Origin of the sequence: Micromonospora sp. NPDC051196, from assembly GCF_040682415.1 — a bacterium.
GTDB lineage: Bacteria > Actinomycetota > Actinomycetes > Mycobacteriales > Micromonosporaceae > Micromonospora.
Map to the genome: position 1 here is coordinate 1,100,203 of NZ_JBFBAY010000001.1, position 57,133 is coordinate 1,157,335.

Annotated in this window: 52 protein-coding genes (1 of these 52 cut by a window edge); 25 read left to right on the top strand and 27 right to left on the bottom strand. The window is 71.3% G+C overall.

The annotated features are described in order from the left end of the window. Positions 1-103 precede the first annotated feature (103 nt). On the bottom strand, positions 104-1,279 hold the full coding sequence (locus tag AB0M35_RS05070; protein ID WP_363741517.1) for a hypothetical protein: 1,176 nt from the start codon (positions 1,277-1,279) through the stop codon (positions 104-106). A gap of 312 nt (positions 1,280-1,591) precedes the next feature. Between AB0M35_RS05070 and AB0M35_RS05075 the strand changes: the two genes are divergently transcribed. Further along, positions 1,592-3,391 carry a hypothetical protein gene (locus AB0M35_RS05075; protein ID WP_363741519.1) on the top strand — a complete coding sequence of 600 codons (1,800 nt, stop codon included), beginning with the start codon at positions 1,592-1,594 and terminating at the stop codon, positions 3,389-3,391. Further along, entirely contained in the window at positions 3,391-5,166 is a 1,776-nt protein-coding gene (locus tag AB0M35_RS05080; protein ID WP_363741521.1) for a hypothetical protein, read from the top strand. Before AB0M35_RS05075 ends, AB0M35_RS05080 begins: the two co-directional genes overlap by 1 nt. Positions 5,167-5,217: 51 nt before the next feature. On the opposite strand, the gene AB0M35_RS05085 is transcribed toward AB0M35_RS05080, so the two are convergent. Further along, the gene (locus AB0M35_RS05085; protein ID WP_363741961.1) at positions 5,218-7,080 is read right to left on the bottom strand and encodes a hypothetical protein; all 1,863 of its coding nucleotides are present in this window, start codon (positions 7,078-7,080) and stop codon (positions 5,218-5,220) included. Between the two features lie 108 nt (positions 7,081-7,188). On the opposite strand from AB0M35_RS05085, the gene AB0M35_RS05090 reads away from it, so the two are divergent. The 5 genes from AB0M35_RS05090 to AB0M35_RS05110 all read left to right on the top strand — a co-directional run bounded on the left by AB0M35_RS05090 (position 7,189) and on the right by AB0M35_RS05110 (position 12,252). After that, entirely contained in the window at positions 7,189-8,514 is a 1,326-nt protein-coding gene (locus AB0M35_RS05090) for a PQQ-binding-like beta-propeller repeat protein (RefSeq protein ID WP_363741523.1), read from the top strand. Next, positions 8,492-9,787 (top strand): PQQ-binding-like beta-propeller repeat protein, encoded by a 1,296-nt coding sequence (locus tag AB0M35_RS05095; RefSeq protein ID WP_363741525.1) that lies wholly within the window; start codon positions 8,492-8,494, stop codon positions 9,785-9,787. The genes AB0M35_RS05090 and AB0M35_RS05095 overlap by 23 nt, the downstream gene beginning before the upstream one ends. Before the next feature lie 162 nt (positions 9,788-9,949). Next, complete coding sequence (locus AB0M35_RS05100) at positions 9,950-10,618, top strand: response regulator transcription factor (protein ID WP_363741527.1); 669 nt, start codon at positions 9,950-9,952, stop codon at positions 10,616-10,618. Continuing rightward, positions 10,615-11,802, top strand: coding sequence for a HAMP domain-containing sensor histidine kinase (locus AB0M35_RS05105; RefSeq protein ID WP_363741530.1), 1,188 nt, complete (start codon positions 10,615-10,617; stop codon positions 11,800-11,802). Before AB0M35_RS05100 ends, AB0M35_RS05105 begins: the two co-directional genes overlap by 4 nt. 63 nt (positions 11,803-11,865) lie before the next feature. Continuing rightward, positions 11,866-12,252 (top strand): VOC family protein, encoded by a 387-nt coding sequence (locus tag AB0M35_RS05110; protein ID WP_363741532.1) that lies wholly within the window; start codon positions 11,866-11,868, stop codon positions 12,250-12,252. An 8-nt stretch (positions 12,253-12,260) separates the two neighbouring features. Here the strand turns inward: AB0M35_RS05110 and AB0M35_RS05115 are convergent, their stop codons facing one another. Continuing rightward, on the bottom strand, positions 12,261-12,989 hold the full coding sequence (locus AB0M35_RS05115) for an IclR family transcriptional regulator (RefSeq protein WP_363741535.1): 729 nt from the start codon (positions 12,987-12,989) through the stop codon (positions 12,261-12,263). A gap of 136 nt (positions 12,990-13,125) precedes the next feature. Here AB0M35_RS05115 and mdlC point away from each other — a divergent pair, with 136 nt between their 5' ends. The 3 genes from mdlC to AB0M35_RS05130 all read left to right on the top strand — a co-directional run bounded on the left by mdlC (position 13,126) and on the right by AB0M35_RS05130 (position 16,276). Next, positions 13,126-14,715, top strand: a complete 1,590-nt coding sequence (gene mdlC / locus AB0M35_RS05120) for a benzoylformate decarboxylase (protein WP_363741538.1) — start codon at positions 13,126-13,128, stop codon at positions 14,713-14,715. 19 nt (positions 14,716-14,734) lie between these two features. Beyond that, entirely contained in the window at positions 14,735-15,832 is a 1,098-nt protein-coding gene (locus tag AB0M35_RS05125; RefSeq protein ID WP_363741540.1) for a Glu/Leu/Phe/Val dehydrogenase dimerization domain-containing protein, read from the top strand. 219 nt (positions 15,833-16,051) lie between these two features. After that, complete coding sequence (locus AB0M35_RS05130; RefSeq protein ID WP_363741543.1) at positions 16,052-16,276, top strand: hypothetical protein; 225 nt, start codon at positions 16,052-16,054, stop codon at positions 16,274-16,276. Positions 16,277-16,418: 142 nt separating this feature from the next. Here the strand turns inward: AB0M35_RS05130 and AB0M35_RS05135 are convergent, their stop codons facing one another. From AB0M35_RS05135 to AB0M35_RS05155, 5 genes are all read right to left on the bottom strand, one after another. Beyond that, positions 16,419-18,521 (bottom strand): 3-hydroxyacyl-CoA dehydrogenase NAD-binding domain-containing protein, encoded by a 2,103-nt coding sequence (locus tag AB0M35_RS05135; RefSeq protein ID WP_363741546.1) that lies wholly within the window; start codon positions 18,519-18,521, stop codon positions 16,419-16,421. Beyond that, the gene (locus tag AB0M35_RS05140; protein ID WP_363741549.1) at positions 18,518-19,714 is read right to left on the bottom strand and encodes an acetyl-CoA C-acyltransferase; all 1,197 of its coding nucleotides are present in this window, start codon (positions 19,712-19,714) and stop codon (positions 18,518-18,520) included. Before AB0M35_RS05140 ends, AB0M35_RS05135 begins: the two co-directional genes overlap by 4 nt. A 223-nt stretch (positions 19,715-19,937) precedes the next feature. Next, positions 19,938-21,254, bottom strand: coding sequence for a ribonuclease D (locus AB0M35_RS05145; RefSeq protein WP_363741551.1), 1,317 nt, complete (start codon positions 21,252-21,254; stop codon positions 19,938-19,940). A 61-nt stretch (positions 21,255-21,315) separates the two neighbouring features. Beyond that, complete coding sequence (locus AB0M35_RS05150) at positions 21,316-21,888, bottom strand: DUF3000 domain-containing protein (RefSeq protein ID WP_363741553.1); 573 nt, start codon at positions 21,886-21,888, stop codon at positions 21,316-21,318. A 52-nt stretch (positions 21,889-21,940) separates the two neighbouring features. Continuing rightward, positions 21,941-22,663, bottom strand: coding sequence for a serine protease (locus AB0M35_RS05155; RefSeq protein ID WP_363741963.1), 723 nt, complete (start codon positions 22,661-22,663; stop codon positions 21,941-21,943). A gap of 232 nt (positions 22,664-22,895) precedes the next feature. Here AB0M35_RS05155 and hemE point away from each other — a divergent pair, with 232 nt between their 5' ends. The 3 genes from hemE to hemQ are packed head-to-tail and all read left to right on the top strand — an operon-like array spanning position 22,896 to position 26,106. Then, a complete protein-coding gene (hemE, locus tag AB0M35_RS05160; RefSeq protein WP_363741555.1) occupies positions 22,896-23,993 on the top strand; it encodes a uroporphyrinogen decarboxylase in 1,098 nt (365 codons plus the stop codon). 5 nt (positions 23,994-23,998) lie between these two features. Further along, entirely contained in the window at positions 23,999-25,408 is a 1,410-nt protein-coding gene (gene hemG / locus AB0M35_RS05165; RefSeq protein WP_363741557.1) for a protoporphyrinogen oxidase, read from the top strand. Beyond that, positions 25,405-26,106, top strand: coding sequence for a hydrogen peroxide-dependent heme synthase (gene hemQ, locus AB0M35_RS05170; protein ID WP_363741559.1), 702 nt, complete (start codon positions 25,405-25,407; stop codon positions 26,104-26,106). The genes hemG and hemQ overlap by 4 nt, the downstream gene beginning before the upstream one ends. A gap of 139 nt (positions 26,107-26,245) precedes the next feature. On the opposite strand, the gene AB0M35_RS05175 is transcribed toward hemQ, so the two are convergent. The 3 genes from AB0M35_RS05175 to AB0M35_RS05185 form a co-directional block, all read right to left on the bottom strand. Beyond that, a complete protein-coding gene (locus AB0M35_RS05175; RefSeq protein ID WP_363741562.1) occupies positions 26,246-27,334 on the bottom strand; it encodes a lytic polysaccharide monooxygenase in 1,089 nt (362 codons plus the stop codon). A gap of 161 nt (positions 27,335-27,495) precedes the next feature. Beyond that, a complete protein-coding gene (locus tag AB0M35_RS05180) occupies positions 27,496-27,936 on the bottom strand; it encodes a GNAT family N-acetyltransferase (protein WP_363741565.1) in 441 nt (146 codons plus the stop codon). Positions 27,937-28,000: 64 nt separating this feature from the next. Then, positions 28,001-28,261, bottom strand: coding sequence for a Prokaryotic metallothionein (locus AB0M35_RS05185; RefSeq protein WP_363741568.1), 261 nt, complete (start codon positions 28,259-28,261; stop codon positions 28,001-28,003). Positions 28,262-28,453: 192 nt separating this feature from the next. Between AB0M35_RS05185 and AB0M35_RS05190 the strand changes: the two genes are divergently transcribed. The 3 genes from AB0M35_RS05190 to AB0M35_RS05200 all read left to right on the top strand — a co-directional run bounded on the left by AB0M35_RS05190 (position 28,454) and on the right by AB0M35_RS05200 (position 30,240). Then, positions 28,454-28,729, top strand: coding sequence for an isoamylase early set domain-containing protein (locus tag AB0M35_RS05190; RefSeq protein WP_363741571.1), 276 nt, complete (start codon positions 28,454-28,456; stop codon positions 28,727-28,729). A gap of 99 nt (positions 28,730-28,828) precedes the next feature. Further along, on the top strand, positions 28,829-29,572 hold the full coding sequence (locus AB0M35_RS05195; protein WP_043720080.1) for a lytic polysaccharide monooxygenase: 744 nt from the start codon (positions 28,829-28,831) through the stop codon (positions 29,570-29,572). A 56-nt stretch (positions 29,573-29,628) separates the two neighbouring features. Then, positions 29,629-30,240, top strand: coding sequence for a DUF305 domain-containing protein (locus AB0M35_RS05200; RefSeq protein WP_363741576.1), 612 nt, complete (start codon positions 29,629-29,631; stop codon positions 30,238-30,240). Between the two features lie 5 nt (positions 30,241-30,245). Here the strand turns inward: AB0M35_RS05200 and msrB are convergent, their stop codons facing one another. Beyond that, a complete protein-coding gene (gene msrB, locus AB0M35_RS05205; protein ID WP_013732337.1) occupies positions 30,246-30,656 on the bottom strand; it encodes a peptide-methionine (R)-S-oxide reductase MsrB in 411 nt (136 codons plus the stop codon). Positions 30,657-30,703: 47 nt separating this feature from the next. Between msrB and ligD the strand changes: the two genes are divergently transcribed. Beyond that, positions 30,704-31,729 (top strand): non-homologous end-joining DNA ligase, encoded by a 1,026-nt coding sequence (gene ligD, locus AB0M35_RS05210; RefSeq protein ID WP_363741579.1) that lies wholly within the window; start codon positions 30,704-30,706, stop codon positions 31,727-31,729. Between the two features lie 375 nt (positions 31,730-32,104). Here ligD and AB0M35_RS05215 read toward each other — a convergent pair whose 3' ends face one another. Beyond that, positions 32,105-32,557 carry a GNAT family N-acetyltransferase gene (locus AB0M35_RS05215; protein ID WP_363741582.1) on the bottom strand — a complete coding sequence of 151 codons (453 nt, stop codon included), beginning with the start codon at positions 32,555-32,557 and terminating at the stop codon, positions 32,105-32,107. 99 nt (positions 32,558-32,656) lie between these two features. Continuing rightward, complete coding sequence (locus AB0M35_RS05220) at positions 32,657-33,310, bottom strand: C39 family peptidase (RefSeq protein ID WP_363741585.1); 654 nt, start codon at positions 33,308-33,310, stop codon at positions 32,657-32,659. 346 nt (positions 33,311-33,656) lie between these two features. Between AB0M35_RS05220 and AB0M35_RS05225 the strand changes: the two genes are divergently transcribed. After that, positions 33,657-33,848: a hypothetical protein gene (locus AB0M35_RS05225; RefSeq protein WP_363741588.1), complete on the top strand. Its 192-nt coding sequence runs from the start codon at positions 33,657-33,659 to the stop codon at positions 33,846-33,848. A 58-nt stretch (positions 33,849-33,906) separates the two neighbouring features. Here the strand turns inward: AB0M35_RS05225 and AB0M35_RS05230 are convergent, their stop codons facing one another. After that, on the bottom strand, positions 33,907-35,427 hold the full coding sequence (locus tag AB0M35_RS05230; RefSeq protein WP_363741965.1) for an alpha/beta hydrolase: 1,521 nt from the start codon (positions 35,425-35,427) through the stop codon (positions 33,907-33,909). 96 nt (positions 35,428-35,523) lie between these two features. Continuing rightward, positions 35,524-36,636, bottom strand: coding sequence for an ATP-dependent DNA ligase (locus AB0M35_RS05235; RefSeq protein ID WP_363741967.1), 1,113 nt, complete (start codon positions 36,634-36,636; stop codon positions 35,524-35,526). Between the two features lie 135 nt (positions 36,637-36,771). On the opposite strand from AB0M35_RS05235, the gene AB0M35_RS05240 reads away from it, so the two are divergent. Then, entirely contained in the window at positions 36,772-36,993 is a 222-nt protein-coding gene (locus tag AB0M35_RS05240) for a hypothetical protein (RefSeq protein ID WP_363741591.1), read from the top strand. A 97-nt stretch (positions 36,994-37,090) separates the two neighbouring features. Here the strand turns inward: AB0M35_RS05240 and AB0M35_RS05245 are convergent, their stop codons facing one another. The 11 genes from AB0M35_RS05245 to AB0M35_RS05295 form a co-directional block, all read right to left on the bottom strand. Further along, positions 37,091-38,011, bottom strand: coding sequence for a DNA-3-methyladenine glycosylase 2 family protein (locus AB0M35_RS05245; protein ID WP_363741594.1), 921 nt, complete (start codon positions 38,009-38,011; stop codon positions 37,091-37,093). A 125-nt stretch (positions 38,012-38,136) separates the two neighbouring features. Next, entirely contained in the window at positions 38,137-38,814 is a 678-nt protein-coding gene (locus tag AB0M35_RS05250) for a hypothetical protein (protein ID WP_363741969.1), read from the bottom strand. A gap of 218 nt (positions 38,815-39,032) precedes the next feature. Next, positions 39,033-39,809, bottom strand: coding sequence for a zf-HC2 domain-containing protein (locus AB0M35_RS05255; protein ID WP_363741597.1), 777 nt, complete (start codon positions 39,807-39,809; stop codon positions 39,033-39,035). Beyond that, positions 39,806-40,498, bottom strand: a complete 693-nt coding sequence (locus tag AB0M35_RS05260) for a sigma-70 family RNA polymerase sigma factor (protein WP_363741600.1) — start codon at positions 40,496-40,498, stop codon at positions 39,806-39,808. The genes AB0M35_RS05255 and AB0M35_RS05260 overlap by 4 nt, the downstream gene beginning before the upstream one ends. Before the next feature lie 83 nt (positions 40,499-40,581). Next, positions 40,582-41,439 (bottom strand): fused MFS/spermidine synthase, encoded by an 858-nt coding sequence (locus tag AB0M35_RS05265; RefSeq protein WP_363741603.1) that lies wholly within the window; start codon positions 41,437-41,439, stop codon positions 40,582-40,584. Continuing rightward, the gene (locus tag AB0M35_RS05270; RefSeq protein ID WP_363741606.1) at positions 41,439-42,392 is read right to left on the bottom strand and encodes a hypothetical protein; all 954 of its coding nucleotides are present in this window, start codon (positions 42,390-42,392) and stop codon (positions 41,439-41,441) included. The genes AB0M35_RS05265 and AB0M35_RS05270 overlap by 1 nt, the downstream gene beginning before the upstream one ends. Before the next feature lie 7 nt (positions 42,393-42,399). Next, complete coding sequence (locus AB0M35_RS05275) at positions 42,400-44,874, bottom strand: SMC family ATPase (RefSeq protein ID WP_363741609.1); 2,475 nt, start codon at positions 44,872-44,874, stop codon at positions 42,400-42,402. Beyond that, positions 44,874-46,022, bottom strand: coding sequence for an exonuclease SbcCD subunit D (locus AB0M35_RS05280; RefSeq protein WP_363741612.1), 1,149 nt, complete (start codon positions 46,020-46,022; stop codon positions 44,874-44,876). The genes AB0M35_RS05275 and AB0M35_RS05280 overlap by 1 nt, the downstream gene beginning before the upstream one ends. Positions 46,023-46,060: 38 nt before the next feature. Continuing rightward, positions 46,061-47,815 carry an ATP-binding protein gene (locus AB0M35_RS05285; protein WP_363741615.1) on the bottom strand — a complete coding sequence of 585 codons (1,755 nt, stop codon included), beginning with the start codon at positions 47,813-47,815 and terminating at the stop codon, positions 46,061-46,063. Positions 47,816-48,005: 190 nt separating this feature from the next. Then, complete coding sequence (locus AB0M35_RS05290) at positions 48,006-50,273, bottom strand: hypothetical protein (RefSeq protein ID WP_363741618.1); 2,268 nt, start codon at positions 50,271-50,273, stop codon at positions 48,006-48,008. Between the two features lie 102 nt (positions 50,274-50,375). Continuing rightward, positions 50,376-51,122, bottom strand: coding sequence for a pyrimidine reductase family protein (locus AB0M35_RS05295; protein ID WP_363741621.1), 747 nt, complete (start codon positions 51,120-51,122; stop codon positions 50,376-50,378). A 150-nt stretch (positions 51,123-51,272) separates the two neighbouring features. On the opposite strand from AB0M35_RS05295, the gene AB0M35_RS05300 reads away from it, so the two are divergent. The 6 genes from AB0M35_RS05300 to AB0M35_RS05325 form a co-directional block, all read left to right on the top strand. Beyond that, positions 51,273-51,836, top strand: a complete 564-nt coding sequence (locus tag AB0M35_RS05300) for a plasmid pRiA4b ORF-3 family protein (protein ID WP_363741624.1) — start codon at positions 51,273-51,275, stop codon at positions 51,834-51,836. 273 nt (positions 51,837-52,109) lie between these two features. Beyond that, entirely contained in the window at positions 52,110-53,399 is a 1,290-nt protein-coding gene (locus tag AB0M35_RS05305; protein ID WP_363741627.1) for an extracellular solute-binding protein, read from the top strand. A gap of 114 nt (positions 53,400-53,513) precedes the next feature. Next, entirely contained in the window at positions 53,514-54,482 is a 969-nt protein-coding gene (locus AB0M35_RS05310; RefSeq protein ID WP_363741629.1) for a sugar ABC transporter permease, read from the top strand. Positions 54,483-54,549: 67 nt separating this feature from the next. Then, positions 54,550-55,332, top strand: coding sequence for a carbohydrate ABC transporter permease (locus tag AB0M35_RS05315; RefSeq protein WP_363741971.1), 783 nt, complete (start codon positions 54,550-54,552; stop codon positions 55,330-55,332). Then, a complete protein-coding gene (locus AB0M35_RS05320; RefSeq protein WP_363741631.1) occupies positions 55,329-56,762 on the top strand; it encodes a GH1 family beta-glucosidase in 1,434 nt (477 codons plus the stop codon). The genes AB0M35_RS05315 and AB0M35_RS05320 overlap by 4 nt, the downstream gene beginning before the upstream one ends. Before the next feature lie 82 nt (positions 56,763-56,844). After that, positions 56,845-57,133 carry the beginning of a LacI family DNA-binding transcriptional regulator gene (locus tag AB0M35_RS05325; protein ID WP_363741634.1) on the top strand. Its footprint extends 758 nt past the window's final position, so only the first 289 of its 1,047 coding nucleotides appear in the window; it begins with the start codon at positions 56,845-56,847; its stop codon lies off the right edge, out of view.

Consider the following 57,133-nt stretch of genomic DNA (forward strand, 5'->3'; position numbering starts at 1 on the left):
GGCAGGGCAGGGCAGGGCAGGGCAGGGCAGGGCAGGGCAGGGCAGGGCAGGGCAGGGCAGGGCAGGGCAGGGCAGGGCAGGGCAGGGCAGGGCAGGGCAGGGGTCAGCGGCGGGCGGGGCCGGCGGTGCGGTAGTGGGTCTTGTCGTCGGCGGCGAGGCTGAAGGTCTCGCGACGCTCGGGCAGCGGTGCCACGACCAGGCCGGGGCGGTCGACCAGGCGGGCCGTGCCGGGCGGCACCGACAGGGTGGTGTCCTTGGTGGACCGCCAGCTGAGCACGACCAGCGGCTGCCCGGGCACCGGCAGTTCGTAGACCTGCAACGGGCTGGTCCGGTCGGCGGGAGAGAGCACCACCGGGCCGCCGTCGGCCGATCGGTAGACCACCGCGCTCATCGTGCCGTCGGCGGTCTCCCAGGTCAGTTGCTCCAACTCGGCCGGTCCGCCCCCATCGAGGGTCACCTCGCCGAGGGTACGGACGGCCAGTTTCGCCTTGGGCCAGGAGGCCGGCACCGAGTCCGGGGTGTCCCGGTCCCCGACTCGCCGGGTGACGCTGCCGAACGGGCCGTCCTCATCGGCCAACTGGCAGGTGTCGAGGTCGGCCAGCGCCCGCCGGCCCGAGCCGCTCTCGTCGCGGACCAGTGGATACCGGGGTGCCGCGGTGCCGGTGCCGAGGTCGAGCAGCCGGTCTGTGGCGCGGCCCCGGGGTAGTGACGTGGTGGACCGCAGGGTGGCCGTCACCGTCACTGCCCGGCATTCCGGCACGTCGACCGGATCGGTGAGGCCGTCGGTGACGGACATCATCCGGCCGTTCGGCCCGGCCAGCCGGCGGACCCGTTCGGAGGTGAAGTAACGCCGCCCGTCGGCGGCCTGCACCGGCAGGACGTCGGAGTAGACGAGGTAGCCGGGGTCGGTGTACTCGGTGGCGTGGCTGACCTGGTACCCGTCGCCGTCGCCGGTCAGTTGGAGCAGCCAGGAGGCGGCCTGGCCGGGCACCGAGGCGGCGACCAGAGCCAGCGGTGTCGCACCGACCTGCCCGGAGTAGAGGATGCCGGACGACGGCACGTGCACCCGATCGTCAACGGGGGAGCGCCAATCGCGTACCGCCCGGGTCACCGCGGCTGTCGCCGCCGCGTCCTCGACCAGCGAGCCGCGGGGCGGCCAGACGGTCAGCGAACCGTCCAGGCTGTCGTAGCCGACCCGCAGGTCCTGCGGCCGACGCTCGGCCACCGGCCCGCAGGCGGTGACGGTTACCAACAGTGCCGACAGGCCGGTGGCCGTCAAGCCGCGCCAGCGGACTGGACCCACCTGTTACGCCCCCGATCGCGTCGGTCGTCGTGTCGGAGGGCAATAGTACGAGATGTCACGCCGATGTTCTTCGCCGCCTCACGCTGCGTCGCCGCAGTGCACACCGACCACAGGGGACGGCCCGTCAACTTTGGGGCTATTTCCCCACTCAGGTAGACTCCGCCGACTGTGACGCCTGCCGAAACCCGCGCCGCAATCCCGCCGAAAACTGACGTCACCGCAGGTCTGCCAGCCGAACCCATTACTCTGGGTGAGATTGAGCAGGAGTCTGTCAGGCCCGGTTCGACTGTGGACGGCGATTCGACCGGGGGCGGATCGGACCAGGCGGACGCCACTGCGAAGCGCCGGTTCCAATGGAGCCCTCGTCGGGTGGATCTCGCCGTCTTCGGTGGATTCCTGCTCGTCGCGGTCTGGGTGACCAGCCAGATCTGGGCCGACCCGGCCGGTCGGGTCGCCTCGCTCTACAGCAGTGACCCGGCACAGGTGCAGTTCTTCCTCGCCCACTCGGTGCGGGTGGTGCTGCACGGGGAGTTCCCGTTCTTCACGGAGCAGTTCAACTATCCGGACGGGGTCAACCTGATGGCCAACACGGCCATCCTGGCGCTGGGCATCCCGATGGTGCCGGTGACCCTGCTGTTCGGGCCGGCGGTCACGTTCGTGGTGCTGGTCACGCTCGCGCTCGCGGGCACCGCCTCGGCCTGGTACCACGTGCTGTCCCGGCACGTGGTGAGCAACCGGCTGGCCGCCGTGGTGGGTGGCTGGTTCTGCGGGTTCTCCCCGGCGATGCTGTCGCACGCCAGTTGGCACCCGAACATCATCAGCCAGTTCCTGCTGCCGTTCATCGTCTGGCGGGTCATGGTGATCACCCGGTCGACCCGGCCGTACCGGGACGGGGCGTTGCTGGCCCTGCTGGTCACCGTGCAGGCGTTCATCAACGAGGAGATCCTGCTGTTCACCGCGATGGGCTGCGGGATCTTCCTGATCGCGATGGTCGTCCAGCGTCCCGCGCTCTGGTCGGCGGCCTGGCGGCCGCTGGGCAAGGCGGTGGCCACCTGCACGGTGATCGCCGGTGCGTTGTTGGCGTACCCGCTGTACATCCAGTTCGCCGGGCCGATGGCGTACCACGGTCTCAGCGACGCGGTGCGCGACTACGGCAACGACATCGCCGCGTACTTCGCCCCCGGTTCGCCGACGATCGGCGGTGACCAGCGGGCGAACGTCAACCTGGCGCCGAACTACTCCGAGGAGAACGCCTTCTTCGGGTGGAGCCTGGCGTTGATCGCGGTGGGAATCGTGGCATGGTTGCGGCGGGAGGTGCTGGTCCGGGCGCTGGCCGCCACCGCCGCGTTCTATGCCGTGCTCTCCCTCGGCGAGCGGATCACCTGGTGGGACCGGGAGTTGATCGTCGGTCCGTGGGAGTGGCTGGTCCGACTGCCGCTGCTCGATGCCGTGGTGCCGACCCGGTTCGGCATGATCACCAGCGTGGTGGTGGCGATCCTGCTGGCCCTGGCCGTCGAACGCAGCCGGGCACTGCCGCTGGACCCACGCACCCTGCGTACGCTCACCGCCGGTGTGCTGGTCCTCGCGCTGCTGCCGATCGCGCCCATGCCGCTGCCGATGACCTCCCGGCCACCGGTGCCGAAGTTCATCACCGCCGACCGTTGGCGCGCCTACGTCGGGCCGGATCAGACGCTGGTGCCGATCCCGGTGCCGAGCATGGGCAACACCCACGGTATGCGCTGGGCCGCCGCCACCAACCTCGACTTCAAGATCCCGGGTGGCTACTTCCTCGCCCCCCGTAACGGCAACACCGGCGACCCGGGCCGCTTCGGTGGCCGGCCCAGCGGCATCGGCCGGCTGCTGGAGGAGGTCGCGACGACCGGCCGTACGCCCGAGTTGGACGACCGCCAGCGGCGCCGCGCCCTCGACGAACTGCGGTACTGGCGGGCGGCCGTGCTGGTGCTGCCGGTGAGCCAGCCGCATTCCGAGCCGCTGCGGCAGACCGTCGAGCAACTCGTCGGTCCGGCTCGTAAGGAACTGGACGTCTGGGTGTGGGACGTACGGGCGTTGACCGACCGGACGGCCTGATGCCGGTCGGCACAGCCGAGCGATCCGTCAAGGCCACCACCCACCGCCGATCGCTGGCCGACCGCACCCCGGACGCTGCCGTGGTGGCCGGATACCTGGCGCTGGCGGTGTGGCTGACCAGCCGGCAGTGGGGCCGGTCGGACCGACTGTTCCACCAGGCCGGTGACCAGATCCTCTTCGAGTGGATGCTGGCCCGCGCCGCGCGGGCCGTGGTGGGGGCGGAAAATCCGCTGTGGAGCGACGCGCTCAACGCTCCCGGCGGGGTCAACCTGATGGCCAACACCTCCGTGCTCGGGCTGGGCGTGCCGCTGACCCCGGTGACCCTGTTGTTCGGCTCGCAGGCGGCCTTCGTGGTGGCGGTGGTCGGCTGCCTCGCCGGCACCGCCACCGCCTGGTACGTGTTGCTGCGCCGACGCCTGGTCCGCTCCCGGGTGGCTGCGACGATCGGTGGGTTGATCTGCGGTTTCGCTCCCGGCATGGTCGCCCAGGCCGGTGCACACCTGCACATGGCCGCCCAGTTCCTGGTGCCGGTGATCCTGGCGCTGGTGTTCCGTGCCGAACCCGCCGGCCGGGTGTGGCGGTACGGGCTGCTGCTGGGGTTGGTCGTCACCTACCAGTTCTTCCTCGGTGAGGAGGTGCTGCTCTTCGTGGCGCTGGCGGCGGGCGTGTTCGCGGCCGGATACGCGCTCGCCGACCGGGCGACGGCCCGCCGACTCGCTCCGGCCGTCGCCGCCCGGATCGGGGTCGGCGCGGTGGTGGCGGCAGCGCTGCTGGCGTACCCGCTGTGGTTCCAGTTCTTCGGTCCCGGCCACTACCGGGGGATGCCGTTCTTCGCGCACGCCTACCAGCTCGACGCGGCGTCCTTCCCGGCCCTGGCCCGGCAGAGCGTGCTCGGCGACAGCCGCCCGAGCGTCCTGCTGGCGCCCAACGCGACCGAGGAGAACTCCTTCTTCGGGCCGGGACTGCTGGTGCTGGCCGTGGTCGCCACCGCATGGCTGTGGCGCCGACCGGTGGTACGGGCGTTGGCCGGGTGCGGGGTGCTGTTCGCCCTGCTCTCCCTCGGCACACCGGTACGCCTGAACGGAGAGTTGACCGAGCTGGCGGGACCGTACCGGCTGATTTCCGGACTGCCGTTGCTCGACCACGTGGTGCCGGCCCGGTTCTCGCTGGTTTGCGTACCGGTGCTGGGCATCCTGGTGGCGCTGGCCGTGGACCGGGCGGCCCGGCAACTGCCCGCTGGCCGTCCGGCGGTGCGGCTGCTCTGGGCCGGTGCGATCACCGCCGTACTGTTGCCGATGGCCCCGACTCCGATCCGGACCGTGCCGGTCGGGCCGGTGCCGGCGTTCGTGGCCGACGGGACCTGGCGGGCGTACGTGCCGGCCGGGCGGACCCTGGTGGCGGTGCCGCCGGTCACCAACCACGGCCGCAGCCCGGCCATGCTCTGGTCGGCCCGGACCGGGCTGGCCTTCACCGCCCCGGGTGGGTTCTTCATCGGGCCGAAGGCCGCAGACGACCCGAGGGCCCGCTGGGGCGCTCCCGACCGGCCCACCTCGCTGCTGTTGCGTCGGGTGGCCGACACCGGCGAGTTGCCGACGATCACCGATGTGGAGCGCCGGCAGGCGGTGGCGGACCTGCGGCACTGGCGGGCGGCGGTGGTGGTACAGGGCGAACTGCACCACGGCGACCCGGTGCGGCGCACCGTCGAGGCGCTGCTCGGGCCGCCCCGTCCGATCGACGGCGCCTTCGTCTGGGACGTCCGCCCGCTGGTCGGTTGAGGTTAATAGGGTGCCCTTCCTCGACCGGAGGCGTTAACAAGGTGCCCTTCCTTAAACCCGGTCGCGGACGTCCCAGAGCCAGACGTCGTCGACTCGCTGCGGTTCGCCGAGCAGCGCGGTCATCAGGTCGCGCAGCACGCCCTCCTTGGGGTGGGCGCCGAGGACCACCACCGAGGCCCGCCAGTAGCGCAGGTCCTCGATCGCCCGCTGGCGGTCCTCGTCGGTCAGTTCGGGCAGTTCACCAGCGTCCATGCTGCGGTAGATCAACGTGCTGGTGTGCCGGTTCGGGGCGCCGAAAACGCCCTCGCCGTCGAGATTGGGGCCGATGAAGTAGCCGGCCGGGATCGGGAACTGGTGCTGGGTCAGCGCGCTCCAGCGCAGCGTGGACAGCCCGTGCACGTTGCTGGGGATGGGTACCGGCACCAGGGTCCGTCCGTCCGGCACGTACGGCCGCCAGGCGCCGGAGGTGATGAAGGTCGGCGGCGGATCGACCGGCTTGGCCGGCAGTGGGGTGGGGATCAGCGGCAGTACGGCCAGCGCGATCGCCGCGTACCCGACGGCCTGCTGCCAGCGCGGTCGCCGCCACCGGGTCACGCCCGCCGACTCCGAGCCGCCCGCCGACTCCGGGCCCTGCGCCGGCTGCGGGGCGCGTGGGGCCGGCACCGGTGGGCGGCGTCGCCCGGCCACCGCATCCCAGGCCAGCGCGAGCAGTACGCCGAGCGCGGCGGTGGTCACCAGGGTCAGCCGGGTCGGCATCATCATCTCGACCAGCGGCAAATCCTCCGGAATGTACGACCACGGTCCGGCGATCCCGGTCAGTTCGCCGTTGAACCGGATCTCCGGGCCGAGTGACGCCACGGAGAAGAACACCACCAGCACCGCGAGGATGCGGGCCACCAGGGATCGGCGGACCAGCAACGCCAGGGCCACCACGGACAGCAGCACCAGCGGCCAGCCGAACCAGGTGTTCTGCTCGGTCAGTCCGATGGTCGCCTCCACCGCCTCGTTACCGGCGATGGTGTCGCGGGGGAAGGTGACGAAGGCGACGACGTCCTCGCCCCAGCTGTGGAACACCCCGCCCTGCAAGCCACGGTAGGACTGCGGGCCGTTGAACTGGAACCAGATCGGGTACGCGGTCAGCAGCAGGGCCAGCCCGCCGCCGACGCCCAGCCCGGCGGCGAAGGTGCCGGCCCGTTGCCGCGCCGTACGCGGTCGCATGACCGCGTACGCGATCACGACGACCAGGCAGGCCAGCGCCGTGAGCAGCAGCATCTCCTCGTTGATGAAGATCTGGTACGCCACCAGCAGGCCCAGCACCAGCCCGTTGCGCCGCCACCGGCCCGGCTCGGCGAGCCGGAACACCCGCACCACGATCAGCGGGAGCAGGAAGTTGGAGACGAAGTTGGGCTGCCCGTTGGCGTGGTGCACGATGCCGGGGGCGAAACCGAGGAAGCCACCGCCGACGAAGGCCGCCGCCCGCGAGCGCACCAGGTGCCGCGACAGCATCCAGTACGCGGTACCGGCCGTGGCGGCCAGCGCACCGCCCAGGTAGAGCGCGTACACCACCTGTGGGCCGAGCAGCCAGGTCAGCGGAGCCAGTGGCAGGGTCACCCCGAGCAGCGAGGTGTTGGCCATCATGTTCACCCCGTCCGGGGCGTTCTGCTGCGTGCTGAACAGCGGGTTCTCCAGATTGCGCACCGAGTACGCGCCGTGCGAGAACAGCCACTCGAACCAACTGTGGTCGGTGGGCAGGTGGGAGGAGACCCGGTTGTTGACGTCGACCCAGTAGTTGAGGCAGACGACGACACCGAGCAGCACGTAGGCTCCGATGGCCAACACGTCGGCGCGGGCCGGTCGCCGTCGGGGTCGCCGTGTCGTTGATTCCGCCTCGACGGTCGGGGAGACGGGATTCAGCGAGGGATTTACCACCGGCACAGCCACGACGGGCCATCGTACAGGCGGGCTCTTGGGCCTTTGGTACCCATAGGGTGCGTACCGGATGCGTTGCGGGGGAGGGCGAGCGTGACGGTTATCGACCTCGGCGACCGAGCCGAACCGACTGACGCCCAGCCGTCGCACCGCCGTCGTGCTGGGCGGTTCCGGCCACTCCTGGTGCCGGTGACGCTGGTCGTGCTGCTGGCCCTGACCGGCGCGGCGCCGCCGGCCCTCCGGATGCAGGCGATCCTGCCGTCCTCGCTGGCCGCCGAGGTGTTCCTCACCGGCGACCAGATCGTCGCCGTCGTGCCGGTACGCGAGGCCGGCGACGACAGCCAGGAAGTGCTCGCCTACCGGCGACCGGCGCGGGTCGACGGCGCACCGCAGCCGCTCGCTCCACTGTGGCGGTTGCCCATCGGGTCCAACCGGGTCAGCGTGGCCGAACACGTCGGCGACGGCGGGCTGGTGCTCTCCCTGTTCGGCACCGACAACGACAAGACCGAGACGATGCTGCTGGACAGCCGGACCGGGCAGCTGCGCTGGCGGCAGCCCGGCATCGCGACGCTCGACGGGTCCGGCCGGGTGCTGCTGCGCACGTACGACGGTCAGGAGCCGATCGTGCTCGCCTCGGTCGAGCTGGCCACCGGCCGCGTGCTGTGGTCCTTGCCGTTGGTGGCGAGGTTCGCGGCGTACCATCAGCGGTCAGCGGTGATCGATGCGATCGTGGTCACCACGGTGGCCGGCGACGTCGAGGTGCTGGATCCGCGGACCGGCGTGTCGCGGGGGCGCCTGCCGGCCGCCTTCGCCGACGCAGGCCCCTACCAGCACGCCTCGGTGGTGGGTGACCTGGTGCTGGTGCCCAACTCCACGGGGGTGGCCGCCTATCACGTCGACGGTCTGGAGCGTCGCTGGCAGACCACTCTCCCGCCGGTCGCATGGGTCCATCGGTGCGGCGTCCTGGCTTGTGCCCGCGTCGACGATGGTGGTGGCGTGCACATCCTCGACCCGACGACCGGAGCCGTCCGGTGGCGGGTCGTCGAGGACGTCGACGTCCTGCGCGCCGGCGACGCGCGGGCACTGGTAGTCGATCACGGCAGCAGCCCGCTGACGGTGGCGTTCGTCGCCGCGGACACCGGCCGGGTGGTGGCCGACGGCGAACGCTGGGATCTGGTCGACGAATTCGGCGACGCCCCGCATCTGCTCGGGACGCGGTCCGTCCGCGATGTGGGGGTGGTGCTGGCCCGGCTCGATCCGGCGCACGCGCAGCCACGGCGCATAGACGTGCTGCCCGGCGCGGCCGGCAACTGCGGGCACCGGGCGGACCTGATCGTGTGCCGGCGCCAGGACGGTGACTTCGGAGTGTGGCAGCTGCGCGGCGGGGAGGACGACCGTGACGTTGATCGACCTCGGTGAGCTGACCGAGCCGCCCGATCCGGAGCCACCCCGCCGACAGCACCACCGCGGTCGGCAACGGTGGCCACTCGCGCTGGTGCTGGTGGCCGCTCTGGTGTTGCTTGCCGCTGCCGCACCCCCGGCGATGCGGGTGCACGGGACGGTGCCGGCCGGTCTGGGGTCCGTCCTGTTCCTCACCGAGGAGCACATCTTCACCGTCACCCCGGCACCTGGAGTGACCGATGGCTCGCAGGAACTCACCGCGTACGTCCGGCCGCGCGCCACCGTCACCCCGCAACGTCTCGCACCGCTGTGGCGGGTGCCGGTGCCGCCCGGAAACCGGTTCTTCCGGGTGGAGTCCGTCACCGACGGCGTGTTGTTCGCCCTGGTCCCGTCGCAGAACCTGGGTCGCGTCGGCGAGACCATGCTGCTGGACGCGGCCACCGGGCAGCAGCGCTGGCGCGCCCTCGGGTTCGGCACGCCCGATGCCTCGGGCCGGGTGCTGCTGCAGGCGATGGCCCTTGACGAGTCGACCACGTTGCGGTCGGTCGAGTTGGCCACCGGTCGCGAGCTGTGGTCCAGAACGGTGCCGCCGTCGTTCGTGGAGCACCACCAGCTCGACGGTGTGATCGAAGCCCTGGTGCTGTCCACCAGTGCCGGTGACGTCGAGGTGCTCGACGCCGAGACCGGCCAGCTCCGCCACCGGCTGCCCGCAGTCGACACCACCGGCTACCAGCAGTCGTCGGTGGCCGGTGACCTGCTGCTGGTGATCCGCAACTCGCGGACCATCACCGCCTACGACCTGGCGGGGATGGTGCAACGCTGGCAGACCACCGTGCCACTGGCCGACTCCGTGACCCGCTGCGGCGCGCTGCTCTGCGCGCGGGCCAACAGCGGCGGGACGTACGTCCTCGATTCGACGACCGGGGACGTGCGGTGGAGCACCAGCGAGGACGCCCACCTGCTGCGGGTCACGACGGCTCGCGCCCTGGCGCAGCTGCGCACCCGTTCGGACGGTTCAGGACTGGTCGCGCTCGACGCGGCGACCGGGCAGGTGGTGACCGAGTACGGCTCCTGGGACATGGTCTCCAACTACACCCACGAGCCTCGGCTGTTCGGCATCCGCCTGGTGCCGGGGGTGGGCGCGGTGCTGGCCCGGCTCGACCCGGCCGAACCACAGCCCCGGCGCCTCGACGTGCTCACCGGTGTCGTCGGAAACTGCCAGAGTCGGTACGACCTGATCGCCTGCCGCCAGCAGGACGGCTCCTTCGGAGTGTGGCAGCTGCCCGACTGAGCAGGCCGTCGGCCGGAGGCGGCAGCGCCGGGGTGGCGCGACCGACAGTTGGGGCGCTGACGCTCGGGCCGGAGGTTTCCGGCGAAACCGACCGGGTGGTCGGGGCCGGCTTGGCCGGCGGCGCTAGGTTGTCGAGTTGTCGTCGCCGGGAAGGGGCTGGACATGCGGGTACTGGTGGTCGAGGACGAACGCAACCTCGCCGACGCGATCGCGCGTGGCCTGCGTAAGCGCGGCATGGCGGTGGACGTCGCGTACGACGGCGACAGCGGTCACGAGATGGCTTTCGTCACCCGCTACGACGTGGTGGTGCTCGACCGTGACCTGCCCGGGATGCACGGTGACCAGATCTGCGCCGAGTTGGCCACCTCCGGCGCGTTGACCCGGGTGCTGATGCTCACCGCCAGCGGCACGGTCGCCGACCGGGTCGAGGGGCTACAGCTCGGTGCCGACGACTACCTGCCCAAGCCGTTCGCCTTCGACGAACTGGTCGCCCGGGTGCAGGCGCTGGGCCGGCGGGCCACCCCGGCGGCGCCGCCGGTGCTGGAACTGGCCGACCTGGTCGTCGACCCGGCCCGCCGTACGGCCACCCGCGCCGGGGTGCCGGTGGAGCTGACCAACAAGGAGTTCGGCGTACTCTGCGAGTTGGTCAAGGCACGCGGTGCCGTGGTGTCCAGCGAGGAACTGCTGGAGCGGGTCTGGGACGCCAACACCGACCCGTTCACCACCATCGTCCGGGTCACCGTGATGACCCTGCGTCGTAAGCTCGGCGATCCGCCGCTGATCGAGACCGTGGTGGGGGCCGGCTACCGTACCGCCGAGGTGTCGGCGTGACGGGCACCTCGCGGCGCCGGTTCAACCTGCGACCCACCCTGCGGCTGCGGCTGACCCTGCTCAACGGCGTGCTGCTGGTCGGCGCGGGCGCCATCCTGGTGCTGCTGGCCTGGCTGCTGGTCCGTGACGCGCTGCGACCCACCGACGAACTGCTGCCCGGTACGACGGTGTTGCTGGCCGACGGGCGTTCCATGGACGCCGCCGCGTGGCAGCGGCAACTGGTCGACTCGGCCTCCGGGGAACTGCTGGCCAAGGGGCTGGCCGCGTTGCTGGCCATCGGGACGGTCGGGGTGGTCGGGGCGTACGCCGTGGCCGGTCGGGCGCTGCGACCGCTGCACCAGGTCACCGCGACCGCGCGGCGGCTCGGCGAGACCACGCTGGACCAGCGGATCTGTTACTCCGGTGCGAACGACGAGGTGGCCGAGTTGGCCGACACCTTCGACGAGATGCTGGATCGCATCGCCGCCGCCTTCGAGGCGCAGAAACGGTTCGTCGCCAACGCCTCGCACGAGCTGCGTACGCCGCTGGCGGTGATGCGTACCGAGATCGATGTGACGCTCAGCGACGACGAGGCGGACACCGCCGAGTACCGCCGGATGGCGACCGTGGTGCGCGACGCCTCCGAACGGGCCAACAGCCTGGTCGACGCACTGCTGGTGCTGGCCCGCAGCGAGGCGCAGACGGGTCGCCGGCTCGGCCGGCGCACCGAGTGTGACCTGGCCGCCGGCACCATCAACGCACTGTCGGCGGTACGCCGGGAGGTGGAGCGGATCAAGCTCGATGTGCGGACCTCGCTGGAACCGGCGCCGGTCGTCGGCGACCCCGGTCTGCTGGACCGGTTGGCCGGCAACCTGATCGAGAACGCGGTGCGCTACAACCACCTGCACGGCCGACTCTGGGTACGCACCGGCTCCGATGGGCAGCGGTCCTGGCTGGTGGTCGGCAACACCGGTTTCGAGGTGGATCAGGCGGACGTACCGGGATTGTTCGAACCGTTCCGACGGGGCGGCCGGGAGCGGACCGGGGCGCGCGGGTCGGGGCTCGGCCTGTCCATCGTCCGGGCGGTCTGCGACGCGCACGGCGGCACGGTGACCGCCGTGGCGCAGCCCGGCGGCGGCCTGGAGGTGACGGTCAACCTGCCGGCCGCCGACGCCGCCGAGACGGTGGAGAACATCTCCCGTTGACCGGGCCCGGCCATCGAGCCCCGGCAGCGGATATTCGCTTGATCACGATGAGAGATTGGGCCCATGACTTCGAGGGTGCGCTGGATCGACTTTGACTGTGCCGACCCGTTCGCCATGGCGACCTTCTGGGCCGAGGCGACCGGAATGCGGCACGATTCGGACAACAAGCCGGGCGAGCAGGAGTGCGCCCTGCTGTCGGGGGCGGGCGTCGCCGAGGGCGGGATGCTCTTCCAGCAGGTAGCGGAGGGCAAGACGGCGAAGAACCGGGTACACCTGGATCTCCAACCGACCGACCGGACCCGTGACGAGGAGGTCGACCGTCTGCTCGCGCTGGGCGCCACCCTGGTCGACGATCAGCGTCGCGGCGACGGCACCGGGTGGGCGGTGCTCGCCGATCCGGAGGGCAACGAGTTCTGCGTGGAGCGCAGCGCGGCGGAGCACGCCGCGTAACAGTCTTCTCACCGCCAGCCGTGCGCGAGTCGGGTGTTGGCCTGGATGAGTTGCCGGGCGAGGAGGTCGGCTCGCCGATCGTCGACCCGGTGTGCGGGGGCGGAGATGGTGAGTGCGGCCACGGCGCCACGGGTGGGGTGCGCGACGGCGACGCCGACGGCGTACACCCCGTCGACGCATTCTTCCAGGTTGGACGCGTAGCCACGGGCCCGTACCGCGTCCAGTTCGTTGATCAGTTGATCGATCGAGGTGATCGTGGCGTCGGTCAGCGGGGCCAGGGTGCGCGGGTGCAGCGCCCGGATGTCTCTCGGGCGCATCTGGGCGAGCAGCGCCTTGCCGCCGGCGGTGGTGTAGGCGGGTAGGCGGTCGCCGGTGCGGACGCCGACGCGGACGGTCTGGGTGCTCTCGACGCCGTCGAGGAAGACGATGCTGGCGCCTTGCAGGCCGATCAGATTGACTGTCTCGCGGGTCGTCGCGGCCAGGTGCTCCATGTGCGGGCGGACGGCGGCGACGACGTCCCAGGGTGCCTGTCGGGTGGCGACCTCGTGCGCAGCGGGGCCGAGCCGGTATCTGCGCGAGTCGTCCTGGCGGGCGAAGTCGAACTCCTTGAGCGTGGTGAGCAGCCGGTGCGCGGTGGACGGCGCGACCTGGAGATGACGACCGAGGTCGGCGACGCTGACCGATTCCTGGGCGCCGAGATACAGCAGGGCTCGTAGCGCGTTGCCCACCGACTCCATGGCTTGCCTCCCTGTACGCCACCGGAGACCTGATTATTCCGCACAGAGGAACGACCCACCGAGACCCTTCTCGCTAGCGGAATGCCCGGGTCTACTGATGCAGCGGGATTCTGGGACGACGGAGAGGAACCGGCTGGTGGGCAGCGTGCGGGACGTGACCTTCGAGCTGTTGCGGGCGCACGGCCTGACCACCGTCTTCGGCAACCCCGGCTCGAACGAGTTGCCGTTCCTGGCCGGCCTGCCGGATGACTTCCGGTACGTACTCGGGCTGCACGAAGGCGTGGTGCTGGCCATGGCCGACGGGTACGCCCAGGCCCGCCGAGGCCCGGCGCTGGTCAACCTGCACGCGGCGGCGGGCACCGGCAACGCGATGGGTCAGCTGACCAACTCGGTGTACTCGCACAGCCCGTTGGTCGTCACCGCCGGGCAGCAGGTCCGCTCGACGATCGGCCAGGAGGTGATGCTCGCCAACGTGGACGCCGCCGCACTGCCCCGGCCGCTGGTGAAGTGGAGCGGTGAGCCGGCCTGCGCCGAGGACGTCCCGCGGATCATCAGCCAGGCGATCCACACCGCGACGCTGGCCCCGCAGGGGCCGGTGTACGTGTCGGTCCCGTACGACGACTGGCAGGTGGAGGCCTCCGACGAGGCACGGCACCTGCTGTCCCGAACCACCGTGACCGCTGCGGCGTTGACGGCCCGGCAGACCACCGAGCTGGCCGCAGCGTTGGATCGCGCCGAGCGGCCGGTGCTGATCCTGGGGCCCGACGTCGACGCGGCCGCCGCCAACGACCACGCCGTGGCGCTCGCCGAAGCCCTCGCCGCCGGAGTCTGGATCGCACCCTCGGCGGCGCGGTGCCCGTTCCCCACCCGCCATCCCGCCTTCCGGGGTGTGCTCCCGGCCGGGGTCAAGGCGATCAGCGACGTGCTGGCCGGACACGACCTGGTCCTGGTCGTCGGCGCGCCGGTCTTCCGCTACCACCAGTACGACCCGGGCCGGTATCTGCCCGAGGGCACCCGGCTGGTGCAGTTGACCGTGGACCCGGGCGAGGCCGCCCGCGCTCCGATGGGTGACGCGATCGTCTGCGATCTCGCCGACACCCTCGCCCGGCTGGCCACCGCCGTCAGTCCCGGGCTGCGGTCGGCCCTCGTACCGTTGCCGCCGATCCCGGCGCCGCGACTCTCGTCGGCCGGCCGGTTGCATCCGGACGAGGTGTTCGCCGTCCTGCGTGACACGGCTCCGTCCGACACCGTGTGGGTCACGGAGTCCACGTCGACAACCGGCGCCTTCTGGGCACAGGCGGATCTGCGTCAGCCCGGCAGCTACTACTTCCCTGCCTCGGGTGGGCTCGGCTTCGGGATGCCCGCCGCCGTCGGAGTGCAGTTGGCCGACCCCGATCGGCAGGTCGTCGCCCTGATCGGTGACGGGTCGGCCAACTACGGCATCACCGCGTTGTGGACGGCCGCCCGCTACCGCATCCCCGTCGTCTTCGTCATCCTGCGCAACGGCACCTACGGCGCCCTGCGGTGGTTCGCCCAGGTGCTGCGGGCCGGCGAGACTCCGGGCCTCGACATTCCCGACATCGACTTCACCGCGCTGGCCGCCGGGTACGGCGTCACCGGCGTCGCGGTGTCCAGCCGTGCGGCACTGGTCGACGCGGTCACCGACGCCCTGGGCGCTGGAGAACCCCGGCTCATCCAGGTCGACACCGACCTCACCACCCCCTGAACCGTTGAAAGGGATTGCCATGTCCGAACACAAGCCGTCCGCCGCCGCGCCGGTTCTGGGCCGTTTCCCCGACTTCCCACACGAACAGGTGACCTTCTGCCAGGACACCGAGACCGGGCTGCGCGCGATCATCGCCATCCACGACAGCACGCTCGGCCCGGCCGTGGGTGGTACCCGGTTCCACCCGTACGCCAGCGAAGCCGACGCGCTGACCGACGTGCTGCGCCTGTCGCGGGGGATGACGTACAAGAACGCCGTCGCCGGCCTGCCCTGTGGCGGTGCCAAGGCGGTCATCATCGGCGACCCTGGCACTGTCAGGTCCGAGGCGTTGCTGGAGACCTACGGACGTTTCGTGCAGAGCCTCGGTGGCCGCTACGTCACCGCCGGCGACGTCGGGATCAGCGCCGCCGACCTCGACGTGATCGGCCGGGGCACCGACCACGTCCTCGGCCGCACCACCACCGCCGGCGGGTACGGCGACAGCGGCCCGATGACCGCGTACGGTGCCTTCCACGCCCTGCGTGCCGCCGCTGCCGTCCGGTGGGGGACCGCAGACCTGGCCGGACGTACCGTCGGTGTCGAAGGGCTCGGCAAGGTCGGCTACGAACTCGTCCGGCTGCTCGTCGAGGCGGGTGCCACGGTCACCGCCGCCGACATCTCCGCGTCCGCCCGGGAACGCGTCCAACGGGACCTGCCTGCGGTGATCCTCGCCGAGCGGGTCATCGACGCGCCGGTCGACATCTATGCTCCGTGCGCGCTCGGCGCCACGCTCACCAGCGACTCGGTCCCGACGATCCGCGCGGCCGTGGTCTGCGGTGCCGCCAACAACCAACTCGCCACCCCCGAGGTGGAGCGGCAGCTCGCCGAGCGCGACATCCTCTGGGTGCCCGACTTCGTCGCCAGCGCCGGTGGGGTCACCACCGGATCAGCCGAATACCGGCGACTTCCTCTCGACGAGGTGCCCGCCCAGGTCGAGAAGATCTTCGACACCGCCGCAGAGGTGCTCGACCTGGCCCGCCGGCAGGGCATCCTGCCCGGCGCGGCAGCCGAAGACATCGCCCACACCCGCATCCGGCAGGCCCGGGCCGGCCTCAAGCCCGGCTACCTGCCCAGCTGATCGACCCCGCTTGAGCGGCTTTTGATCGGCCCCCGCTGATCGGCCCCGTTTCGGCGTAATCGCGGTATCCGGCCTGAACGGTCACCACCATTACGGTGTAACGGCGAGGCATCAAGCCCTCGGGCGGCGTCGGACCGTCAGTCCTCGCGCGGTGGCGAGGCTGGCAGCCCGGCGTTCCTGCCAAGCGGGTGGGACAGGCGAACATGGAGGTCGCTTCCGATGATCCCGGCGCTGATCGTGTTCGGCCTGCTGTTCGGGCGCTGGTGGCGCTCGGCACTCATCGTCGCCGCGCTGGGATGGCCGGTTCTGCTGGTCGTAGACGGTGTGCAGCAAGTCGGACCGGGTTTGCTCGCCGCCGCCGGGCTGGCCGTGCTCAACACCGCCGCCGGCGTGCTGATCCATCAGGGCGTCCTGCTGCTGATCCGGAGACGACGAACCTCCTGACCGCCGTCGAGCGGGCCACGGATTCGGCGCAACGGCGGCATCTGATCGCAGGGCGCCCGCCGTGCGCTGGCCGACCGGCAGACGAGATCGCGGTGGCCGCCCGACTGGGCGGCCACCGCGATCCGGTGTTCTCGGGAAGGGCTCAGCCGGCCAGGCTGGCCACCCCGCGCGGCAGGAACCGCTGGCCGGTCACCCGCTCGCTGGTGCCGGTCCGGTCCAGGTACGGCGTGACGCCGCCCAGGTGGAACGGCCAGCCGGCACCGAGGATCATGCACAGGTCGATGTCCTGCGCCTGCGCCACGACACCCTCGTCGAGCATCAGCCGGATCTCCTGCGCCAGCGCGTCCAGCGCGTTCTGTCGCACCTGCTCCTCGGTGAGCGGCTGGTCGCCGACCACCAGCAGCTTCGCCACCTCGGCGTTGATCTCGTCGTCGACGACGATCGGCTGACCGGAGTCGGCGATCCGCTTGAGGTTCTCGCTGATGCCGAAGCGCTCCGGGAAGGCGGCGTGCAGGGTGCCGCCCACGTGGTACGCCACGGCCGGGCCGACCAGCTGGAGCAGGGCCAGCGGACGCATCGGCAGGCCCAGCGGGTCCACCGCCCGGTTCGCCACCTCCAGCGGGGTGCCCGCGTCCACGGCGGCGAAGATCGCGCCGAGGAAGCGGGTGAGCAGCCGGTTGACCACGAACGCCGGGGCGTCCGCGACCAGCACCGACGACTTCTTCAGCTGCTTGCCGACCGCGAACGCGGTGGCCAGCGTGGCGTCGTCGGTGCGCTCGCCCCGGACGATCTCCAGCAGCGGCAGTACCGCGACCGGGTTGAAGAAGTGGAAGCCGACCACCCGCTCCGGGTGCTCCAGCTCCGCCGCCATCGCCGTGATCGACAGCGACGAGGTGTTCGTCGCCAGCACCGCCTCCGGCTTGACGATCTTCTCCAGCTCGGCCCAGACCTGCTTCTTGACGCCCAGGTCCTCGAAGACCGCCTCGATGACGAAGTCACAGTCAGCAAACGAAGTGCGCTGGCCTGGGGTCGACGCGGCGAAGGCCTCTGCCTTTGGCGAGCCGCTGATCAGGCCGTACAGCTTGGCGGCCGTGCCCTTGTCCATCCGGCCCTTGCTGACCTGCTTCTCGATCTGGGTGTGCACGTAGCCCACACCCTTGTCGACCCGGGCCTGGTCCAGGTCGGTGAGCACCACCGGCACCTGGAGGCGGCGGGCGAACAGCAACGCCAGCTGGCTGGCCATCAGGCCAGCACCGACGATGCCCACCTTGGTCACCGGGCGAGCCAGCGCCTTGTCCGGTGCCCCGGCTGGCCGCTTGGCCCGCCGCTGCACCAGGTCGAAGGCGTACAGGCCGCTGCGCAGCTCCTCGGAGAAGATCAGGTCGGCCAGCGCCTCGTCCTCAGCGGCGGTGCCGGTGGCGAAGTCGGCGTCCTTCGCCGTCTCCAGCAGATCCAGCGCCTTGTACGCGGACGGGACCGCGCCGTGCAGCCGCTGGTCGAGGGTCTGCCGGGCGAAGTAGAGCACGCCCGCCCACATGTCCTTGTCGACCTCGGGCCGGGTCACGGTGACCTTGCCCCGGACCACGCCGGCGGCCCATTCCAGGGACCGCTCCACGAAGTCGGCCGGCTCCAGCAGCACGTCGGCGATGCCCAGCTCAGCGGCCTGCTTCGGCTTGAGCATCTTGTTCTGCATCAGCGGGTTCTGGATGATCACCTGGGTGGCCGCCGGAATGCCGATCAGGTTCGGCAGCAACTGGGTGCCACCCCAGCCCGGGATCAGACCCAGGGAGACCTCTGGCAGCGCGAGCGCGGCGGCACCGGCCGACAGCGTCCGGTAGTGGCAGTGCAGGGCCAACTCCAGGCCGCCACCCATCGCCGCGCCGTTGACGAAGGCGAAGGTCGGGATCTGGCTGTCCTTGAGCCGGGCGAAGACCCGGTGGCCCAGTTGGCCGATGGCCAGCGCCTGCTCCCGGTCGGCCAGCAGCGGCAGGCTGGTGATGTCCGCGCCGACGCAGAAGATGTACGGCTTGCCGGTGACCGCGATGAACGCCGGTTCGGCGGCCAGGGCAGCGCTGATCGCCTCGTCCAGGCTGGCCAGTCCGCCGGGGCCGAAGGTGTTCGGCTTGGTGTGGTCGAATCCGTTGTCGAGGGTGATCAGGGCGGCCGGACGGTCCAGCCCCGGCACGTTCACCTGGCGCAGCAGGGCGCGGGTGACCACCTCATTCGGTGCGGTGAGCCCAGTCACTTGTCTCCACCCTCCCAGTGCGGGTTCTCCCAGATGACCGTGCCGCCCATGCCGATGCCGATGCACATGGCGGTGAGGCCGTAGCGGACCTCGGGGTGCTCGGCGAACTGCCGGGCGAGCTGGGTCATCAGCCGTACGCCCGAGGAGGCGAGCGGGTGACCGATGGCGATCGCGCCGCCCCACTGGTTGACCCGGGGGTCGTCGTCGGCGATGCCGAAGTGGTCGAGGAAGGCGAGCACCTGCACGGCGAACGCCTCGTTCAGCTCGAACAGGCCGATGTCGTCGATGGTCAGCCCGGCGATGCGCAGCGCCTTCTCCGTCGACGGGATCGGGCCGACGCCCATCACCTCGGGCTCGACGCCGACGAAGCCGTACGACACCAGCCGCATGGCGACCGGCAGGCCCAGCTCGCGGGCGACGTCCTCGGCGACCAGCAGGCTGGCGGTGGCGCCGTCGTTCAGACCGGCGGCGTTGCCCGCGGTGACCTTGCCGTGCGGGCGGAACGGGGTCTTGAGGCCGGCCAGCTTCTCCAGCGAGGTGTCGCGGGGCGCCTCGTCGGTCGTGGCCAGGCCCCAGCCGCCCTCCTCGTCCCGGATGGCCACCGGCACCAGGTCGTCCTGGAGCTTGCCGTTGGCGTACGCCTTGGCGGTCTTCTGCTGCGAGGCGAGCGCGAAGGCGTCCGTGCGCTCCTTGGTGATGTGCGGGACCCGGTCGTGCAGATTCTCTGCGGTGGCGCCCATGACCAGCGCGGACGGGTCGACCAGCTTCTCCGCGACGATGCGCGGGTTGGGGTCGACGCCCTCGCCCATCGGGTGGCGGCCCATGTGCTCGACGCCGCCGGCGATCGCGACGTCGTACGCGCCCACGGCGATGCCGCTGGCGACGGTGGTCACGGCGGTCATCGCCCCGGCGCACATCCGGTCGATGGCGAAGCCGGGGACGGTCTTGGGCAGGCCCGCCAGCAGGGCGGCGGTACGGCCGATGGTCAGACCCTGGTCACCGATCTGGGTGGTGGCGGCGATGGCGACCTCCTCGACCCGCTCCGGCGGCAGTTGCGGGTTGCGGCGCAGCAGCTCGCGGATGCAGCGGATCACCAGGTCGTCGGCGCGGGTGTTGGCGTACATGCCACCCGCCTTGCCGAACGGGGTACGGACGCCGTCGACGAAGACGACATCCCGAACTTCACGGGGCACTGGAGCCTCCTAGCCGGCACTGGCATTTCCCCGAATGCTACCCGTCAGTAACAATCCTCGCCTGACCCCACCCTGTGGCCCAGCCCACACCACCCCGCTGCCCACCTCTTCCCACGCCTGCCTCCACCGCGTTGATCAAGAGGTTTGCGCCGGACGCGCGGCGTGTCGTCGACGCAAACCTCTTGATCGACAGGGAGCGGCGGGGCAGGGGCGAGGCCAGGGGTCAGGTGGGGAGGAGGGCGTCGGCCAGAGAGGGGAGGAGCAGGGTGATCTGCCACTCGCGGGCGCCGAGGGCGCGCAGGGTGTCGGCGACCGTGGCTTCGGTGATCTCCTCGGGGGGTTGCCAGGCGATCCGGCGAACCGTGTCGGGGGAGATCAGGTTTTCCGGCGGCAGGTTGTGCTCACCGGCCAGCCGCAGCACCACCTCGCGGCAGCGGGCCAGCCGGGCGGCGGCGGCCGGGTCCCGTTCGGCCCAGCGGTGCGGTGGGGGCGGGCCCTCCACCGTCGGCGCCACCGGCAGCGCGTCTTCCGGCAACTGCCGCGCGTCGTCCAGCGCCGCCAGCCAGGTGCGGGCCAGCCGGCGTACCGAACGGCCACCGAAACCGGGCAGGGTGAGCAGGGTCTTTTCGTCCTTCGGATCGAGTTCCGCGGCCGCCACGATGGCCGAGTCGGGCAGCACCCGGCCCGGCGCCGAATCCCGCCGAGCGGCGATCTGGTCGCGGGCGTACCACAGGGACCGGACCCGGGCCTGCGCCCGCGCGCCGCGTACCCGGTGGATGCCGGAGGTACGGCGCCACGGCTCGGCCCGTACCCGGGGCGGGCGGGCACCGGTACGCACCAGCGCGTCGAACTCCTCCGCCGCCCACGACGACTTGCCCTGCCGGGTCAGCTCCGCGTCGAGCGCGTCACGCAGGTCGGTCAGCAGCTCCACGTCCAACGCGGCGTACGTCAGCCAGGACTCCGGCAGCGGCCGGCTGGACCAGTCCGCCGCCGAGTGGTGCTTCTCCAGGCTGTAGCCGAGCAGTTGCTCGGTGAGCGCGGCCAGGCCCACCCGTTCGAACCCGGCGAGCCGGGCGGCCAACTCGGTGTCGAACAGTCGGCGCGGGCGTAGCCCGAGCTCGGCCAGGCAGGGCAGATCCTGGTTGGCCGCGTGCAGCACCCATTCGGTCTCGGCGATCACGGCGTCGAGGGTGCTCAGGTCGGGCAGGGGCAGCGGGTCGATCAGTGCGGTACCGGCGCCGCCGCGACGCAGCTGCACGAGGTACGCCCGCTGGCTGTAGCGGTAGCCCGAGGCGCGTTCGGCGTCCAGGGCCACCGGCCCGCTGCCGGCCGCGAATCGGGCCACCACCTCGGCGAGTTGCTCCGGCACGGTCACCGGCTCAGGGGTGCCCTCACGGGGCGCGGTCAGCGGCACGGCCGCGCCGTCGTTGGGTTCGGTCCCCGCGTCCGACGGCTCCGGTCGCGCCGTCGGCGAGGGCTGCGTGTCGTTTCCCGTACGGCTTGCGGCGGCCCGACGGCGCAGGGGTGGTTCGTCGGTCACCTGACAACCCTAGTGCGAGAGCGGAACACACGGCGCACACCCGCCCCCGCCGCGTGTCGACTCAGCCGGCGGTGGCGGCCCGGCGATCCGGCAGGGCGGTGACGCCGGGTGGCGGCAGTCCGGCGGTGGAGGCGAGCAGGGCGCACCAGGCGTACAGATGCGGGGTGAGGTCGATCCCGGTCGGGGTCCACGAGGCGCGGATCTCGATGTCGGCGGTCGCGGGTGGGCCGGCCAGATCCCCGAACCGGTTCGACATCGTCTGGGTGATCGTCCCACCGATCGCCCGGTATCCCGCCTCTTGGGCGTCGAGGGCGTCGGTGAGCCAGGTCCAGCCGACTCCGGGCAGCAGCGGGTCGGCGGCCAGGTCGCTCTCCAACTCGGCGGTCACGTAGGTGACCAGGCGCAGGGTGCCCTGCCAGGCCTCGTGCCCGGCCGGGTCGTGCAACAGGATCAGCCGCCCGGTGGCCACCTCGTCACCGTCGCGCAGCACCGACGCGGACAGCGCGAAGGCGTACGGCGCGAGTCGCTGCGGTGCGCCCACCTCCTCCAGGCAGATCTCCGGCCGAGGCGTCGCCGACCGGAGCCCGGCGACCGCGCGGGCGAAGGTGTCCGGAAGCGCGATCGGGGGGGCCATGTCCGCAGCCTAAGCCGCCACCCGCCGCTGCGCCGCGACGGCGCGCCGACGATCACCAAGCCGTGCCGCCGCCCACCACGCTCCGAATCCAGGCCCGGTGGAAGGTCAGGTCGGTGTAGATGACCTGTACCCCGCAGTAGATGCCGCTCTGCCAGTCCACGCCGACCCGACTGACGCCGCCGACCACCGACCAGATCTGGCCGATGCGACGCAGCCCCGGGCCGCCGCTGTCGCCGAAGCACGGCCCGCCGTCGATGCCACCGACACAGATCTCGCCAGCGCTGATCCGTCCGCCAGCGCACTGCTCGGGCGGCAGCACCCAGCGGTCGAGCTGCTGCAAGCGGTCCGGCAGCGGCCCACCGAACGTGGGCGTGGTGGACCCCCAGCCGAGTTCCCGAATGGTGGTGCCCACCGCGGGCGACGGGCCGGCGATCGGGTAGCGGGGCAGCCACACCGGCGCTGCCAGGCGGAGCACGGCGACGTCCGCCGCGGGGTCGTCACCGGTGTTCCAGTCCCAGGCCGGATGCGGTACGACCTCGGTCACCGCCACGATCCGGCCTCCGGTCGCGTGCTCGGCGGAGCCGACCCGGACCCGCAACGTCGCGGGTTGCACCGGCGCCGCGACCCAGTCCGTGACGCAGTGCGCGGCGGTGACGAGATGGCGCGGATGAATGAGAGTCGCCCCGCAGTTGTGGCCGAAGGTGCCGTTTCGGTCGAGTTGGAGGGAGACGATCGGTGGGTAGGACGGGGTCGCGTCCTCGCCGCCGATGATCATTGGGCTCACCGGCCCTGATCCGCTCGTGCCCGCTGCTGCGCCAACCGGCGGCGCGATCCCGACGACCGAGCCGAGTAATACCCCGACGATGCCGGCGACCAGCCGACGAATTGTTCCACTCATCGATCCCCGCCCAATCCATCGATGGATGTCTTCGGGTCACCTTATTCAAAGGGGCCAAACTCCGCGACCGCCCGATAGCGGTCACGCGGCGCGTGGCACGATGGCCGCGATGACCACCGACACCACGGGCGCCGCTGCCCGAGACGACGCACCCCGCCCCGGCGGGCCCGCCGACTCGCCCTTCGTGCGGGCGTGTCGTCGCCGGCCCGTCCCACACACCCCGGTCTGGTTCATGCGGCAGGCCGGCCGGTCGCTACCGGAGTATCGCGAGATCCGGGCCAACGTGGCGATGCTGGAGTCCTGCCGCCGCCCCGACCTGGTCACCGAGATCACCCTCCAGCCGGTGCGTCGGCACGGGGTGGACGCGGCGATCCTGTTCAGCGACATCGTGGTGCCGGTCGCCGCCGCCGGGGTCGACCTGGACATCGTGCCCGGCACCGGGCCGGTGGTGGCCGAGCCGGTGCGTACCGCCGCCGACGTGCAGCGGATCCGCCCGATCGGTCGCGACGACGTCCCGTACGTCGACGAGGCGGTCCGGATGCTGGTCAAGGAGTTGGGTGACACTCCGCTGATCGGCTTCGCCGGTGCGCCGTTCACCCTGGCCAGCTACCTGGTCGAGGGCGGGCCGTCGCGGAACCACGTCAAGACGAAGGCCCTGATGTACGGCGACCCCGAGCTGTGGCACGCCCTGGCTGGCCGGCTCGCCGAGGTGACCCTGGCGTTCCTGCGGGTGCAGATCGCCGCCGGTGTCAGCGCCGTGCAGCTCTTCGACTCCTGGGCCGGCGCGCTCTCCGAGGCCGACTACCGGCGGTTCGTGCTGCCCCACTCGACGGCCGTGCTGTCCGGGCTGGCCGACGCGGGGATCCCCCGGATCCACTTCGGGGTGGGCACCGCCGAACTGCTCGGCGCGATGGGCGAGGCCGGCGCCGACGTGGTCGGCGTGGACTGGCGTACCCCGCTGGACACCGCGACCCGCCGGATCGGGCCCGACAAGGCGGTGCAGGGCAACCTGGACCCGTGCCTGCTGTTCGCCCCGTGGCCGGTGATCGAGGCCGAGGTGCGTCGCATCCTCGACCAGGGCCGCGCCGCGCCGGGGCACGTGTTCAACCTCGGCCACGGGGTGCTGCCGGAGACCGACCCGGAGGTGCTCACCCGGGTGGTCGCCCTGGTGCACGAACTGTCCGCCCGTCCCGCCGAGGGGGCCTGACCGCCATGGCGTCGCGGTGGCGGGTGGCGGTGGTCGGCGGCGGCATCGCCGGCCTGGCCGCCGCGGTCCGGTTGCGCGACCACGCCCCCACCGGCACCGAGATCATCGTGTACGAGCAGTCCGGCGCGCTCGGCGGCAAACTGCTCACCGGTGAGCTGGCCGGCGGGCCGGTGGAGTTCGGCGCCGAGTCGTTCCTGATGCGTGACCCGGCCGGCGGCGAATCGGCGGCGGTGACCCTGATCCGCCGGCTCGGGTTGGCCGGGCGGATCGTGCATCCCACCGTCGGGCAGGCCGCGCTCGCCGTCGACGGTGAGTTGCGGCCGATCCCCGGCGGCACGCTGGTGGGCGTACCCGGTGATCTCGACAAGGTGGCGACGGTGGCCCGCCCGACGCCGGAGGCCGACCGCGACGGCGGTGCTCCGCTGCTCGGCCCCACCGACGACGTCTCCGTCGGCGCGCTGGTCCGCGCCCGGTTCGGCGACGAGGTGGTCGACCGTCTCGTCGACCCGATGCTCGGCGGCGTGTACGCCGGCCGGGCCGACGACCTGTCCCTGGCCACCACCATGCCCGCCCTGGCCCGTGCCGCCCGCACCCGACACACGCTGCTCGACGCGGTCCGGGCGGCGCAGGCCGCCGCACCGCGCGCCACCGGCGAGCCGGTCTTCGGCACCCTCGACGGCGGGCTGAGCACCCTGGTCGACGCCGCCGCGACGGCCAGCGGGGCCACCATCCGCACCAACGCGGCGGTCCGGGAACTGGCCCCGACCGGCACCGGCTGGCGGCTCACCGTCGGACCGACCCGCGACGCGGAGCACGTCGACGTCGACGCGGTGGTGCTGGCGGTGCCGGCCCGGCCGGCGGCCCGGCTGCTCACCGGCGTCGCAGATCCGGTTGCGGCGGACATCGGCGGGCTGGACTACGCCAGCGTCGCACTGGTCACCCTGGCGCTGCCCGAGCCGACGCTGCCGCAGCTCTCCGGATTCCTGGTGCCCAGCACCGAAGGGTTGCTGATCAAGGCGTCCACGTTCTTCACCACCAAGTGGGGGCATCTGCGTCGGGCGGACGGCGTGGCCCTGGTGCGCGCCTCGGTCGGCCGCTACGGCGACGAGGCCCAACTTCAGCGCCCCGACGAAGACCTGGCCGCCACCGTGCACCGCGAACTGTCTGCGGTGCTCGACACGCCGCTGCCCGCCCCGGTCGCCGGGCACGTGCAGCGGTGGGGTGGTGCGCTGCCGCAGTACACCCCGGGCCACCTCGACCGGACAGCCGCCGCCCGGGCCGTACTGCGGGCCGCGCATCCGACGCTGACCTTGGCCGGAGCCGGGTACGACGGCGTGGGCATCCCGGTCTGCGTCCGTTCGGGCGAGACGGCGGCCGAGGAGATCATCACAGCATTGGGAGGATCGGCGAGATGACCGAGCAGAGCAACGCGGCCCGGCTGAAGGAACTCAACTCCACCATTCGATACACCATGTGGTCGGTGTTCCGGGTCAGCGCACCGCTGCCGTCGCTGCGCGACAACGTCATCGGCGAGGTCGAGTCGTTGATCGAGGAGTTGGCCGGCAAGGACGTCGTGGTCCGGGGCACGTACGACGTGTCCGGGCTGCGTGCCGACGCCGACCTGATGATCTGGTGGCACTCCTCGTCCAGCGACGCCCTTCAGGACGCCTACCTGCGGTTCCGGCGCACCACGCTGGGACGGGCGATGACCCCGGTCTGGTCGCAGATGGCGCTGCACCGGCCGGCCGAGTTCAACAAGAGCCACATCCCGGCCTTCCTCGCCGGTGAGGAGGCCCGCGCCTACCTGTGCGTCTACCCGTTCGTCCGCTCGTACGACTGGTACCTGCTGCCCGACGCGGAGCGGCGGGAACTGCTCGCCGAGCACGGCCAGATGGCCCGGGGCTACCCGGACGTACGCGCCAACACGGTGGCCTCGTTCGCGCTCGGCGACTACGAGTGGATGCTCGCCTTCGAGGCCGACGAGCTGCACCGGATCGTGGACCTGATGCGGGACCTGCGCGCCTCGCGGGCCCGGCTGCACGTCCGCGAGGAGGTGCCGTTCTACACCGGCCGCCGCCGCTCGATCGCCGACATCGTCACCGCCCTGGCCTGAAAAAAGGGGTCCCCTGCTGACGTGGCAGGGGACCCCTTTTTTCAACTCAGGGCGCCGGCACCCGGACGGGTGTCGAGAGCCGGCAGGCCCGGCCGGGCGGGGTCGCGCCCGAGGGAGAAGGGCGCGACCCCGCTCGGGATCAGGTGGTGGCCGTACAGGTCAGCGTGGGTGCGCTGGCACCGGAGCCGGAGGCCAGGAAGCCGAACGTGGTGCTGGCTCCGGAGCCGAGGCTGCCGTTGTAGCTGACGTTGGTGGCGGTCACCGTGGATCCGCTGGAGCTGAGCGTGGCGTTCCACGCCTGGCTGACCTGCTGACCGTTGGCGTACGTCCAGGTCACTCGCCAGCCGCGGATCGCCGCGTTGCCCGCGGTCACCTTCACCTCACCCTGGAAGCCACCGGACCAGCTGTTGGTCACCTGGTACGTCGCCGAGCAGGCACCCGCCGGCGGCGGGTTGCTGGGCGGCGGAGTGGACGGCGGGGGAGTGGTGGGCGGCGGGGTCGTGGGCGGGGGAGTGGTCGGCGGCGGCGTGGTGGGCGGCGGGTTGGTGCTGCCACCGAACTGCACGTCGCTGCAGTGGTAGTACGACTGGTCGAAGTGGCTGGCCTGCCAGATGGTGTAGATGATGTGCCGGCCGCTGCGGCCCGGCGCGTTCACCGGGATCTCGATGGAGACACCGTCGACCTCACGCTGCCACTGGGAGGCCGGCGTGTTGCCGATCTGCCCGACGAGCTCCAGGTCCGACCAGGCCAGCGGCTTGGTCAGCGCGTCGAATCCCTGCCGGGTCGCGTACACCCGGATGTAGTCGGCCCCGTGGCTGGCCTGGTCGAAGAACTTCAGCCGGAAGCTGTTGGAGACCTGGGTGGTCCGCCAGGCGCCGATGGTGTCCAGGGCGTTGTAGCGCCCACCCTCGGCGCGGCCGCCCGAGCAGAGCTGGCCGTTCGGGATGGCGGCCTGGTGGTTGCCGCCAACGCCCTCACGGAACTGGCCGTTCCAGTTCCACATGGCGTTCGGGTTGGCCTGCCAGGCCTGCCAACACATCGGGTCCTCGGTGGCCATCCGAGGGTTCTGGAAGTCGCCACCCCAGCGCTCCCAGCAGCTGTAGGCGCGGGCTCCGGGGTTGACCACCGAGCCGTGCGCGGAGGCGGAGTTGACCAGGGCAGTGGAGACGAGCAGCGTGGCGGCCGCCGCGGTGGCGAGCAGGCCGGCCAGCCTAGCGGGTCTGAGCATTTTGGACATGGATGGAGCCCCCAGGGGGATCGTCGGATCGCGACTTCGCCCGAACGCCCGGGAGTTGCCTCTCCCGCGCCGGTCCGCGTGGCACTGCGGTTATTGGCTCCGTGCGGAAGAATGGCACAAAACATCGCCATCCGTCAATCGCTGCGGCCGGATCAGGGATCGCGACGCATGGGGGTGTGCGGGATGCCGTCCTCGACGTACTCCGGGCCGCTGACCGTGAACCCGTGCCGGGCGTAGAAGTCGACCAGATGCGACTGCGCCTCCAGCACGCACGGTCGGTCGCCGATCTCGGCCAGCGCCGCGGCCAGCAACTCTCCGGCATGTCCGGCGCCGCGCGCCGACGGCGCCACCACCACCCGACCGATCCGGGCCACGCCGTCGGGGTCGGCCAGAATCCGCAGGTACGCCAGGACAGCGCCGTCGCGGGCCAGCCAGAGGTGTCGGGTGCCGGGTTCGATGTCTCGCCCGTCGAGTTCCGGGTACGCGCACTCCTGCTCGACCACGAAGACGTCGACGCGCAGCCGTACCAGGTCGTGGAAGGTGCGGGCGTCCAAGTCGGCGAAGCCGGCGATCCGTAGTTGCGTGCTCGGCATCGGCCCAGGTTAGGGCGTCGCGAAACGTCCAACCGTCGGGGGTGGGTGGGTGCCGGCGCGCCGGTCAGGCGGGGCGGGCGCCGACCGTGTCGCGGATCTGGGCGCCGTGTTCGGCCTCCACTGCGCGGGCGCAGTGGCCGCAGCAGAAGAAGCGCCCGGAAACCTCCACCCCGTGCCCGATGATCTTCACCTGGCAGTGTTCACAGATCGGGGCCAGCTTGTGTGCGGCGCACTCGAAGCTGTCGAAGGTGTGCACGTCGCCGCTGACCGTGCGTACCTCGAAGGCCAGCCAGTAGTCGTTTCCGCAGACCTCGCACGTCGCCACGACGCATCCCCTCGATAGCCGGTTGTTGTCCTCAGCGTGTGGCACGCGATCGGCCGGGGTGGCCGGAATCGGCGCGGATCGCCCGGACGGGGCGGCGTGTCGCTCGCCGCAGGTCGGCCGTTGTACCGGGTGACCTGGCCGGCGGCGGCCCGGCCGCCGCCTTTCGGTGGAGTACGCGAACCGGGAGGAATGATGATCAAGCGGAACCGGCTCTTCGGCAGCCAGACTCGGGTCACCTTCTGCCTTCCCCGAGACACCCCACCGGGAACGGTCAGCGTGGTCGGGTCCTTCAACGGTTGGCAGCCCGGTGAACACGTGCTGGTGGCCCGCCGCGACGGCACTCGGACGGTGACCGTACGGCTGGGGCCGGGGCAGCACCGCTTCCGTTACCTGGCCGCCGGTGGGCTGTGGTTCGACGACGAGTCCGCCGACCGGGTGGACGACCAGGGCGGCCTGCTGCTGCTCTGATCGCCGCCACTTTTATTGATAGCGGTCTTTACTGTTAACATTGTTTAAATTATGTTGGTGGCACCTCACCAGGCAACATGCCGCGAAGGAGCCGCCGCCATGCGTCGAAGAATCACTCTCCCGCTGCTTGCGACGGGTGCCATGGTCGCCACCCTGGCCGTCGCCGCCCCCGCCCAGGCCCACGGCTACGTCTCGTCACCGCCCAGCCGGCAGGCGCTCTGCGCCCAGAACCGGGTCCCCGACTGCGGGCAGATCCGCTGGGAACCGCAGAGCGTGGAAGGCCCCAAGGGGCTGCGCAACTGCCACGCCAACATCTCCCACTTCGCCGTCCTCAACGACGACAACCGGGGCTGGCCCGCCACCTCGGTCGGCACCACTGTCACCTTCACCTGGGTCAACACCGCGATGCACGCCACCCGCGACTGGGAGTACTACATCGGCAACACCCGGGTCGCCGTGTTCAGCGGCGGCGGACGCCAGCCGGGCCCCACCGTCTCGCACAGCGTCAACCTGTCCGGCTACTCAGGCCGCCAGAAGCTGCTGGCCGTCTGGAACATCGCCGACACCGCCAACGCCTTCTACTCCTGCGTCGACCTGCAGATCGGCGGTGGCGGCAACCCGCCGCCGAGCCCGAGCCCGACCACCCCGCCGGCACCGTCGCCCACCCCGACCGTCGCCCCGACCAGCAACCCGCCGGCCGGCGGCACCTGGACCGCGGGCCGCGCGTACGCCGTCGGCGACCAGGTCACCTACGGCGGTCGGACGTACCGCTGCCGGCAGGCGCACACCGCGATCGCCGGTTGGGAGCCACCGAACGTACCAGCGCTGTGGAGCCTGGTCTGAGCAGCGGGAGGTGCGGTTGGTCCCGGCCGCACCTCCCGCCGGCCCGCCTCCGGGCGGTGCTGGCCCTGACCGCCGTGCTGTTCGCCACCGGTTGCGGCGGCGGGCAGCACGGCGGCGGCGCGCCGGCACCGCCGGCCGCGACCGCATCGGCGACCGGCGGCCCGACGGCGTCACCCGCTCTCGACGCACCGCGACCCGCCGGATCCGGTACGCCGGCAGCCACCGGGATGGCCGGCATCGACCTGCTGTTCCTGTCGATGATGGCCGGGCACACCGAGCAGACCCTGCAGATCGCCCGGCTGGTCCACGACCGGCTGGCCGACCCCGAACTGCGGACCCTGATCGCCGCCATCGAGGTGACCGAGGCCGACGAACTGGCCACCGCGCGCAGCTGGCTGGCGCAGGCCGGGCGCACCGCCCGCGCTGACGAGCACGCCGGCCACGGCACCGGCCCGGACCAGTTGGCCCGGCTGCGCGACGCCCCGGCCGGCGAGGTCGACCGGGTGCTGGTCGAGGTGCTCGGTGCCCACCAGAAGGGCGCCGCCGACCTGGCCCGCGCGCACCTGGCAGCCGGCACCGACGAGCGGGTACGCGACCTCGCCCGACGCATCGAGCAGTCCCGTACCGCCCAGGTCGCGATGCTGGCCGCCCACCCGGCAGCGGCCTGACCGGCTCAGGGGGTGCTGGGGTCCAGACGGATGGAAAGAGAGTTCACGCAGTGCCGGGTGTCCTTCGGGGTGAAGCCCTCACCGCGGAAGACGTGCCCCAGGTGGCTGTCGCAGCGGGCGCAGCGGATCTCGGTGCGTCGCATGCCGAGGGAGTTGTCCTCGATTTCCTTGATCGCACCCGGGATGGCGTCGTCGAAGCTCGGCCACCCGCAGTGCGAGTCGAACTTGGTGTCACTCGGATACAACTCCGCGCCGCAGGCGCGGCAGCGGTACATGCCGGGGGTCTTGGTGTCGACGTACTCGCCGGTCCACGCCGGCTCCGTGCCGTGCTCGCGCAGCACCCGGAACTCCTCGGGGCTGAGCCGGACCCGCCACTCGTCCTCGGTGCGGGGCAGTTCGCTGTCGGGAAGACTCACCCGTCAACGGTACGTCGAACGTCGGACCCATCGCATATGGTCGCGAAATGGCAGGCACGAAGGCGGCGGCCGAAGAGATCGAGGTCGCGGGGCACACCGTACGGCTGTCCAGCCCGGACCGGGTGATCTTCCCGAAGCGCGGCTTCACCAAGGCCGACGTCTTCGGCTACTACCTGGGCGTCGGCGACGGCATCATGCGCGCCCTGCGCGAACGGCCGACCACTCTGCAACGCTTCCCCGACGGCATCGAGGGGGAGATGTTCTTCCAGAAACGGGTGCCGACCCGGGGCGTACCGCCCTGGGTGCGCACCACCGAGATCACCTTCCCCAGCGGGCGCACCGCCGCGGAGCTCTGCCCGGCGGACCTGGCCCACGTGGCCTGGGCGGCGCAGATGGGCACCGTCGTGTTCCACCCGTGGCCGGTGCGCGCCGCCGAGCCCGACCGCCCCGACGAGCTGCGCGTCGACCTCGACCCGCAGCCCGGCACCGACTTCGCCCACGCGGCCACCGCCGCCGGCGAGCTGCGCGCCATCCTCGACGAGCTGGGCGTCCCCGGCTGGCCGAAGACCTCCGGCGGCCGAGGCGTGCACGTCTACCTGCGCATCCAGCCACGCTGGAGCTTCGTCGAGGTGCGCCGGGCTACCATCGCGCTGGCCCGGGAGCTGGCCCGCCGCCGTCCCGACCTGGTCACCACCGCCTGGTGGAAGGAGGAACGCGGCGAGAGGGTCTTCGTCGACTACAACCAGATGGCCCGGGACCGCACCATCGCCTGCGCGTACTCGCTGCGGGCCAACGCCCGGGCGACCGTCTCCACCCCGGTCACCTGGGACGAGTTGCCCGACGTCGACCCGGACGACTTCGACCTGCGTACCGTCCCGCAGCGGCTGGCCGAGCAGGGTGACCCGCACGCCGGCATCGACGACGCCGGGTGGGACATCACCCCGCTGCTGGAGTGGGCCGAGCGCGACGCCGCAGCCGGTGAGGGCGACCTGCCCTACCCGCCCGACCACCCGAAGATGCCCGGCGAACCCAAGCGGGTCCAACCCTCCCGCGACCGCGACCGCCCCCGCTGAGCGGCCCCGCCCCGCGTTCCTCCACACCGCCGCGTTGCTCCGTGCCTGCCGCGTTGCTCCGTGCCTGCCGCGTTGCTCCGTGCCTGCCGCGTTCCTCCGTGCCTGCCGCGTCCCTCCGTGCCTGCCGCGTCCCTCCGCACCGCCGTGTTGCTCCGGGCCTGCCGCGTTCCTCCGCACCGCCGTGTTGCTCCGTGCCTGCCGCGTTGCTCAACGCCGGGCGAGACTCTCTCCCAAGGTCACGCTCGATCCCGGATCGAGTGGCTTCCCGCTCGCGTCGAGGCCACTCGATCCCGGATCGAGCGTGACCTTGCGGGGTGCGGCTCGACTGCGAGGTCGGGTGCGCTCGGCTGGGCGAGCCGCCAACAGGCGACGGCGTCAGAGACTGAGCTTCATGCCCTCGTGACTGGCCACGAAGCCGAGACCCAGATAGAAGCGGTGCGCGTCGTGGCGGCTCTTGTCGGTGGTGAGCTGCACCAGGCCGCAGCCACGCTGCCGGGCCTGATCGACTGCCCAGGTCATCATGAGTCGGCCGAGGCCCTGACCGCGCCGGTCCGAGCGGACCCGTACCGACTCGATCAGTTGCCGTTCGGCACCGTGCCGACCGAGCCCGGGGATGTACGTGAGCTGCATGCAGCCGACCACCTCGCCGCCGACCTCGGCGACGACGAGGTGGTTGCGCGGGTCGGCGGTGATGTCCGCGAACGCCTTCTCGTAGGTGGCGTCGACCTCGCCGACGTCCCGGGTACGCCCCAGCATGTCGTCGGCGAGCAGGTCGAGTACGGCGGGCAGGTCGGCCCGGACCGCCGTACGGAAGATCACGTCGCTCATCCCGCGAGAATCGCACACCCGTGGCGACCGGTCTGTGGCAGACCGAAGGGCCGACCCCCATCTGGGGGCCGGCCCTTCGCGTGTTCGGTTGTCGGATCGTCAGGAGGCGGCGGAGTAACCGCGGGTGGCGATCCAGTTGGCCAGCGTCTCGATGTCCATCCGGTACGAAGCCTGGGCCGGGTCGGCGGAGTCGGCGATGGTCACCGTCTCACCCTCGTCGTCGTAGCCGGTGACGCTGACGTAGTGCCCGCCCTCGAAGCTGTGGACGACGCCATCGGTGTCGGTGGCGGTGCCGGCGATGTTGGCGACCACGGCACGGCCGTCGTCGACGGTACGCACGACGTCCTCGCGCAGCTTGTCGGCCTGCTTCTCGGCGGCCTTGGCGTCGCGGATCTCCACCGACTTGTAGACGTCCTCACCGGTCTCCTTGTTCAGCACCGGCGTGATGTCGTTGATGGAGTCGGTACCGGCCTCGGTGGTACCCATCCGCTCGGCCATGTCGTACACGTCGATGTTCTTGCCCTGCACGCTCAGCGCGTTACGGGCGGCGGCCGGGCCGCAGAAGTAGAAGTTCGGCTGGGCCTCGTAGCGCACGTCGAGCTGGCGCTCGCCGTTGGGCTTACGGTCGGCCTGCACCGAAGCGGCGGCAGCCGGCGCGGCGTTGGCGGCGATGGCGGGGCCGGCGATGCCACCGGCGGTGGCGGCGGCAGCGGCGAAGGTCAGAGCGGTCTTGCGCAGGAGGGTGGTACGCATGATTGAGTCACACCTTCCGTTCGGGGGTACGCAGCAGGAATCAACCCGGTTCGGGGCTCCAGTGCTGCGGGGGGAAAGAGGAACGCCCGGCGGAGGTGCTCGGGCGTCCGAGAGATGTAACGATCCCGGGCGGCCCCACATTCCAGGGGTTCCGGGAGATCGCGTGGCGGGGCGGGGAAGCCCTCGCGGTATGCCATGTACAACGACCCGCGGCCCGGCATCATTCCGCCGTCGGCCGATCGGGCCACCGCGCAAACAGCCGCATACCGGACATTCGCGGCGCCGTGGACACGAATCCTCGGGCTCGCCGGAGCGGCGGTTTGCCGAAGGGTTGCACTATGCCCGCGTGACGGGTATTCGCCAAGATGCGTCGATTGCGCCTGCGCTGCTGGTTTTGACCATGACCACGAGCTGCACCGAAGCGGAACAAGACGAGTTGTCCGCCCGAGGCGCCCGCCGGCCCGACGATTGGGGGCTCAGGCAATCGGACTTCGACGAGCTGGTGGTGCGTGACGCGGTCGACGTCCGATTCTGGTGAGGACCGGTGCCGCCCGACGCTGCGGCATGGGCTCGCCCTCCGCAGTGGTAGGAGTGGCTCAACGGCCGGGGCAGCGTTTGCCTTCGGCGGGGACGGCGAGGTCGATCAGGTACGCGTCGACGGCCTGGGTGATGCAGGCCGTCTGCGGGTACGCCGTATGACCCTCACCCTCCCAGGTGAGCACCCGCCCCACCCCGAGCATCTCGGCCAGGGCCGGGGTCTGCTCGTACGGCGTCGCCGGGTCTCCGGTGGTGCCGACGACCAGGATCGGTGGGGCGCCGTCGGCACGGCCGGTCGGGTAGGGATCGCTGCCGCCGGGCCACTCGGTGCAGGAGATCAGGCCGGTGGCCAACGCCGGGCCGAACAATGGGTACTGCTGACGCCACTGGGACTGCAACTGGCGGATCCGGTCCAGGCTGGGCCGCTCCTCCTCGTCCGCGCAGTTGATCGCCGTGTTGGCGTCGAACAGGTTGCTGTAGTGGCCCCTGTCGTCGCGGTCGGCGTAGTTGTCGGCCAGCCGGAACACCCCCTGCGGGTTGCCGCCCTCCAGTTGGTCGATGGCGCGGGCCAGCTCCTGCCAGCCGGATTCCGTGTAGAGCGAGGAGATGACCGCGTAGAAGACCCAGCCGGCGGTGGCTTCCCGACCGTCGGCGGAGCGGGCCGGTGACACCTTGGCCTTGTCGATGGCGGAGATGACCGCCGCGCGGGCGTCCGGGGCGATCGGGCAGCGGGCGGCGTCGGCCGAGCACCACCGGTCGAAATTGTCGAACGCCCGCTCGAAGCCCTTGGCCTGACTCTCCGAGCCTTCGATCAGGCCCTGTCGGGGGTCGATCGCGCCGTCGAGCACCAGCGCCCGGACCCGAGAAGGGAACAGTTGAGCGTACGTGGCGCCGAGCAGCGTGCCGTAGGAGTAGCCGAGGTAGGTGAGCTTGTCGTCGCCGACGGCGGCGCGGATCGCGTCCATGTCCCGGGCCGCCTGCTCGGTGCCGTACAGCGGCAACTGGTCGCCGTACTTGTCGCCGCAGCCCTGACCGATGCGGTTGGCCAACGCGACGAGACCGTCGAACGACTGCTGGCTCTGCGGGTCGGGGTCGGAGCCGAAGACGGCGTCGAGATCGGCGTCGGAGATGCACTCCACCGGGCTGGAGCGGGCCACCCCGCGCGGGTCGAAGCCGACGATGTCGAAGCGTTCCAGGATGCGGTCGGGCAGGCCGCCGTACTGCTCGCCGAAGGAGAGATAGACGGCGGTGTCCACCCCCGAGCCGCCGGGGCCGCCCGGATTGACCAGCAGCGAGCCGATCCGGTCGCGTTGCTTGTCGGAGCGGGCCCGGATCAGGGCGATCTCGAAGGTCTCACCAGCGCCGGGGCCGGCCGTGGCGCCGCTACCGCCGGCCCAGTCGCGGGGGACCTGGATCCGGGTGCATTCGTACCGGATGCCCGGTGCGCCTCGCCCGACCACCTCGTCGGCCACCTCCGGGCAGGCTTGCCAGGTCGGCGCGGTGCCCGGCGGGGCGGCCTCGCTGTCGGTGTCGCTGCGCGGCGCGAACGACGGTAGCGTGCACCCGGCGGCGACCACCATGGCGGCGACCAGGCCGGCGAGGGTGCGCCGCTGGCGGCGAGTCCGGTCGGAAGTACGGGTCACGAGCGAGCCTCCGTGATCGGTTCGACCGTCAGGCTACGCGGAGCCGGGCGCGGACCCGACCGTCACCGCCGGATCGCCGCGCAGGACCTGGTCCACGTCGAACCGGATCGGCCGTTCCAGCTGGTCGTATCGACAGGAGAGCGGGTCACGGTCGGGCCGCCAGCGGACGAAGCGCGCGGTGTGCCGGAACCGGTCACCCTCCATCGCGTCGTACGCCACCTCGACCACCAGTTCCGGGCGGAGCGGCTCCCATTCCAGGTTCTTCGTGCCGGTCCACCGGCTTACCCCGCCCGGGATGCGTTGACCGCGCTCGTGGTCGCCGTGCACCCACGGATGATCGGCTCCGACCTCACGGTAGGGAGCCAACTCCGCAAGCAGTTCGGCTCGGCGGGCCATGGTGAACGAGGCGCTCACCCCGACGTGGTGCAGCACCCCGGCGTCGTCGTAGAGCCCCAGCAGCAGCGAGCCGACCACCGGACCGGACTTGTGCCAGCGGAACCCGGCGACCATCACGTCGGCGGTGCGGGCGTGTTTGACCTTGAACATGAGCCGCTTGCCCGGCTCGTACGGCAGGTCGGCGGGTTTGGCGATCAGCCCGTCCAGCCCGGCACCCTCGAACACGTCGAACCAGCGGCGGGCGGTGTCGGCGTCGGTGGTGATCTGGGTGACGTGCACCGGCGGACGCACCCCGGCCAGGGCCTGCTCCAGCCGGGCGCGGCGGGCCGGGTAGGGCACGTCGAGCAGGCTCTCGCCGTCGAGCGCGAGCAGGTCGAAGGCGACAAAGTCGGCCGGTGTGGTCTCGGCGAGCAGTTTCACCCGGGAGGCGGCCGGGTGGACGCGTTGGGCCAGCAGCTCGAAGTCGAGCCGGGGCGCGGCGTCCGGGCCGTCGCGACGGATCACGATCAACTCGCCGTCGACCGCGCAGCGCGTCGGCAGCTGCCGACGGGCCTGCTCGACCACCTCGGGGAAGTAGCGGGTCATCGTCTTGCCGCCCCGGCTGGCCAGCTCCACCTCGTCGCCGTCCCGGAAGACGATGCAGCGGAAACCGTCCCACTTGGGCTCGTAGGTCATCCCCGGCCCGGACGGGATCGACGCGACGCTACGCGCCAGCATCGGCTCCAGCGGCGGGTTGATCGGCAGGTCCACGGCGACAGTCAACCAGACACCACCGACACCGGTGAGGCAGATCACTGCTGGCCGGTGGGTGGCGTGTCTGTCGTTGGGTTGTCGCAGCCTGCCTGGGAAATTCGTGAAGCAGCAGGTCAGAGCTACTTTCGCGGAGTGCCGGAGTTGGTGTGCGGGTGCTGCGGACGGTGGCGGGTCAGCATCGAGCTGATCCGGGGTAGACACGTCTACCGACTGGTCCACCGCTATCCCCGCCGCTTCGGCGGCGGTGACAACGTGCTCGGAGAGGTGGGCACGGTGGCCGAGTTGGCGGCGTTGTTGGGTCAGTGGAGCCCAGTGAGCCTGGCCGACCTGCGCGAATCCGACCGACCCGCGTGAGCCTGGCCGACCTGGGGTGAGCCGGGCCGACCTGTGTGCGGTCGCCGGGAACGGGCCTGGGCAGCGGGTCAGAAGCCGGCTACCGGCGGACGTCGGGTCAGAAGCGGGCGAAGGAACGAATGGGCATGCGCGGGCCGAACCTGGGCGCGTGGATGCCGGCGGCTTCCAGCAGTCGGCAGACGCGGCCCCGATGCCCCCGGAACGGCTCCAGTAGTTCCAACATCCGGGCATCGTCGGCGCGTGGTTCGCCGGCCAGCGCCCAGGCCACCGTGTTCGGTACGTGGTAGTCGCCGACGCTGACCGCGTCCGCATCCCCGTACGCCACCCGGACGACCTCGGCGGTCGTCCACGGGCCGATTCCGTTGATCGCGGTCAGCCTGCGGGTCGCCGCTGACGAGTCCGGGCAACGTTCCAACCGATCGGCGACCGTAGCGGCGCGTCGCAACGTCTCGGCTCTGCGCTGCTCCACCCCGAACGGATGGAAGACCCAGTACGGGCTGGCCGCCACGGCCGCCGGTTCAGGCGGCAGCAGTAGTGGCTGCATGGGCCCCGGCGCCGCCTCCGCGAAATGACGGACGGTCGCCGCGTACGCCCGGTAGGCCTCCGTGCCGGTGACCTTCTGTTCGAGGACTGCCCGTAGCACCCGGGCAAAGACCAGCCCGGTGGTGGGCATCCGCAACCCGGCGTGCTGTGCGGCCAGCCGGGCCAGTACCGGGTGAGTGGCGGCGAGTTCCGCGAACCCGGTCAGGTCGTCGCAGAGACCGGCTATCGCGTCGGCCTGGTCGACGACCCATCCGGCACCTGGTCCGTACCCGTCGGCCCGTAGCTCGCCACCCACCGGCCGAAGTGCCAGGGTCGCTGCTCCGGCGGGTGTGCGGGCGGCCCACCAGAAAATGCCGTCGACGATCCGGGCGCACGGATCGTAGCGGCTGAACAGCAACGGCTGGACCGACGCGGCCAGCCGGTAGCCCGGCGGCGGTCGCAACACCCGCCTCGCGTCGGGTCCGGTCCTGCTCACGGGCTTACTCTGCCACCCTGGTCGGCCGTCCGGCGAGGCCACCCCGGGCTCGCCGGGTCCAGGACCCGACCTGACGATGGCCGGCCGCGCCCTGCGGGCTGCGGCCGGCCATCCGGTGGTCAGGTTCAGTAGTCGTAGTCCGAGTCGGAGCTGCCCGACTTGGTCTTCGACGGCGGCTCGACCGCCTTGGGGGTGCCCTTGGGTAGGCACTCCAGGTTCTTGCTGCCGTCGGGGTTGACCACGAACCAGGTGCCGCCGACGCCCTGGCCCTTCCACTGGCCCGGCTTCTTGTCACCGATGTAGGTGTAGAGCGGCCAGCCGTCCAGCGTGATCTGGCGGGTGCCGTCGGGGCGGGTGATGGTGCCGACCGCGTCGTCGGAGACGCCCTTGAGCTTCGGGTTGCCGTCGGTCAGCGCCGGTGGCCACACCTCGGCGCACTGGTCCTCGCAGTTCGTCGCCGGGGGGTCGTTGCTGTCGCGGTCGAAGCGGTACAGCAGGAAGCCGTCCTGGTTGACGACCGCGCTGCCCATCCGGGGGAACTTCTTGCCGGTCAGGCTCTCGGTCAGCTCGACACCGTCGGGCAGCGGGGCGTCGTTCTCGGCTTCCGTTCCCGGCGACGCCGAGGCGCCCGGTTCGGCGCTGGCCTCGGGATCCGCGCTGGCCTCGGGATCCGGGGTCGCCGTTGAGTCGGCCGCGGCGACGGCGACCGGTTCCGCCACGCCGGGGTCCGCTCCGTTGTAGCCCGCAGGCGCGCAGGCCGTAAGTGCGACCATGGCGCTCGCGACAACGACGGTCCGCTTCATCTTTGCCACGTGCCCTCCTCATACTTGACAAGTCACCGGGAAGTACGGGAAACAGGGCTGTCAAGGTTGAAGGCAGAACGGTGGCTCATTTCACACCCGGGCGATTGAACCGGAATCGACCGCTGTCCGTGTATGGGCGTACCCGCCGGTGTCCACAACGGCGGGTACGCAGCGAAGGCCCGCCTCGACCGAGGCGGGCCTTCGCTGCGTTGTCGTGCTCAGCCGGTGGGCACCGTCACCAGCGGCTTGCCCACACCCTTACCGTCGACCTCCTGCACCTGGAAGTGCTTTACATCGTCCAACTTTGACGAAGTGGCGGCACCCAGGCTCAGCTTCTGCGGATTGCTGTTGGTGCCGTAGCCGCCCTGCGGTACCGACCAGGTGGAGATGACCTCGGTGCTGGCATCCTTGCGCACCACCACCAGACGGCACTCGCGTGGACCGGGCAGTCGACCCAGGGTGAAGGCGATGTTGGTGCCGAAATCCTTCGAGGCGAGGAAGAACGTCGCCGTGACCCCGGTGTTCGGGTCGGTGGCGTTGACCTGCTTACCCTCCTGCTCGTTACCGCCGAATCCCGGGTCACCCGGGTTGCCGGGGCGATTGTTCGGCACCTCCACCGGGCCGGTGGTCGGCCCGGCGATCTGCGGCGTGGTGCCGCTGTCGGCCAGGTTGCTGAACACCACCCCGGTTATCCCACCGAAGACCACCACGGCCGCGGCGGTCGCCAGGATCTGCCGGAACCGTGCCTTGCGACGGTGCGTACGCATCGCCACCAACGTCCGATCCAGCAGCACCGGATTGGTGTGGGTCTGCTCCAGCGCCGTCACCGACTCCGCGTCGATGTCGGAGAGCAGCCCGACCACCGGCACCATCGACTCCAACTCGGCGGCGCACGCCCAGCAGGTTGCGAGGTGCTCCTCGAACCGTTCCATGTCCTGTTCGTCCAGCACGCCGAGCGCGTACGCAGCGACGTCCATGTGGTCTACCCGGCTCATTCCGTCACCCCCCTTTCCTGCAAGGCTGTGCGCAGGGCGCGCAGCGCGTAGTAGACCCGTGACTTGGCGGTGCCCAGTGGTAGCCCGAGCTCCTCGGCCGCCTCTGGCACCGTACGTCCTCGGAAGTAGGTCGCCACCAGGATCTCCCGGTGCGACTGGCTCAACGTTCTCAGCGCGTCGGCCACTGTCATGGAGCGCAGCACCCGGTCGGTGCTGTCCGACTCGGCGAACGCGGTCAGATCCCGGTCGTACGTCTCGGCCGGCCGGGCCTGTTCGCTGCGGTGCTCGTCGATGGCGATGCGTCGGGCCACCGTCACCAGCCAGGGGCGCAACGAACCCTGCCCCTGCGTGCCCAGCCGGTGAGCGTTGCGCCAGGCCCGCAGCAGCGTCTCCTGGACGATGTCCTCGGCCCGCTGCCGGTCACCGCCGGTCAGTCGCATCACGAACATCAGCAACGGACCGGCGTGTTCCGCGTACAGCGTGCGGATCAACTGGTCGGAGTGGGCGGCCTCGGTGGTCGTCGCCTGATGGCGGCCAGGGGCGGGGCGCGGCGTCACCGGGCTATTCTGGCGAGACACCGCACGCGAGTCGACCCCGTTGGTGGTCGTGGTCGGCCGGGACTGGGACCGGGCGGACATCCAGTCCACCCGCACCCGCTCGCCGTGCCAACCGGCCGCCAGTGCGTGCATGCAGACCTCCGGTTGTCCATGGACAGAAGCCGTCCCCCCACGGGCATGGCTGCCGATTGATACGCACGGCCCAGCCGAACAGATCAACGTCGGACGGAAAAAATTCCCGACGGTGGTGGTGTGGAGTCGGTGGCCTGCTCGTCGTGGACGACGGGAGCACCCCCGACGAAGCGGTCGAGGTCCGTCCCGGCGAGGACCCGGCCCGGAAACCAGTCACCGGCGGCCCGGCGGGTCAACTCCGCCACGGGTGGCTCCTGCCGCCCGGCGACCAGCACCAGGTTTCCGTACCGACGACCACGCAGAACCGCGGCGTCGGTGACCAGGCAGGCCCGAGGCAGCACGGTACGCACCGTGGCGACCTGCCCTCGGGCGTAGCGCAGTGGCGGACCGTCGGCGAGATTGGCCAGGTACCAGCCGCCCGGTCGCAGCACCCGGGCCACCTCGGCGGCGTACTCCACCGAGGTCAGTCGGGCCGGTGTACGGGCACCGGCGAACACGTCGGCGACCACCACGTCGTAACTGGCGTCGCGGGCGCCGGCCAGTGCGGCACGCGCATCGTCCACCCGTACCTTCAGGCGCGGGTCGGCCCGCCACGGCAGCGCCCGCCGGACCAGGTCGACCAGGGCACCGTCGACCTCGATCACCCGCTGGGTGGAGCCGGATCGGGTGGCGGCGACGTAGCGGGGCAGCGTCAACGCGCCGCCGCCCAGGTGCAACACCCGCAACGGAGTGCCGGTGGGCGCGATCAGGTCGAGCGCGGCCGCCAGCCGGCGGACGTACTCGAACTCCAGGTGGGTCGGGTCGGTCAGGTCCACATGCGACTGCGGGGCGCCGTCCAGCGACAGCGTCCACGAGCCGGGGCGGTCCGGATCCGGCGTCAGCTCGGCGAGGCCCGTGTCGACCTGTTCGGTGAGCCGGTCGGTGTCGCGGCGGCGGCCCATCAGCGGTTGATCCGCGCGGCTGCGGTCAACGCACGGTGCAGCAGCCGGACGTCGCCCAACCGGGACCGCAGCAGGCGCTCCAGGCCGGCGATCGGCACGAGATTCTGTGGGGCCCGGGGGTCCTTGTACGGGGTGGAGGCGAACCGGGGCAGGGTGACCAGTGACAGGTCGGCCAGCCGTACCGCCTCGGTGATCTCCAGGTCGGCCGAGCACTCCACCCGGACGATGCCGGCCCAGGGCGCCCCGGCGGCCACCGGCAGCCGCAAGTACCACGACCAGCCACCCCAGGCGGTGCCGAGCCGGAACACCGGCGACCGGTGGCCCGGCGCCAGCCCGGTGACCACTGCGGTGAGTCGGGCGTCGAGGTACTGGCTGTGCTGGGTCTTGATGTAACCGAGGGTGCGCGGCAACTGCCGCCGGTTGCGTAACGGTCCGTCCACCACCAGCAGGTCGTCATCGGTACGGGCGGCGTCGGAGACCTCCACCTCCAGGGCCGTCAGCGGCCCCTGCACCGCGGCCGGCAGCTTGGCCAACTCGCCGGTGCCGCTGACCCGGTGCACCGGGTAGCGGACGTTGCCGGCCACCACCTCGTCCGCCGACGGGCTGGCGGTGAACAGCCCTCGGCCCACCTTCGCGCCGGCCAGCTGCGCGGCCCCGCGCTCCAGGTCGCACCGCACCACCCCGGCGGCGTACGACGCGGCCACACCGGGAAAGGAGGTGCCGTCCTCCTCGGCCGTCCAGACGCTGGCGTCGATGCGGCGTACCCCGTCGACCAGCAGCACCACGTGCGGGGCCTGGACACCGGCGCGGGGACCGATGGCCCGCCAGTCCACCGTGGGCAGTTCGGCGTCGGCGTCGACCTGCGCGCTGCTCGGCGCGGCCGGGCCGGCCGCCGACGCCTCGAACGAGGCACCGTAGGCCGGATCCCAGCTGTCGACGAAGAACCGCGTCATGGTTGCCTCACCGGCCGGTGCGTTCGACGCGGGCCGAGCGGGCATCTTTGCGTACCTCGAAGCGCACCGGGATCCGCTCGGCCAGCGCCGGCACGTGGGTGACCACTCCGACCATCCGATCCCCCCGGGCGGCCAGATTCTCCAGAGTGGCGGCGACCGTGTCGAGGGTGGCCGCGTCGAGGGTGCCGAAGCCCTCGTCCAGCACGATCGACTCCAGACTGGCCGCGGTGGTGGACATCCCGGCCAGTTGCTCGGACAGCGCCAACGCCAACGCCAGCGACGCCTGGAACGTCTCACCGCCCGACAGCGTCCGTACGCCACGCCGCAGCCCGGCGTCGTGGTGGTCGACGACGAAGAACTCACCCTTGTCGTGGACCAGGTCGTACTGGCCGCCGGAGAGTTCCCGCAGGATCCGCGAAGCGCCGTCGACCAGCAGGTCCAGTGCCTCGGCGAGCAGCCACCGCTCGAAGTTGTTGGCCCGCAGGTGCCCGGCCAACGCCCGGGCGACCTGGGCCTGCCGATCGTGCTCGGCCCGCTGTTCGCGCAGCTCGGCGGCCTGCTCGCGGCGCTCGACCAGCCGGCGCAGGTCGGCCTCGGCCCGCTCCACCGCGACCGTCGCCGCGCGGACCGGATCGTCGGGCGCGGGTAGCCCGGCGTCGGCGAAGATGCCGGCGATCCGGGCGGTCACCGCGCGCGTCGCCGCCTCGGCGTCGGCGACCGCCGCCGCCAGGGTTTCCCGCTGCGACCGGCGGTGCCGCGCCTGCTCCTGCGCCCACCCGGACAGGGTGGCCCAGGCGGCGGCCAGGTCGTCCCGGTCGGCGGCCGGCGGGCCGAGGCGGGCCAGCCCGTCGCGGGTCCCGTCGAAGTGCCGCCACGCCGTACGCAGCCGCTCCTGCGCCGTGTCCACCGCGCCCCGCGCGCGTCGCGCGGCGTCCCGACCGGCCCGCACCGCCATGGTCGTCTCGTCCAGTGCCTGCCGCAGCCGGACATGCTCGGCCAGCCGCTCGCGCAGCGTCTGAACGCCGGCCGCGTCGGCGAGCCGTTCGTCCAGAGCGGACAGTTGGCCCCGCAGCCCGTCATGTTCGGCCCGGGCGCGCACCAGCACCCGGTCCAGTTCCCGTGCCGCCGCGTCGCGTTCGGCCACCAGCCGCTTCGCGGCCTCGCTGGCCGTCCGCGCCGACTTGCCGGCGGCCACCGCGCGGGCCACCGCCGACTCGGCCGGCACCGCCGGCACCCGGGCCACCACCTGCTCGCACACCGGGCAAGCGGCCCCGTCGCTCAGGTGTGCCCGCAGCGCCGCGGCCTGGTCGGCGGTCTTCGCCGCCTCGTGAGCCTGGAAGGCCGCCGCCAGCTCCGCCTCGGCCCGTTCGGCCGCCGCCCGTGCCTGCGTCAGCGCGGCCACCGCCGTGTCGTGCTGGACACCGGCCGCCTCCACCGCGGCGCGCAGCTCGTCCGCCTGCCCGGCCAACTGCTCCCGGTCGGCGTAGGCCCGCAGCAGCAGCCGCAGCGTGCTCTCGTCACCGACGGCGGTCAGCTCGCCGCGCAGTTTGTCCTCGCGCTCCTCGGCCAGCGAGACCGCGTCGACCGCGGCGTCGGCCGTCGCCCGGGCGGCGGCCACCGCCTGGGTCAGCTCGGCCGTGCCGTCCGGCGCCCGGACCGCGTCCAACACGGCCAACTCGGTGTCGAGCGCGGCCAACGCCTCCGCCACCTGGCCCGCCGTCGCCCGCGCCGTCTCCAACTCCGGTACGGCGGCGGTCACCGCCGTGGCCAGCTCGGTCATCCGCTCGACCTGCTCGGTGGCCCGTTCCAGGGTGGCGTCGTCGGTGTCGGCGAGCCCGGCGAGCAACTGGTCGACCGCCTCCAGCTTCGCCTCGGCCTGCCCGGCTCGGCCGGTGGCCAGCTTCTGCACCTCCTCGTACACGCCGAGGCCGAGCAGATTGACCAGGATCTGCTGCCGGGTGGCCGGCCGGGCGTGCAGGAAGTCGGCGAACTGCCCCTGCGGCAGCACCACACAACTGGTGAACTGCTCGTACGGCAGGCCGACCGCCGCCAGCACCGCATCGTCCATCTCGGCCGGGGTGCCGGCGACCACCTCGCCGAGATCCTCCGGGCTGAGCCCGGTGTCCAGCTTGGTGACGTCGAAGCCGTCCGGCATCAACTGCAACCCGGCGCCGGCGGTCTTCACGTTGCCCCGACCGTCGCGGCGCACCACCCGGGTCGCCACGTACCGGGCTCCGGCCGACTCGAAGACCAGCCGCACCCGGGCCTCCGTCGCCGACGGGGCAAGCGCGTTACCCAGCCCGCGCGTGCCACCCCAGCGGGGCACCGTGCCGTAGAGGGCGAAGCAGATCGCGTCGAGCACCGTCGACTTGCCGGAACCGGTGGGCCCGACCAGGGCGAAGAAGTCCGCGTCGGTGAAGTCGATGGTGGTCTCGTCACGGAACACGGTGAAACCGGCCAGATCCAGTCGCATCGGCCGCATCAGTGCTCGACCTCCTCAAGCAGCTCGTCGAAGAGGTCCCGGACCCCGTCGTCGGCGTGCCCCCGGCTGTCCAGGTAGTCGGCGAACAGCTGACGGGGGGAGCGGCCGGACCGCTGCGCGACCCGGGTGCCGCTGCCCGGCGCCGGCACCAACTCCGGGTCGATGCGGATCTCCAGCGCGCGGGGGAACAATTCCTGCACCTCCTCGCGCAATCCGGCGCGGGGCTGCTCGCGTACGTACACCCGCAGCCAGCCCTCCGGCGGGGTGATCTCGGCGAGGTGGGCCAGCGTGCCGCGTACCGTGTGCAGCGCCGTCGCCGCCGCCACCGGCACCTCACGGACCTGCGCCGCGGTGGTCGCGGTGACCTCGACGAGGGTCACCGACGGGACGTTCTCCTGCTCGCCGAAGTCCACCGCCAGCGGGGCGCCGCTGTAGCGGACCGGGCACGGCCCCTGCACCCGTTGGGCGCGGTGCAGGTGCCCCAGTGCGACATAGTGCGCGGTGCCGGGGAAGACGGTGGCGGGCACCGCGTAACCCATGACCGTGTGTGCGTCGCGCTCACCCCCACCGGTGGCCGCCCCGACCACGGTCAGATGGGCGGTGACCAGGTGTACCCGGTCCGGCTCGGTGAACCCCTCGGTCAGCCGGGCCAGGATGCGGCCCAGGTGGTCGGCGTACGTCTGGGTGGTTTCCGCGGCGGTCAGGTCGTACATCTCCACCGCGCGGATCGCGTACCGCTGGGACAGGAACGGCAGGGCGGCCAGCCGCCAGCGTTCCCCGCCGGCGGTGGTGCCGTCGATGACGTGTTCGGCCGGATTCTCGCGTACCCCACCGCGCAGGGTTATGCCGGCGGCCTCGGCCCACGGGCGCAGCGCGTCCAGGGCCGCGCCGTTGTCGTGATTGCCGCCGATGGCCACCACGTCCGCGCCGGTACGCCGCAGCGCGGTCAACGCCCGGGTGACCAGCCGGGTCGCCTCCGCCGTCGGTGCGGCGGTGTCGTAGAGGTCACCGGCGATGACCACCAGGTCCGGCCGCTCCTGCCGGGCGATGTCGATGACACCGGCCAACACCTGTTTGTGTTCCTCGGCCCGCGACTGCCCCTTGAGGACCTTGCCCACGTGCCAGTCGGAGGTGTGCAGGATCTTCACCGGGCCGGCCTCCTCGCGTTCACCACAACCAAGCTCACTCAGAACGGGATGTCGTCGTCGACACCACCGCCGCCGGAGCCCACCACGGCGAAGGGGTCGGCGGACTGGGTGATCGAGCGCAGCGTCTCGGACGGCGCGGCCCCGGCCTCGGAGACGCGGGTCGCCCAGGCCGGGAACGGGAACTCCAGACAGAGCGGGACCGGGATGTCGGGCTGGTTGACGAACATGGTGCCGGGCTTGGCCAGCAGTGCGCGTTGCCGCTGGGCCGGCGGGAGGAAGCCGTACTCGGGGCGGGACGCCTCCGCCGGGTCGAGCCGGCCCACCACCCGGATCGCCGAGTTGGTGACGATGCGGCGCTCCACCTCGCTGGCGGTCTGCTGGGCGCCGACCAGGATCACCCCGAGCGAGCGGCCCCGCTCGGCGATGTCGAGCAGCACCTCCTTGATCGGGGAGGAGCCCTCCCGGGGGGCGTACTTGTTCAGCTCGTCGAGCACCACGAACAGCAGCGGCTTGGCGGTGCCGGCCTTCTCCTTGCGCTCGAACTCGCTCTTGAGCGTCACACCCACCACGAACCGCTGCGCGCGATCTGGCAGGTTGTGCAGGTCGACCACGGTGACCTGGGCACTCTCCGCAGTGTTGATCGAGTGCGGGCGGCGGGTGGCCAGGTCGCCCCGGATCAGCCGGGACAGGTCCTTCTTGCTGCCGATCAGCCGGCGGGCGAAGGCGTTGACTGTGCCCAGGCCGACCGCGCTGCCGGCCCAGTCGCTGCGCGTCTCGTCGTCGCTGAGCTGCTCGACGATGTGGTCGACCAGGTCGCCGTAGCTGCCCAGGCGCACCCCGTCGAGGCTCACCCCACCATCGGCCGGCTGGGCGTACCGGGCCAGGTGGGCGGCGACCGAGTGGACCACCATCGTGTACTGCTGGCGTTCGTCGTCGGCGTCGGCGAAGACGTACGGCAGGAGTCGGTCGGCGCAGAACTCGGACAGCGTCCAGTAGAAGCTGTCCACCCCGGTCAGCCGGCTGCTCACGTCCGGCGTGCCGGAGGAGTCACCGACCCTCGGCGGGGCGTACACCCGTACGTCGGGGAAGGCGTCAGCGACCAGGCCGAGCCGGGCGTACGCGGCCCGGGTGGCGTCGTCCAGCCGGGTGTTCGGGTGATCGAGGAAGAGCAGATCCTCACCCTTCACGTTGAAGATCAGCGCCTTGGCGTTGACCGCGTCGCCGCCGAGCTGCCCGGAGCGGAACACCGAGTAGAGCAGGAAGGTGGCGAAGCTGGTCTTGGTGGCCACCCCGGAGATGCCGGAGATCGACACATGGGCGCCCCGGGTGCCGTCCAGAAAGTCGGCGTTGAGGTAGACCGGCACCCCGTCGCGGCCCGTGCCCATCGGGATGCGGCGCTCCATCCGGTCGAAGTGCAGCGCCCGCGTCCGGGCGTCGCCTTCGGCCCGGTGCACCACCGCGCCGGGCTGCGGCGGCACGTAGAACTCCGGGTCGACCCGGGTGGTGGTGATCTCGGCGGCCTCCTGCACCTGGGCGGGCAGCGTGCCGTCGGCGATGGCGAACACGTCGGAGTCGAACTGGGCGCCCTCGTGTCGCGCCCGGACCTGGGTGACCACCCCGGCGATGGTCACCGGCTCCCGGTCGGGCAGCGCCCGGCGGGTCACCACCACGTCGTCGAGTTGCAGATAGCTGCCGGGGGCGACGGCCGTCCAGAACTGAAGGGGAGTGGCGTCAGCGGTGCCCAGCACCCGACCGACACCCTCGCCCGCGACGTCGAACCCCTGGTCAGTCATCGGGCGGCTCCTCCTCGGCGGTCATCGCGGTCGGCACACACGCCCTGCATCCTGCCGGAGGAGTACGACACGCCGCCACGCGACGCGGCGGAGGCCACGCCGTGACTCCGGTGACGACCGCGCAGCGCGACCGCACCCCCACTGCCTGTCGCGGCAGCACCCCGACCGCCCGTGCCGAGTGGTCTGCGTCCTACCGGTCCCGGCTCAGGCGGAACAGGTCGGGATCGAGCCGCCCGGCCAACTCCCGCACGGCCGCCTCGTAGTGCGGGTCGGTGTGGTAGGGCCAGTGCTGGTCGATCCGGGGTGGCACGGTGTCGTCCGGTGGCACGGTGATCTCGACCGGATCCCGGAGCCGGCGGTCGACGGTGCCGGCCGGCGGTGGAACCCGGGGCGGTTGTCCGGGCCAGTGTGCGGAGAAGATGGGACCGCCGATCGGGTCGGTGTCGCGCCACAGGTTGATCCATCGCCAGCCGACCCGGTCGCCGACCTCGTGCAGCACGTCGCCACCGAGGAAGGCCGGGCAGAGCCGGGAGTAGAGCCGGTGCAACGGGCTGCCGTGGGTCAGCAGCGCCACCCTGGGTAACACCTCCGGCGGCAACTGGAGCAGGGTGGCGGCGGCGACCACCGAGCCGTGGGAGTGCCCGGAGAGCACCACGCCGCCTCGGTCGGCCAGTGCGGTGACCCGCTTGGCGAGTTCCGGAACGGCCCGCTCGGCGTAGCAGGGTGGCGCGAACGGGTGCACCGTACGCGGCCAGAAGGTGCCCAGGTCCCAGATCACCGCGACCGAGCGGCGGGTGCCCTCCGAGCGGTAGGAGACCAGCCCGAGCACGACGATCCCGATCGCGACCAGTCCGATGACGTAGATCCCGACGTCGGTGGCGAGCGCCAGGTTGGTGGTCGCCTTACCGTCGGTCCTGGCCAGGTACCGCGACAGTTCCGACGGCCCGATGCCGATCAGGTCCAGCGCGACCAGCGCTACGCCGAGCAGTGACAGCACCAGGAACACGATGAAGATCGGCCCCAGTTGTTCGGTGAACGCGGCCCGGGCGACGACCTCCCGGACGGTGCTGCGCTGGGCCAGCGCCTGCGGCGGCGGGTCGGGAAAGTCCCGTTCGACGATCCGCTCGGCCAGCTGGCGCCGTCGCCGCCTCGTCAGCACGATCCGCCACAGCGTCGCGACGGCGACGACCAGGACCGCCACAAGCCCCGCCAGTGCCGCCCAGCGGTAGGAGACCGGCGGTTCCAGCGGGGGAGCATTGGGTCGTTCCGGCCGTGCCGGGTTCGGAATGTCGCCGCGGTCGAGTAGGTCCGCCACCCGGTACACCAGCGCGGCGGCGAATCCGTAGGCGGCGGCGACCGCCGCGGTGGCGAGCACCGGGGCGGCCAGTCCACCCAGCCACGCCGAGGAGCGCTCATGACTGCGGCGCTGCTGGTGCAGAGTGGTGACGGTCAGCGCGATCAGCAGGCCGGCCTGGGCCGCGATCAACGCGGCCACCGCGCCCTCGTACCCAGGCAGTTGCCCGTGCGGTGGCTCTGGCTCCAACGGCACCACGGTGTAGGCGAGCGCCAGCAGGGTGATCACCGTCGTCACCTTGCGCAGTGGCCGGATGCCCCGCATGTCGACCGGTCCCCGCCCCGGCGCCTCCCCAGCGACGCGGGCGGGCCGGCAGAGCAGGACGGCGGTGACTGCCAGCAGGCACCACGTCGCGACGAAGAGCACGTACACGACCGGGGTGGGATGCAGGTGGATCTGCGCGCCGAGCAGGATCGTGTCGAGGGTGCCGAGCCCGACCGCGACGTGCAGGGTCAGCAACCGCCGCACCACGATCATGTCGTTCCAGAAGCCGGGGCGGTCGATGCGGTCTTCCCCGACGTCGTGGGTGTCCTGCCCGGGCGCGGCCGGGAACGCCTCGAACACCCGGGAGGATCGCTCACCGAGCCACCAGAGCAGCCGCAGCGCGGCGATCGGCAGCAGCGCGAGGATCGCCAGGCGCGGCCCGAGGGGTAGGCCACCCAGCCAGGACAGGTAGCCGCGGCCCGCCCGGCAGGGCTGGTAGGGGGCGCACTGCCAGCCGATCAGGTCGATGCTGACCCCGACGACGGACAGCACGAACGCCGAGGTCAGGGTCGCGGCGAGCAGCCGGCACAGCGGGCCGATCAACCCGCCGGCCCCGCCGGTGGCCGGCCGGGCCCAGACGGCGAGGTTGACCAGCATGAACGGCAGCAGAAACAGCAGGGAGAGGGTACGCACGGTGGCCCCGGCGGTCAGCGCGCCCCAGCGGTACGCCTCGACCTTCAGCCCGCCCGGCCGGTCGCTGATCCCGAATCCGGGCCGGGGCCGGTAGAAACCGGCGTTGTCGTCGCCGGCGACCTGGATCACCACCGGGTGGTCCAGCAGCGTCTCGGCGGAGGTTCCCGAGACTCCGTGTACCCGTAGTTCGACCACCTCGCGCGTCAACGTTCAGCCTTCCGGCAGCTCCCGATCTCGGTTCACGGTATTGAGCTGGCCTGGGCCGTGTTGGCCGTTCGGCCATTTTCCGCGGGGCGCGCGGCGCAGCGGTCAGTGGCGGGCGTGGCGCAGCAGCAGGGTGCCGTCACCGGCGAGGAGCACGTGCCGCAGCGGCAGGTGCCGTTGCGGGCTCGCCGCACCGGCGGTGATCCGGCCGGCTCCGGCCCCGGCAAGCAGCGGAGCCACCGACAGGCACATCTCGTCGACCAGGTCGGCGGCGGTGAGCGCGCCGAACAACTGTGGGCCGCCCTCGCAGAGCACCTGGTCGAGGCCGCGTCGTCGCAGTTCGGCGAGCCCGACGGCCAGGTCGACCCGGCCGGCGCCGCAGTGCACCAGGTCGGCCACGGCGGCCAGTTCGGGCGCGGCCGGTGCGTCGTCGCAGGTGAGCACCACCGGGCGTACCGGTGCGTCGGCGAAGGCCGCCTGGGTCGGGTCGAGGTCGAGGCTGCCGGAGACCACCACCAGCGTCGGATACTCGGCCAGTCCGTGCGTACGCCGCCAGGCGCGGCGTCGTTCGTCGAGCCGGATCGCCCGGTAACCCTCGTGGCGCAACGTGCCGGCGGCCACCAGCAGCGCGTCACAGAGCATTCGCAGCAGTCCGAAGACCCGCTTGTCGGGCTCGCCGGACAACCCGGCGGAGTAGCCGTCGAGGCTCACCGCGCCGTCGACACTGGTCACGAAGTTCATCCGCAGCCGCGGCGCGTCGGCCCGGCGGTAACGCGCAACGAGCGCGTCGTCGTCCAGTGGCGTGGGTGACGGATCCGGCCAGAGGGCGGAAATCGGGGTTTCGGCGGTCATTCGCTGGCCGGACCGGTGACGACAGGGGTGGGTCGAGGGGTACGGTGCTGGCAGTCGCACCAGTTCCGGCCCGGACAGTCGTCGTGCCGCCGTGTCCGGCACGCTCGGCAGATCATGCTCGCAGCCTATGCCGAGGGAGGATGGGACAGCATGCCGCGTCAGATCTTCCAGCTGAGGATCTCCCTGTCGGGGGTCCGTCCCACGATCTGGCGCCGGGTGCTCGTGCCCGGTGGCTACACGTTGGATCGGCTGCATCGGGTGGTGCAGCACGCGATGGGCTGGCGTGACTGCCATCTGCACTCGTTCGAGATCGACGGCGTGCAGTACGGCGAGCCGGACCCTGACGGCGACCTGGCACTGGACGACGACCTGAGCCTGCACGACGAGTTGGACGTGCGGCTGGACGCGGTGGCGGGCAAGGGCAGCCGGTTGTCCTACACGTACGACTTCGGCGACTGGTGGGAGCACGACCTGCTGGTGGAGGACGTGGTCACCGCCGACGCCGACGAGCGTTATCCGACCTGTCTGGACGGTGAGCGGGCCGGACCGCCGGAAGGCGTCGGCGGTCCGCAGGGCTATCTGCTGCTGCTCGCCGCGCTCGCCGATCCGGGGCATCCGGAGCATCCGGCGATGCGTGAGTGGGTCGGCGAGGGCTTCGATCCGGCGCCCTTCGACGCCGGCCGGGTGACCACGCTGTTGCGGCGCTTCTGCTGATCATCGCCGTTTCCCGGACTGGTCCGCCCCGCTTCGGGGGATGCCTTCGGCGGGGTTCCAAACCGCCTTGCGGTAACGATCTGGGAACGCTCCCAACGGACTATTGACACTCCTGATACCTCCCGGCAATCTCATGGGAGCGTTCCCAAGAGGCGTGGATCACAACTCAGCGCGCCCAGGGCGCCGACGTCCGGCTGACCAGCGGGGCGGCCGGCAGACGCTGCGGCACCCCCCACCACATAAACCAGCCTCACCATCGAAAGAGGGGTCAGGATGAACCTCACCACTCGGCGTACCCGCCTGGCGGCGGCCACCTTGGCGGCGGTAACCGCCGTCGGTGGCCTCGCGGCCTGCGGTAACGACGACGACGACGCGCCAGCAGAGGGCGGCAAGCCCGCCAAGCTGGTCGTCGACACCTTCGGCGAGATGGGTTACGACGAGCTCGTCAAGCAGTACGAGCAGCAGACCGGCATCAAGATCGAGCTGCGCAAGACCGCCCAGCTGCGGGACTACCGGCCCAAGCTGGTCCGTTACCTGGCCACCGGCAAGGGCGCGGCCGACGTGACCGCGCTGGAGGAGGGCATCCTCAACGAGTTCAAGGCCAACTCGCGCAACTGGGTCGACCTCACCTCGCTGATCGACGACCACTCCAAGGAGTACCTGCCCTGGAAGTGGGAGCTGGGCAAGGCGGCGGACGGGCGGCTGATCGGCCTGCCCACCGACGTCGGCAGCCTCGCGGTCTGCTACCGCAAGGACCTGTTCGAGGCGGCCGGCCTGCCCACCGAGCGGGACCAGGTCTCGGCCCTCTGGCCGGACTGGAACGGCTTCCACCAGGCTGGCCAGAAGTACAAGCAGGCCACCGGCAAGGGCTTCATCGACTCGATCACCGCCGTCTCCAACGGCGTGCTGTTCCAGCAGGGCAGTGACCTGTTCTACGACAAGGAGAACAACGTCATCGCCAAGGACAGCCCTGCGGTGAAGGCTGCCTGGGACACCGCGACCTCGATGGTGGACATCTCCGCCAAGGCGGAGACCTGGTCGCCGGCGTGGAACGCCGGCTTCAAGCAGGGCACCTTCGCGGCGACCTTCTGCCCGTCCTGGATGCTCGGCATCGTCGAGGAGAACTCCGGCGAGGGCAACAAGGGCAAGTGGGACGTGGCGGCCGTGCCGGGTGGCGGCGGTAACTGGGGCGGCTCCTGGCTGGCCGTGCCGGAGCAGAGCCAGCACCAGAAGGAGGCGGCCAAGCTCGCCGAGTTCCTGACCAACGCCAGCGGCCAGGTTGCGGCCTTCAAGGCTGCGGGCCCGCTGCCCACCAACCTCGAGGCGCTGAAGAACGAGGAGTTCCTCAACTACACCAACGAGTACTTCAGCGGCGCGCCGACGGGCAAGATCTTCGGCGAGAGCGTGTCCAAGATCGAGCCGGTCCACCTGGGCCCGAAGCACCAGGCGGTCAAGGAGAACGCGTTCGAGCCGGCCATGCGGGCCTTCGAGAACGGGCGGGCCAGCAAGGATCAGGCCTGGGCGCAGTTCGTCAAGGACGCTGAGACTCAGGGCGCCTTCTGAGTGTGATTCCCATCCGGTGGCGTTCGGGGGGACTTCCCGAACGCCACCGGTCGGTCACCCCCTGCGCGTTGCACCGCGTGCGGGCCCCGGGGCGTCGCCCGGAAAGGAAACCCCATGAGTCTGTCGGCCACGACGGCCCCGCCGTCGTCAGCACCACCGCCCCCCAACGCCGAGCAGCGGCGCCGGCGTGGTCATCTGCTCAACCGCCTGGATCTCAAGTACTCCCCGTACCTCTACATCGCACCGTTCTTCCTGCTCTTCGGCATCTTCGGGTTGTACCCGATGATGCGTACCGCCTGGATGTCCCTGCACGACTGGGACATGATCGGCGACAACTCGTTCATCGGGTTGGACAACTACACCCGGTTGGTCTCCGACGAGTACTTCTGGAACGCGCTCGTCAACACGTTCGGCATCTTCGCGCTGTCGACCATCCCGCAGTTGCTGCTGGCGCTCTTCCTGGCCAACCTGCTCAACCGCACCCTGCTGCGGGCCAAGACCTTCTTCCGGATGGCCATCTTCATTCCGAACGTGGTCTCGGTGGCCGCGGTCGCCATCGTCTTCGGCATGCTCTACCAGCGCGACTTCGGTCTGTTCAACTGGCTGCTCAGCTTCTTCGGTGTCGAGGCCATCGACTGGAACGGTGAGAAGTGGAGCTCCTGGACGGCGCTCGCCACCATGGTCAACTGGCGGTGGACCGGCTACAACACCCTGATCCTGCTCGCCGGCATGCAGGCCATCCCGAAGGACCTCTACGAGGCGGCCGCGATCGACGGCGCCGGTCAGTGGCGACAGTTCTGGCAGATCACCCTACCGATGCTCAAGCCCACCTTCATCTTCGTGGTGATCCTCTCCACGATCGGTGGCATGCAGCTGTTCACCGAGCCGCTGCTCTTCGCCAACGGCAACATCATCGGTGGTGACCAGCGGCAGTTCCAGACCCTGGCCATGTACATGTACGAGATGGGCATCGTCAACCTGAACACCGCCGGCTACGGAGCCGCGGTCGCCTGGGCGATCTTCATGATCATCGTGCTGGTGTCGCTGATCAACTTCGTACTCGTCCGCCGTACGGCGAAGTGAGGAGAGACCAGTGAAATCGGCTTCCCGCCTGTGGCGTACCAGCCCGCTGACCTACCTGGCGCTCGTCATGGCGGCCCTGCTCTCGATCTACCCGTTCTACTACATGATCGTGATCGGCACCCGCAGCCTGGACGCGATCAACGACGTGCCGCCACCGTTCACGCCGGCGGGCTCCTTCGGCGACAACTTCGGCCGGGTGCTCGACAACGACGCGGCCAACTTCGTCACCGGTCTGATCAACTCGATCATCGTCTCCTCGGTGGTCACCGTGTCGGTGGTGCTCACCGGCTCGCTGGCTGGCTTCGCCTTCGCGAAGCTGCGATTCCGGGGCCGCAACATCCTGCTGCTGTCGATCATCGTCACCATGATGATCCCGACCCAGATGGGCATCATCCCGCTCTGGGGCATGATGCAGTCGTTCGGGTGGTACGACAGCCTGCTCGCGGTCACCGTGCCGTTCCTGGTCAGCGCCTTCGGCGTGTTCATGATGCGGCAGTACGCCAGCCAGGCGATCTCGGACGAGCTGATCGAGGCCGGCCGGGTCGACGGGGCGAGCACCTTCCGGATCTACTGGAACATCGTGCTGCCGGCGCTGCGTCCGGCCGCGGCCGTGCTCGGCCTGTTGACCTTCATGGAAACCTGGAACTCGTTCCTCTGGCCGTACGCGATCCTCAGCCCGGAGAACCCGACCCTCCAGGTCTCGCTCTCCTTCCTCTCGTACGCCTACTACACGGACTACTCCCAGGTCTTCGCCGCCACGGCGGTCGGCACCCTGCCACTGGTCCTGGTCTTCATCGTGTTCGGCCGCCAGATCATCGGCGGGATCATGGAAGGTGCAGTCAAGTCGTGAGCAACCCCGCCACCCCGCCCGCAGTCGGCGTCCTCGACGAGCGTGCGCCGCTGACCTTCCCGCCCGGCTTCCTCTGGGGAGCGGCGACCGCCGCCTACCAGATCGAGGGAGCCGCGGCCGAGGGTGGGCGTACCCCGTCGATCTGGGACACCTTCAGCCACACCGAGGGGCGCACGGTCGCCGGGCACACCGGCGACGTCGCCTGCGACCACTACCACCGGCTCGGCGACGACGTACGGCTGATGGCCGAGCTGGGGCTCAAGTCGTACCGGTTCTCGGTCTCCTGGCCCCGGGTGCAGCCCGGCGGATCCGGTCCGGTCAACGCCGAGGGGCTCGACTTCTACCAGCGGCTGGTCGACAACCTGCTGGCCAACGGGATCGAGCCCTGGCTCACCCTCTACCACTGGGACCTGCCCCAGGAGTTGGAGGACGCCGGGGGCTGGCCGGCCCGCGACACCGCCGCCCGGTTCGCCGAGTACGCGCAGTTGATGGCGAATGCACTGGGCGACCGGGTGAAGTACTGGACCACGCTCAACGAGCCCTGGTGCTCGGCCTTCCTCGGCTACGGCTCCGGGGTGCACGCCCCGGGCCGTACCGACGGGGCGGCGGCGGTCCAGGCCGGGCACCACCTGATGCTCGGGCACGGGCTCGCCGTGCAGGCGCTGCGCGCCACGCTGCCCGAGGCGCAGCTCGGCGTCACCGTGAACCTCTACCCGGTCACCCCGGCCAGCGACGCGCCCGGCGACGTCGACGCCGCGCGACGCATCGACGGGTTGGCCAACCGGTTCTTCCTCGACCCGATGCTGCGTGGCCAGTACCCCGACGACCTGGTCGCCGACCTGGCGAAGGTGACCGACTTCGGGCACGTCCGCGACGGGGACCTGGCCATCATCTCCGCTCCGATGGACCTGGTCGGGGTGAACTACTACAGCCGGCACGTGGTGGCCGCGCCGCTGCCCGGCGAGGAGCCCGAGCGTTACTGGCGGGCGCCGACCAACTGGCCGGGCAGCGAGGACGTCCGGTTCGTCACCCGGGGCGTGCCGGTTACCGACATGGACTGGGAGATCGACGCACCGGGCCTGGTGGAGACGCTGCGCCGGGTGTACGAGGAATACACCGATCTGCCGCTCTACGTGACCGAGAACGGTTCCGCGTTCGTCGACGCGGTGATCGACGGTCAGGTCGACGATGTCGAGCGACTGGCGTACTTCGACGCCCACCTGCGCGCCGCGCACGAGGCGATCAGCGCCGGTGTCCCCCTGCAGGGATACTTCGCATGGTCACTGTTGGATAATTTTGAGTGGGCCTGGGGCTACACCAAGCGGTTCGGCATGATCTACGTCGACTACGACAGCCAGACTCGCATCCCCAAGTCCAGCGCCAGGTGGTACGCAGAGGTGATCCGACGCAACGGTCTGGCCGCACAATAAGGCGACGGCCAGCCAGTAACAGGCGGCCCGGCACCGACGCTCAACCAGGTGCCGGTGCCGCCTGACGTCGGAGGAGCAGACGATGACAACGCAGCGCACCCGATCGCTCGGGCGCCCGACCCTGGACGCGGTCGCGGCCCGTGCGGGGGTTGGCCGTGGGACGGTGTCCCGCGTGGTCAACGGCTCTCCCCAGGTGAGCCCGGAGGCCCGTGCCGCCGTGCAACAGGCCATCGCCGAACTGGGGTACGTGCCGAACCGGGCCGCCCGGGCGCTGGTCACCCAGCGGACCGACTCGGTGGCCCTGGTGGTCAGCGAGTCCGGTGAGCGGATCTTCGCCGAGCCGTTCTTCGCCGGCATCGTGCGGGGGATCA

Excerpts from the sequence above, each read along its gene's own strand:
- AB0M35_RS05260 (WP_363741600.1), bottom strand. The coding sequence starts at position 40,498 with ATGCACGCACTGGCGGCCGGTTGGCACGGCGAGCGGGTGCGGGTGGAC.
- hemE (WP_363741555.1), top strand. The coding sequence starts at position 22,896 with ATGACCACCGACACCACGGGCGCCGCTGCCCGAGACGACGCACCCCGC.
- AB0M35_RS05110 (WP_363741532.1), top strand. The coding sequence starts at position 11,866 with ATGACTTCGAGGGTGCGCTGGATCGACTTTGACTGTGCCGACCCGTTC.
- AB0M35_RS05230 (WP_363741965.1), bottom strand. The coding sequence starts at position 35,427 with ATGGTGGTCGCCGCCGGGTGCACGCTACCGTCGTTCGCGCCGCGCAGC.
- AB0M35_RS05125 (WP_363741540.1), top strand. The coding sequence starts at position 14,735 with ATGTCCGAACACAAGCCGTCCGCCGCCGCGCCGGTTCTGGGCCGTTTC.
- AB0M35_RS05250 (WP_363741969.1), bottom strand. The coding sequence starts at position 38,814 with ATGAAGCGGACCGTCGTTGTCGCGAGCGCCATGGTCGCACTTACGGCC.
- AB0M35_RS05180 (WP_363741565.1), bottom strand. The coding sequence starts at position 27,936 with ATGCCGAGCACGCAACTACGGATCGCCGGCTTCGCCGACTTGGACGCC.
- AB0M35_RS05300 (WP_363741624.1), top strand. The coding sequence starts at position 51,273 with ATGCCGCGTCAGATCTTCCAGCTGAGGATCTCCCTGTCGGGGGTCCGT.
- AB0M35_RS05295 (WP_363741621.1), bottom strand. The coding sequence starts at position 51,122 with ATGACCGCCGAAACCCCGATTTCCGCCCTCTGGCCGGATCCGTCACCC.
- AB0M35_RS05315 (WP_363741971.1), top strand. The coding sequence starts at position 54,550 with ATGGCGGCCCTGCTCTCGATCTACCCGTTCTACTACATGATCGTGATC.
- AB0M35_RS05195 (WP_043720080.1), top strand. The coding sequence starts at position 28,829 with ATGCGTCGAAGAATCACTCTCCCGCTGCTTGCGACGGGTGCCATGGTC.
- AB0M35_RS05270 (WP_363741606.1), bottom strand. The coding sequence starts at position 42,392 with ATGACGCGGTTCTTCGTCGACAGCTGGGATCCGGCCTACGGTGCCTCG.
- AB0M35_RS05220 (WP_363741585.1), bottom strand. The coding sequence starts at position 33,310 with ATGCGTACCACCCTCCTGCGCAAGACCGCTCTGACCTTCGCCGCTGCC.
- AB0M35_RS05265 (WP_363741603.1), bottom strand. The coding sequence starts at position 41,439 with ATGGGCCGCCGCCGCGACACCGACCGGCTCACCGAACAGGTCGACACG.
- AB0M35_RS05100 (WP_363741527.1), top strand. The coding sequence starts at position 9,950 with ATGCGGGTACTGGTGGTCGAGGACGAACGCAACCTCGCCGACGCGATC.
- AB0M35_RS05080 (WP_363741521.1), top strand. The coding sequence starts at position 3,391 with ATGCCGGTCGGCACAGCCGAGCGATCCGTCAAGGCCACCACCCACCGC.
- AB0M35_RS05215 (WP_363741582.1), bottom strand. The coding sequence starts at position 32,557 with ATGAGCGACGTGATCTTCCGTACGGCGGTCCGGGCCGACCTGCCCGCC.
- AB0M35_RS05115 (WP_363741535.1), bottom strand. The coding sequence starts at position 12,989 with ATGGAGTCGGTGGGCAACGCGCTACGAGCCCTGCTGTATCTCGGCGCC.
- AB0M35_RS05285 (WP_363741615.1), bottom strand. The coding sequence starts at position 47,815 with ATGACTGACCAGGGGTTCGACGTCGCGGGCGAGGGTGTCGGTCGGGTG.
- AB0M35_RS05190 (WP_363741571.1), top strand. The coding sequence starts at position 28,454 with ATGATCAAGCGGAACCGGCTCTTCGGCAGCCAGACTCGGGTCACCTTC.
- AB0M35_RS05310 (WP_363741629.1), top strand. The coding sequence starts at position 53,514 with ATGAGTCTGTCGGCCACGACGGCCCCGCCGTCGTCAGCACCACCGCCC.
- AB0M35_RS05150 (WP_363741553.1), bottom strand. The coding sequence starts at position 21,888 with ATGGCCCCCCCGATCGCGCTTCCGGACACCTTCGCCCGCGCGGTCGCC.
- AB0M35_RS05175 (WP_363741562.1), bottom strand. The coding sequence starts at position 27,334 with ATGCTCAGACCCGCTAGGCTGGCCGGCCTGCTCGCCACCGCGGCGGCC.
- AB0M35_RS05255 (WP_363741597.1), bottom strand. The coding sequence starts at position 39,809 with ATGAGCCGGGTAGACCACATGGACGTCGCTGCGTACGCGCTCGGCGTG.
- AB0M35_RS05305 (WP_363741627.1), top strand. The coding sequence starts at position 52,110 with ATGAACCTCACCACTCGGCGTACCCGCCTGGCGGCGGCCACCTTGGCG.
- hemG (WP_363741557.1), top strand. The coding sequence starts at position 23,999 with ATGGCGTCGCGGTGGCGGGTGGCGGTGGTCGGCGGCGGCATCGCCGGC.
- AB0M35_RS05155 (WP_363741963.1), bottom strand. The coding sequence starts at position 22,663 with ATGATCATCGGCGGCGAGGACGCGACCCCGTCCTACCCACCGATCGTC.
- AB0M35_RS05275 (WP_363741609.1), bottom strand. The coding sequence starts at position 44,874 with ATGCGGCCGATGCGACTGGATCTGGCCGGTTTCACCGTGTTCCGTGAC.
- hemQ (WP_363741559.1), top strand. The coding sequence starts at position 25,405 with ATGACCGAGCAGAGCAACGCGGCCCGGCTGAAGGAACTCAACTCCACC.
- ligD (WP_363741579.1), top strand. The coding sequence starts at position 30,704 with ATGGCAGGCACGAAGGCGGCGGCCGAAGAGATCGAGGTCGCGGGGCAC.
- AB0M35_RS05130 (WP_363741543.1), top strand. The coding sequence starts at position 16,052 with ATGATCCCGGCGCTGATCGTGTTCGGCCTGCTGTTCGGGCGCTGGTGG.